Source organism: Kitasatospora sp. NPDC058184 (assembly GCF_042883725.1).
In the GTDB taxonomy this organism is placed as follows: Bacteria; Actinomycetota; Actinomycetes; order Streptomycetales; family Streptomycetaceae; genus Kitasatospora.
In genome coordinates this window covers 155,491-213,161 of sequence record NZ_JBHVVE010000009.1, presented here as the reverse complement: position 1 = coordinate 213,161, position 57,671 = coordinate 155,491, and the positions used below count along the sequence as shown (strand labels likewise).

The following is a 57,671-nucleotide window of genomic DNA, read 5'->3' as shown; positions in this document are numbered from 1 at the left end:
CGGCCCGGACGCTGGTGCGCCGGCTCGACGAGGGCGGCACGGGTGGCGCGCCGATGCGGGCGCTGACGGTGGACGTCACCGACGGCCGCGCCCTGCACGCCGCCCTGGAGGGCGCGGACGCCGTCCTCAACACCGTCGGCCCGTACTACCGCTTCGGCCTGACCGTGCTGCGGGCCGCGATCGCGACCGGCACCCACTACCTGGACATCTGCGACGACTGGGAGCCGACCCTGCGGATGCTCGACCTGGACGAGGAGGCCCGGGCCGCCGGGATCCGTGCCGTGGTGGGCATGGGCGCCAGCCCCGGTGTCAGCAATCTGCTGGCCACACGTGCCGTCCGGCACCTGGACCAGGTCCAGGACCTGTACACCGCCTGGCCCGTCGACGTCTCCGGCAGCGGTGGGGACGACGAGCAGCTCAGCGACCCCGACGGGCGCCCCAGCGCGGCCGCCGTGCACTGGATGGAGCAGATCAGCGGGAAGGTCGCGATGGTCAGCGGCGGACGGCTCGTCCACCGGCGGCCGCTCCAGCCGGTCGCGCTCTCCGTGTCCGCCGGACGCACCGGCACGGCCTACACCGTCGGCCACCCCGAGCCGGTCACCCTGCACCGCAGCTTCCGACCGGCCGGCGAGGCCGCCAACCTCATGGTCGTCACCCCCGGCACACTCGCCTACCTCGATGTCCTGCGCCGCGACATCGACGCCGGAAGACTCACCAACGAGACCGCGGCGGCCGCACTCGCCAAGCCCACGGTGGGCCGCGCGCTGCGGGCCACCGCGGGTGCCATGACCCGCAAGGGACCCGGGTCACTGCCACCGTTCTTCGCCGCCGCCACGGGCACCCGCGACGGCCGCCGCGTCACCGTCCTGGCCCGGCTCGCCGACACGCCCGGCGCCTCGGCGCTGATCGACGACATGGCGGAGGCGACCGGCCTGCCCCTGGCGCTGGGGCTCGCGCAACTGCTGGACGGCACCGGTGGCCGCCCCGGCGTCCACCCGCCGGAGACGGCCATCGACGCCGACCGCTTCTTCCTCGACCTGGCACGCCACGTGCCCGACCTTCCCGGCGACGACGGCCCCCGCGACGGCGTGGTCATCGACGTGACCCCGGCCCCGTGAACCGCGACCCAGGAGACAGAACATGCCGCCAGAGACGGCCACCACACCCCCCACCGACGTCATCGACGTCGCGGGACGCACCGTCCGCTACGCCGCGACGGGCAGCGGCCCCCCGGTGCTCCTGCTGCACGGTCTGGACCGCAGCCTGGCGGACTGGGCACCGCTCCAGGCGGCCCTGCCCGGCCACCGGCTCATCGCGATCGACGTCCCGGGGTTCGGCCGGTCCCAGCCCCTGCCGGACTGCCGGCTCCCCTCGCTGGCCGGGCACGTCGAGCGGGCACTCGACCGACTCGGCCTCACCTCCGCCGTCCACGTGGTCGGCAACTCCCTCGGCGGTGCCATCGCGATGCGGCTCGCCGTCCAGGCCCCCGCGCGCGTGTCCTCGCTGGCACTGCTCAACAGCGCCGGGTTCGGCCGCGAGGTCACCTGGGCGCTGCGGGTCCTCGACCCGCCGCTGCTCTGGCGGTTTCTCCTGCGCCCCACCGAGGGGAACGCACAGTTCGCGGAGCGTTCCCTCTTCCACGATCCGGCCTTCGCGACCCCCGAACGGACAGCCGCCGCACTCGCCCTCGCCCGCCGCGAAGGAGCCGCCCGCACGCTGCGGCAAGTGGCCCGCGAGCTCGGTTCCTGGCGCGGCGTACGTCCCGGCTGGCGGACGGAGCTGCTGACGGAGGTCTCGGCGCTCGACATCCCGACGCTGGTCGTCTGGGGGACCCACGACCGCATCCTCCCCGCCCGCCATCTCGTCAACGCCGCGTCCGCGCTGCCCCGGGCACGTACCCACCTCTTCCCGCGGACCGGTCACCTGCCGCAGATCGAGCGCGCCGAGGAGACGGCCGGCCTGCTCGGCTCGTTCTGGAACGACCTGTGAAGCGCGCCGCGCGAGGGCTCGGCGGCGGGTGCGACGCGCGGGTCCCGGCCCCGGACCGCCCGGCACCCGCCTACCGGTAGGCCACGTGGCCGCCCCGGTCCGGATCGGGGCGGCCATGACGGCCGACCTCGCCCCGCGCCCCCGACGGGCGGCAGGCACTACATTGGAGCGGAGAGGGGCGCCGATCCCGAACGGGGTGGCCGATGCACTCGATCACCGACTGGCTGAGCGGCCTGTCCGGCCCGGTCGTGTGCGTGGTCGTCGCGGCCCTCGTGTTCGCCGAGGACGCCCTGTTCTTCAGCTTCTTCCTCCCCGGCGAGACCGCCGCCGTCCTCGGCGGGTTCCTCGCCCACCAGGGCAGGGCCCCGGTCGGCTGGCTCGTCCTGGCCGTGGTCTGCGCGGCCGTCCTCGGCGACACCGCCGGCTACGAGATCGGCCGCCACCTCGGCCCGAGGATCCTCGACACCCGCCCGATGCGGCGCCACGCCAACCGGGTCGACCAGGCGCAGGAGATGATCCGCCGACGCGGGCCGGCCGCCGTCTTCTTCGGCCGGTTCGTCGCCTTCTTCCGCGCCATGGTGCCCACCCTGGCCGGCATGTCCCGGATGCCCTACCGCCGCTTCGTCCTGTTCAACGCCCTCGGCGGGCTCCTCTGGGGCGTCGGGTTCACCCTGCTCGGCTACTTCGCCGGAGCCGCCTACGCCCGGGTCGAGGGCACCGTCGGCCGGGTCCTCGCCCTGGTGATCGGCGCGTTCGTCGTCGTCTCCCTCGCCGTCTGGTGGTTCCTGCGCCGACGCGGGTCCGGGGAGGGCGACCGCACGCCGGCCCGGGCCCAACGGGACGGAGAGCAGCGGGACGGAGAGCGGCGGGCGGAAGAGCAGCGGGACAGCGGGCAGCGGGGCGGACGGCCCTGACGCCGCCACCCCCTCACCGGCGCCCGCCGCCGCTTCCGGTCACCAGCGGCCGTGCACCTGCGCCCGGATCCGCCGGTCGTACAGCTCGCGCACGGCGGCCAGGGTGGCCGGCGGGAGCGGCGCCGAGTCGGCGGCCGCCGCGTTGGCCCGGGCCTGCGCCACGTTGCGCGCCCCGGGAATCACCGTCGTCACCCCCGGCTGCTGGGTGACCCAGCGCAGCGCCGCCTGCGCCGAGCTCACCCCCTCCGGCGCGAACGCGGCGAACTCCGCCGCCGCCTCGACGCCCGTCGCGAAGTCCACCCCGGAGAAGGTCTCCCCCTGGTCGAAGGACTCGCCGTGCCGGTTGTACGTGCGGTGGTCGTCCGCCCCGAAGACGGTGTGCTCGTCGTACCGGCCGGACAGCAGCCCCGAGGCCAGCGGCACCCGGGCGAGGATGCCCACCCCGGCCGCTTCGGCGGCGGGCAGCACCTGCTCCAACGGCTTGAGCCGGAACGCGTTCAGGATGATCTGCACGCTCGCGACGTTCGGGCGCGCGATCGCGGTCAGCGCCTCCGCACAGGTCTCCACGCTCACCCCGTACGAGGCGATCCGCTCCTCTGCCACCAGGGTGTCCAGGGCGTCGAACACCTCGTCCGTGGAGTAGACCGGCGTCGGCGGGCAGTGCAGCTGCACCAGGTCGAGCCGGTCCACCCCCAGGTTGTCCCGCGAACGGTCGGCCCAGGCACGGAAGTTGGCGAGGTTGTAGTGCTCGGGCCGCTGCTCGACCCGGCGGCCGAACTTGGTGGCGACGAACACCCCGGCGTCCGGGCGGTCCTTCAGGAAGCGGCCGATCAGCCGCTCGCTGCGGCCGTCGCCGTAGACGTCGGCGGTGTCGAAGAGGGTGACGCCGGCCTCCACCGAGGCCTCCAGCACGGCGAGGGCGTCCTCCTCCCGGACATCCCCCCAGTCCGCACCGAGCTGCCAGGTGCCGAGTCCGACGATCGAGACGGGGCGGCCGGTCCGGCCGAGTACGCGCTGTTCCATGGGGGCGAGCCTCTCACGCGGCGCCCCCACCGCACCACGCCGCACAGTGGGCACACCGTCGTACCGCGTCGCACCGCCGACGGCTCCGGACGTCCGGGTGGAAAGCTGGGGACACCGACGTCGGCACCACCTGCGAGGCCCACCCGTGACCGTATCGATCGCCCTGTTCACCCAGGACCTGCGGCTGCACGACAACCCCGTGCTGCACGCCGCCCGCGCCGCGGCCGACCGGGTCGTCCCGCTGTTCGTCCTGGACCCCGCCGTCGAGGGCGCCGGGTTCGCCGCGCCCAACCGGCTGGCCTTCCTGGCCGACTGCCTCGCCGACCTGGACGCCTCGCTGCGCCGGATCGGCTCCCGGCTGGTCGTGCGCCGCGGCGAGCCCGCCGAGCAGACGGCCAGGGTCGCCGCCGAGGCCGGTGCCGCCACCGTCCACGTCGCCGCGGGCGTCAGCGCCTTCGCGCACCGGCGGGAGGCCCGGCTGCGCGAGGTGTTCGGCGACCGCCTGCACGTCCACGACGCCTCGCTGACGGTCGTCCCGGCGGGCCGGATCACCCCGGCCGGCCGCGACCACTACGCGGTCTTCACCCCGTACCACCGCGCCTGGCAGCGGACGCCCCGCCGCACGGTGCTGGGCGCGCCCCGGACGCTCGACACCCCGGACGGCATCGGCGGCGACAGCCTCCCACCCTCCGCACCGCTCTCGCCCGCGCTGCCGCCCGGCGGCGAGACCGCGGCCAGGCGGCGGTGGCGGCGCTGGGACGTCGACGCGTACGCGCGGGTGCACGACGACCTCGCCGCCGACGCCACCTCCCGGCTCTCCCCGTACCTGCACTTCGGCTGCCTGTCCGCCACCGAACTCGTCGAGCGCGCCCTGCGGCACGACGGCGAGGGCGCGCAGGCCTTCGTCCGGCAGCTCGCCTGGCGCGACTTCCACCACCAGGTCCTCGCCGCCCGCCCCGACGCCGCCCACCGCGACTACCGGGCCAGGGACGACCACTGGCACCGGGACGAGCGCGAGGCCGAGGCCTGGCGGCAGGGCCGCACCGGCTACCCGATCGTCGACGCCGGGATGCGCCAGCTCGCCGAGGAGGGCTGGATGCACAACCGCGCCCGCCTGCTGACGGCAAGCTTCCTCGCCAAGTCCCTGTACCTGGACTGGCGGATCGGGGCCGCCCACTTCCTGTCGCTGCTGGTCGACGGGGACGTGGCCGACAACCAGCTCAACTGGCAGTGGGTCGCCGGCACCGGCACCGACACCCGCCCCAACCGGGTCCTCAACCCGCTGCGCCAGGCCGACCGCTACGACCCGGACGGCGCGTACGTCCGCCGCTGGGTCCCCGAGCTCGCCCACCTGCCCGGCCCGGCCGTGCACCGCCCCTGGCTGCACGGCGCCGACTACCCGGCGCCGCTCGTCGCCCCGGACGCCCTCACCGAGCGGTTCCGCCGGGGGCGGGGCCTGGACTGAGTTTCATAGCCCGGACCGAGCGCGAGGGCCTGGGCTGAGCCAGGAGGCGGACGGGCGCACGGTACCCCGGTACTACGGCCCCGGCGATGATCGGCCCCGGGTACCACGGATCGCCGCGCCGTCGAACCTAGCGTGGAAGGTACCGGCGGCCGGGACGACCCGGCCCACGAACGTTGAGGGTGAGCGATGATCGAGGCGCACCAGCTGACGAAGCGGTACGGGGAGAAGACCGCCGTCGATCGGCTGGACTTCACGGTCCGGCCGGGTACGGTCACCGGCTTCCTCGGGCCCAACGGGGCGGGCAAGTCCACCACCATGCGGATGATCGTCGGACTGGACGCGCCGACCGGCGGCTCGGTGCGCGTCAACGGCCGCCGCTACGCCGAGCACGCCGCTCCGCTCCAGGAGGTCGGCGCGCTGCTGGAGGCCAGGTCGATCCACCCCGGCCGCTCGGCGTTCAACCACCTGATGGCGCAGGCCCACACCCATGGCATCCCGCGCCGCCGGGTCGACGAGGTGATCGAGCTGACCGGCCTGCGGTCGGTGGCGCGCAAGCGGGCCGGGGCGTTCTCGCTCGGCATGGGCCAGCGGCTGGGGATCGCCGCCGCCCTGCTGGGCGACCCGGCGACGGTGATGCTCGACGAGCCGGTCAACGGGCTCGACCCCGAGGGCGTCCTGTGGATCCGCAACCTCCTCACCTCGCTCGCCGCCGAGGGCCGCACCGTCTTCGTCTCCTCCCACCTGATGAGCGAGGTCGCCCTCGTCGCCGACCACCTGATCATCGTCGGACGGGGCCGGCTGCTGGCCGACACCACCGTCCAGGACCTGGTCCGCGAGGCCGGCGGCGACGCCGTCACGGTGGCCAGCGCCGACCCGGCCCGGCTGCGCACCCTGCTCGCCGGCCCCGGCGTGGAGATCTCCGGCCGCTCCGGCTCCGAGGAACTCCTCGTCACCGGCCGCACCGCCCGCGAGATCGGCCTGACCGCCGCCTCGCACGGCATCGCCCTGTTCGAACTCGCCACCCGCACGGTCTCCCTGGAGCAGGCGTTCATGGACCTGACCCGGGACGCCGTCGAGTACCACGGCACCACCACCACTGCCACTGTCGAGACCCCGAGGAGCGCGGCATGAGCACCCTCGCACCGAGCCAGACCGCCACGCCCGCCGGCCCCGGGCCCGAGCGCCCCGTCTACAAGGTCACCGCCGCGCGCGTGCTGCGCTCGGAGTGGGCCAAGCTGTGGTCCCTGCGCTCCACCTGGATCACCCTCGGCCTGGCCCTGCTGTTCCTGGTCGCGTTCGGCCTGATCGCCGCCGTCCAGTTCAAGTCCAGGCTCGACTCCGGGCGGCACCTGGACCGGGACTTCTCCGACGCCACCGCCCTGAGCCTGTCCCTGTTCGGCACCAACTTCGCCCAGCTCGCGCTCGGCGTCCTCGGCGTGCTGATCGCCGCCGGCGAGTACTCGACCGGCATGATCCGCTCCACCCTCGCCGCCGTGCCGCGCCGCCTGCCGGTCCTCTGGTCCAAGGCGGCCGTGTACGGGGTGATCGCCCTGCTGCTCGGCACCGTCGGCGTGTTCGTCGCCTTCCTCACCGACAGCGGCATCCTGTCCGGCACCCGCGTGGCGATGGACCTCTCCAGCGCCGGCGCCGTCTGCGGACTGCTCGGCGCGGGCCTCTACCTCGCCCTCGTCGGCGTGATCGGCGTCGCCCTGGGCGCGCTGCTGCGCTCCGTGGCCGGCGGCATCTCCGTCCTGGTGGCCACCCTGATGCTGGTCCCCGGCCTCGTCTCGCTGCTCCCCACGTCCTGGCAGAGCCACATCAGCCCGTACCTGCCCAGCCACGCGGGCGAGGCGATGTTCGCCCTGCACCACGACTCGACCACCCTGTCGCCCGCCGCCGGGCTGGCGGTCTTCCTCCTGTGGACGGTGCTCGCCCTGGCCGGCGCAGCGGTGCGACTCGTGCGCAGCGACGTCTGAGAGACTCCGGTGCGGCACCCGGTCCTCCGGGTGCCGCAGCCCCGCCCCTCCCTCGTACGACAGGTGACGACCGTGAGCCACCTCGACACCCGGGGACCGGTCCCGTCCGCGCCGCCGCCCGTGCCCGACCCGCTCCCCTCCCACCCGGCCTTCGCGCGCCTGGCCCGCCTGGGCCAGCGGGTCCGGCAGGCCGACCGCGCCCACCCGTGGGTCCTGGACACCGCCGTGGTCGTCATGGTCCTCCTGATGTTCGGCCTGCCGGACCTCCTCCACGGCGACGTCGACCACGCGCGCGAGCACCGGATCCACTTCACCCGGCTGCCCCTGGCCGCGACCCTCGCCCTCCAGGCGGGCCTCGTCCTGCCCCTGCTGTGGCGCCGGCGGCGCCCGACGGCGGCGTTCGCGGCCATCATGACCGTCTTCGTCGTCCAGTGGTCCACCGGCGCGGCACTGCGGGCCGACGCCGCCCTGCTCGTCGCCCTCTACAGCCTGGCCCTGCACGGGAGTCTGCGGCACCTGGCCTGGGCGTGCGCGGCCATGGCCGCGGCGAGCACCCTGGTCGCCGCGGAGGTGTCCTCCGGGCTGCCCGTCGGCGACGCGCTGTTCTTCCTATTCAGCGCCGCGACGGCGGCCGTCGCCCTCGGCATCGCGGTGCGGATCCGCCGCGCCCAGCTCGCCGGGCTGCGGGAACGCGCGGCCCGGCTGGAGATCGAGCGCGACCAGCGCAGCCGGCTGGCCGCCGTCACCGAGCGCACCAGGGTCGCCCGCGAGATGCACGACATCATCGGCCACAACCTGTCCGTCATCGTCACCCTCGCCGACGGCGGCGCCTACGCGGCCGAGGCCTCCCCCGAGCGCGGACGCGAGGCGCTGCTGCTGATCGGCGACACCAGCCGCCAGGCGCTCGGCGAGCTGCGGCGGATGCTCGGCGTCCTGCGCGACCAGGGCGAGGACGCCGAACTCACCCCGCAGCCGGGCATCGCCGACGTCGACGGGCTGTGCGCCCGCATCCGCGCGGCCGGCCCCCAGGTGGTGTACACGGCCGCCGGGGACCTCGACGCCCTCGACCGCGGTGTCCAGCTGATGGCCTACCGCATCGTCCAGGAGTCGCTCACCAACTCCCTGAAGCACGCCGGCCCCGGCACCCGGGCCCACGTCACGCTCACCTCCGGGGACGACCGGCTGCGGGTGCGCGTACGGGACAGCGGCCCGCCCGACGGCCCCCCGCCGTCCGCCCCCGGCCGGCCGCCCCGCGAGGGCCACGGCCTCGCCGGCATACGGGAACGCGCGGCCCTGTACGGCGGCACCGTCACGGCGGGCCCCGGGCCCGGGGCAGGATGGACCGTGGAGGCCGTACTCGACCTCACCCCCGACCCGACAGGCGGCCCCGCGTGACCACCCTCCTCATCGTGGACGACCAGCCCTTGCAGCGGTACGGCTTCCGCATGCTGCTGGAGAGCCAACCCGACACCGAGGTCGTCGGCGAGGCCGCCCACGGCGCCGAGGCCGTCCGGCTCACCGCCGACCTGCGACCCGACGTCGTCCTGATGGACATCCGCATGCCCGGCATGGACGGCATCGAGGCCACCCGCCGGATCGTCGCCACCGGCGGCCGCTCCCGCGTCCTCGTGCTGACCACCTTCGACCTCGACGAGTACGCCCACTCCGCGCTGCGGGCCGGCGCCAGCGGCTTCCTCCTCAAGGACGCCCGCCCCGAGGAGCTGCTCTCCGGGATCCGCGCCGTCGCGGTAGGCGACGCCGTCGTCGCCCCCGCCATCACCCGGCGCCTCCTCGACGCCTACGCCCACCACCTGCCGACCCGGCCGCCGGGCGCCGCCCCCGTCGAGGACAGCCGCCTGAACGCCCTCACCGACCGCGAGCGCGAGATCCTCGTCGCCGTCGCCCAGGGCTGGAGCAACAACGAGATCGCGAGCCGCCTCGTGCTCGCCGAGTCGACCGTCAAGACCCACGTCAGCCGCGTGATGGCCAAGATCGGCGCCCGCGACCGCGTCCAGGCCGTGATCTTCGCCTACGACCGCGGCCTCACCCGCCCCAACCCGCCCGTCTGACGGCCGCCCGCCGCCCGCCGCGCGCTGTCTTCCAGCGCGCCCCTACGGCCCCTACGGCCCCTTCGGCCCCTCAGCCCCGATCGGCGAGGATCCCCGAGAGCACGCGGCGCGCGGCGCGGGCGTCAGCGCCGTCCTCGCCCAGGCTGTTGGCGCACGAGACGAGCGTCTTCCACAGCGCCCAGCCGCGTCCGCGCGCCCACGTCGCGTCGTCGACGCCCAGCCGCTTCCGGAACAGGTCGCGGCCGTCGGCCGAGAGCAGGGTCCACGCGATCGCGAGGTCGCAAGCCGGGTCCCCCACGCCACACGTACCGAAGTCGATGACGGCGGCGAGCCGTCCGTCCTCGAGGAGCAGGTTTCCCTTGGCGAGGTCGCCGTGGAACCAGACGTCGGCCCCGTCCCACCGCGCCGCGAGCGCCTGGGTCCACAGCTCGTGTGCCGACGCGACGTCGACGTGGCCGCGCAGCCCGTCCAGCGCACCGAGCGCCTGCGCCTCGTACGTCCGCAGCGTCGCGCCACGGAACCAGTTGTGCTTGCCGGGCTGCGGCCCTTCCGAGGCATCGACGCCCCGCAACGCGGCGACGAAGTCGGCCAGGCTCCCGGCGAAGCCGATCGGATCGACGACCGACTCGAACGTCGCGGGCGTGCCGTCGATCCACCCGTAGACCGACCACGCGAACGGGAAGGCCGCACCAGGACTCCCCTTCGCCAGCGGCACCGGGATCGGCAACGGGAGAGCCGGTGCCAGCTCGGGCAGCCAACGGTGCTCCTTCTCCACGGCCAGGGCGTACTCCTCCGCGCTGGGCAGGCGGAGCACCATGTCCTCGCCCAGGTGGAAGGTCCGGTTGTCCCAACCGCCGTTCTCCACAGCCGTCACAGGCAGTGCGGCCCACTGCGGGAACTGCTCGGCCACGAGCCGCCCCGCCTGTTCGGCACTGACGGTGACCCGCCGGGGCATCGGCCCGAGATCCGGAACATCGTTCAACAGGTACCCCCTTGGCAGGCTCTGGTGTGAACGGACGGACGCTTGCTCCACGCGAGTAGAACCCACCCGACACAGCTTCGACAACCCCTCAGGACACCGTCTCCGGCTCGGGCATCACCACCGCCCGGCCCGCCAACACCGTTGTGTGCCCCGGGAGCGATGGCACTCCTTCAGTTCGATCCCACGGGGTTCAGTCCCAGTCGGTGAACTCGTGCGTCCGACGGCGGTACGGCCCCGGGAGGGCGGCGAGGCGGTTCGGCGGCCACATGTCGGCGTTCTCGCTGAGGGCCAGCACGCCGTCCTGGCGCACCAGCCAGACGTCCTCGTAGTCGAGGTGCAGGACCGCGTCGCCGGGCACCCGCGCGAGGAGGCCGTCGGTCAGGCGGGCCATGTCGTCCTGCTGGCCGGGGATGTCGGTGTGCTTGCCCAGCCGGAACGCTACCGAGACGGTCGGGGTGAAGACGCGGCCGCCGATCCGCGGGTCCCCCCAGGGAGTGGGCCTGCAAGGGGTCACCCGGATCCAGGTGCCGTGCTCGGTGAGCGCGCCGTCTCCGAGCAGGGTGTCGACGCTTGCGGTGGCGTCGAAGAGCCCCATCGGCCGGGCGGCGTCGGTGAGGCTCCGGGCGACCTCGGCCGTGGTCCACGTGGTCACCAGGTCGAGGCTGTAGGAGATCGCCATCTCCGTCCCTCCCTCTTTCTACGGGCTGAGGGAGACCACCTTGCCGCACATGTCGATCACCGTGATGGTCGCGCCCGCCCCGGACACAGGACAGCGGTGTGACGTGGTGATGCCCCGGCGGGCATCACCACGTCACGTCCTCGCTGTCAGGCGAGCTTCTGGCAGAGCAGCGCGTAGGGCCGGGCCGCCCAGAGCTGCCACCAGGGCTGGGTGTAGGCCAGGCCCGCGGCGACCTCGTCGTTGGCGCACTGGCCCTTGGCGAAGCCGTAGGAGAAGTCGCCGCCGGCGGCCGCGGTGGGGCGGTTGTCGCCCTTGTCGAACCAGAGCGTGCGGGTCGCTGTCCCCAGCGGGGCTGCGGACTTGGCGCAGAGCGCGCCCATGGTGCGGCCGTCGCGGCTGTAGCCGGTGAGGACGGAGCCGGCCGGGCACTGGGCCTTGGCGTAGCCGGGTGCCCAGTCGGTGGTCACGTAGGTGCCGCCGTGGTCGACGACGTACGCGTGGCCGGCGTCCCAGAGGTCCGGCTTCGTGACGTCCGTGCACAGGCCGTTGTCGCCGCCGTGGCTGAGGCCGATCAGCCGGGTGCCGTCCGGGCAGGAGGCCTTGAGCGCGCGCGGGTCCCAGTCCGGCCGGGTCTTGAGGTAGGCGGAGCGGTTGTCGTCGAACAGGCCGGCGCTGAGCGCGGTCCAGTTCACCAGGGGCACCGGGGACTGTCCGGCGCCCACCGAGACGAGCGGCCATTCGCGGTGGAAGGCGAGGAAGGGCAGGTCGGCCTCGAGGATCGGGGTGCCGAGGATGGCGAGCCGGGCCATCAGCGCCCCGTTGATGTCGAGTCCGCCGTAGAGGGCGGCCGTGCCGTTGACGGTCGGCGTGGTGCTGGTGCCGTCGAGGACGACGGAGCCGTTGACGGCGGCCCGCAGGTACGGCTCGATGGAGGCCTTCACGCCGACCGTGTCGTACAGGGCGATCGAGCCTTCGGCGAGCAGGCCGGCCTTCGCCGAGGCGGAGCCCCTCAGGTCGAGGCGCAGCGGGGAGACGGTGGAGTTCCCGGGGTCGGTGGTGGTGGTCCAGCCCGGGCCCTTGACGTAGTCGGAGTGGACGCCCCACTGGCCGTCGTAGGCCTGCTCGGCGTCGAGGGTGACGGTGCCGTCGGCGCTGACGTCGGCGGAGAGGGTGAAGGCCAGGTTGATCACGACGGGCAGCGGGCCCACCATCACCACGGGGCTGGCGCTGTACGTGGCCAGCGGGATCCGGACCGGCCCGGTGCTCGCGGTGAGGTTCGCGCTGACCCGCCAGTCCGCGTGCGCGCCCAGGGTGAAGCCGACCCGGGCCTGCTGGGGGTCGATGAGGCCGAGGCCGCCCTGGTAGGAGAAGTCGATCGCCGGGTGGAGCGAGACCGAGCCGGACAGCTTCGCCGAACTGCCGTCGGGCAGCGGGACGGTGGCGTCGGCGCTCAGCCCCAGGCTGCCGGAGACCGAGCCCTGGCCGGAGGTCGCTCCGAAGTCGGTGACGACCTTGACGCCGCCGATCTGCGGGTGGACCTCGAAGCTGCTCGGGCTGACGGCGCTGCGCAGGTTGGTGCTGGTGCCGCCGAGCAGTTCGGGGAGGGTGGCCGGGCGGGTGGTGACGGCCACCTTCCCGTCGGCGGTCGACTGCACACCGGTGACGGCGACCAGCGCGCCGTGCGGGGCCGCCGGGGTGGGCGGGCTGTCGATCAGCTGTCCGGGCTGGACGGCGGACGCGGCGTCAGCGGCCGTGGCCTGGGCGGACAGCGACTGCGGACCGGCGGTGGCCGGTGCGAGCACGGCGGTGCCGCTGCCCGGGTCGAAGGAGGAGAGCGCGAGGACGGGAGCGGTGGTGGCGGTCGCCGGCGCGCTGCCCTGCGCCGGGGCCGCCACCGTGGCCGCGGCCGTGCCGGACGTCGGGGGCGCCAGCGTCGCCGACGTGCTCGGGTCGGCGGACGAGGCGGACGGGTCGGTGGGCGCGGTCGGCGCGGTGGTCGAGGGCGCGGTCGTCGAGGTGGTCACGGTGGTGCTCGCGGCGGCCGGTGAGGCCGCCGCCCCGGTGAGGGCGGCGCCGCAGAGGAGGAGCACGGTGGTTGTCGCCGCGGCTGACAGCGTCAGCTTGCGCACGGTCACGTGGAGGGTCCCTTCGGGGTCAACGGTGCTGAGGCAGTGGTGACTTGTGGCGGGACGCACAGCTCGGAGTCGTCGCACAGACTCTCGAACCGCCGGGTAACATAACACTGACGGACAGCCCTGTTGACTGGTTCATGCAAATCCCGGGTCACGACCACCGAGACTTCACCGCGCTGGGGCGGGGCCTTCCCCTCGGGTTCACCCGGCACTCGGCGCCCGGCACCGTGGCACCGTCAGCCGCCCCGCCTGCCGAGACGGGCCGTGGCCGGGAGGCCGACGAGCAGCAGGAGTAGGGCCGCCGCCGCGTAGGCGAGGTGGTGGCCGCCCAGGGACAGTTCGCCGTGGCCCGCCGCACCGACGCTCTGGGCGATGCCGGCGAGGACGGTGGGGCCGATGCCGCTGCCGATCTGCAGGGCGGTGGCCGTGACCGCCGAGGCGGTGCCGTGGGCCTGGTCCGGCACGTCGCGCAGGCCGGTGACGGTGATGGCGGGGAAGGCCAGGCCCTGCCCGATGCCGGTGACGACCAGGCCGGCCAGCACCGGTCCGAGGTACGGGCTGTGCTCCCCCGCCGCGCACCACAGCAGCACGCCGCCGGCGGTGAGCAGCAGGCCCGTGGCCAGCAGCGGGCGCGGTCCGCGGGTCCTCATCAGCCGCCCGGAGACCAGGGCGGCCGCAGCCACGGCCAGGCTGACGGGAAGGACCGCGAGGCCCGAGACGGCCGGCGGCATGCCGCGCACCTGCTGGAGGTAGAGCGGCAGCAGGAACAGCGACCCGGTGACGCAGAAGTAGAACGCGCCGGCCACCACCGCCGCGGTCCGCACGCCGGGCGTGCGCAGAAGGTCCCGGTCCAGCAGGACCGCGTCCCCGCCCCTGGTGCGCCCGCGGCGCCACCACAGCCAACCCCCGGCCACGGCGGCCGCCAGCAGCGCGGCCGCGAGCGGGCCGCCGCCGGGGCGGGAGGCCAGGTCCGCGCTGAAGACGGTCAGGGCGATCGCCGCCACCAGCGCCCCGGCCCCCGTCACGTCCAGGGAGCTCCGGCGGTGCCGCTCACCCGGTGGCAGCCACCGCACAGCGGCGACGGCGGTGACCGCCGCCGCCAGGGCCTGCAGCGCGAACACCCAGCGCCAGCCCAAGGCGCCGGTGACCACGCCGCCGAGGACCAGACCGGCCCCGTAGCAGCCCGCCTGCGCGGCGGAGAACACGCCCAGCGCGCGCGAACGCATCGGCCCGTCGGCATAGACCGAGGTCAGCAGGGCGGTGGCCGCCGGCATGGTGATCGCCGCCCCCGCGCCCTGCAGCACGCGCCCCACCACGACCGCCCAGAACGCGGGCGCCGCGAACGCCAGCGCGGCGCCCGCCGCCACCGTCACCAGGCCCCCGACCAGCACCCGCCGACGCCGCAGCCGGTCCGCCATCGCCCCGCCGCACAGCAGCAGCCCCGCGAACGCGAGGGCGTAGCCGGTCACCGCCCAGGACAGGTTCTGCGCCGAGGTGCCGAACCGCGCGCCCACCGAGGGCAGGGCGCTGTTGAGGACGGCGACACCACCGGCGTCCAGGCCCGCCGCCGCGCTCAGCACCGCCAGGGGCGCGTACCGGACGGACCGCGGGGCATCGGGCCCCGGGCCGGCGGACTCCGGTCCCCCGGGCCGTACGGGCATGGGCGGGGCAGGCGAGAACGGTTCGCCGGGACGTGCGGGCATGGACGGACTCCAAGGACGAAGGACGCGCACCGGGAACGACGGACGCGCGAACGCGCCGACACACCGGAACCGGCCCGTCGGCGACCAGGGCCGCCCGCGTCGCGCGGCGCCCCCGGCAGCCACTCTGCGCCGCCGCGCGCACCGCGACGAGACACCGCCGCGGGCAGGCCCCGCCGGGGGTGGCCCTGGCAGGGCTACCCCCCGCGCCGCCAGGCGACCGATACTCGCCGCATGGCACCATCAGCGGCACTCCCCGAACTGGCCCACTTCCTGCGCACCCGCCGGGCCCGACTGACCCCGGAGGCCGCCGGCCTGCCCCGCACCAGCACCCGCCGGCTGAACGGACTGCGCAGAGCCGAGGTCGCCACCCTGTCCGGCATCAGCCCCGAGTACTACACCCGGCTCGAACAGGGCCGTCAGCGCCGCCCCTCCCCCGAGGTCCTGGACGCCCTCGCCACCGCCCTGCAGCTCGACGCCGACGCCCGCCGCCACCTCCACCACCTCGCCACCGGAAACCCCGTCCACCAGGCGGACCCCGCCGCCGTGGCCCCGGACGTGCCGGAGGCGACCCTGCGGCTCCTCGCCTCGATCACCCCGTGGCCCGCCCACGTGGTCACCCCCATGCGCGACATCCTCGCCTGGAACGACGCCGAGGCCTGGCTGCTCCTCGACTACGCCGAACTCCGGCCCGAGCAGCGCAACTTCGCCTGGTTCGTCTTCTGCGACCCCCGGGCGCCCCGGCTCCTCACCGACTGGGAGAAGACGGCACGTGGCAACGTCCACCGCCTGCGCCACGCCCTGGCCGCCGACCCCCACAACGAACGCGGCACCCGCCTCGTGGCCGAACTGACGGCGCGCAGCAGCCGGTTCGCCGCCTTCTGGGAGGAACACGACGTCCGCGGCCCGGCCACCGGCAGCCACGGCTTCCACCACCCCCGGGCCGGCCGGCTCGACCTGGACTACACCGCCTACGTCGTGCCCGGCACCCACAATCTCGAACTCGTCGTCCTGACCGCGGCCGAGGGCTCCCCCAGCCACCGAGCCCTGCGGCAGGCCGCGGCGGACCGCTGAACCGGCCCACGCCCGGGACCAGTTGGTGTCGGCAGGACGAGGGCGCGCCCGGCCGGCTCGTCGGGCGTGCCGACGGCCGACGGCCTCGGCCGAAGGGCCCGGGCCCGGGCCGTAGCGGTGTCAGGCCCTGCGGATCCGGTCGCCGATCTCCGGCCGCGCCTCGAACCCGGCCGCCCGGTACGTGGCGACGCCGCCGACGTTGGAGCTCGGTGTGCACACGCGAACGCTCGACGAGCCCAGCTCCCGCAGCGCGGCCGCCCCGGCGAGGGTGATCGCCCGGCCGTAGCCGCGACCGCGGTGGTCCTCGTGGACGCCCATCGGCTCGACCAGCCCCGGCCTCCCCGGGCCGGCCGACCAGACCGTCACCACCGCCGCCGGGCTGCCCCGGTCGTCGTAGGCGCCCAGGCAGCGGGCGTCGGCGGCGTACGGCCCCGCCGACATCCCGTGCCAGTACGCGGGCGTCGGCCGCGAGGTGCCGAACGCCGACCGCAGAACGTCGGCGAAGTCCTGCGCCTGCTCCGGGCCGATCGCCCTGATCCGTACGCCCGGGTCCTCCACCGCCTGCGCGAGGTCGCGGAACAGCGGCGTCCACGGCTCGTCGACGCCCCAGCCCTCCTCGGTCAGCAGGTCGTGGAGCAGCAGGCCCGGCGGCGCCTCGAGGGACACCGCCCCTTCCGGCAGCGCGCCGCGCTCCGGCAGCGAGACGTCCTCGACGAGCCGCCGCGCCAGGTCCTCGTCCCGGAAGGCGTCGGGAGCGACCGTCATCCGCAGCACCGTCGGCGAGTCCAGCATCCCGACGGCGAGGATCCGCCCGCCCCGGCTCCAGGTCCGCACCACCGCGGCCGTCTCAGCCGTGCCGAACCGACAGTTCCAGCCGATGTCCCCCGCGTGCAGCTGCATCGGCGCTCCGTCGTCCTGCCACTCCCGCAGCGCGCCCATGGCTTCGCGCACCCCGCCCGCGGTCGGCGTTCCCAGCACAATCGTCATAGCCGGCATCTGACACCCCGCCCAGGATTTCCGCAACCCGTTTACCGGCCGGCCGGTAATTCTCCTGGTGGTTGTGAGCACTTGCGGGAGGTCGCATACTGATAATAAGGAAGTGGACACCATGAAGCTGCTGGCGGAAATCGACAGAATGGTCGCCACCGGAAAGGTGGTGACCTCAGCGAACGACGAAGCCGTCGCGGACATCGTCCTCGCCACGATCACGAGTGGCACCACGGCCTCGTTCTACCTGACCCGCGCCCAGGCCGCGCTCGTCAAGGAGCGGTTCTGGACTCCGGAGCGGACCCGCCGCACAGGACTCCGCCCGATATCCCCCGAGGAAACCGAAAGGATCAGGGTGGAGCTGGGCGTCAGGGTGAAGAATTTCAGGTGCACCCCGATCACGTGCGGCTGCGGCCATGTCTACGACGCATTCGACTTCATTCAGCAGGGGATCCGCGAACACGGCCTCGACGTCGTCAATTCCGTATTCTCCCTGAAGGACTCGACTTTCCTCCAGGTCAATCCGTCCTTCGTCCCGATCTGCCCCGTGGACGACCGGAAGCTGAGCCGCACCCACAGCTCCGACGGCGGGATCGAGTACGACTGCGACGAGTACGGCGGGTGCTGCTACCAGGAGTGACGCTCCGTGCCCGGGGCCCCGGGCCGAAGAGACGATGTTCAAATGTCTGATGTTTGTATATGGTCCTCCCATGACACGCATCAGCGCGCCGCGGCGCACGGCCAGCCTGTCCGCCCAGCTCGTGGAGAGCCTCCGCGCGCACATCGAGACGGGGGGCTGGCCGGTCGGGACGCGGATCCCGCCGGAGCAGGCCCTCGTCGAGGAGCTCGGGGTCGGGCGCAGCACGCTGCGGGAGGCGATCGGTGCGCTGGTGCACCTCGGCCTGCTGGAGCCCAGAGCCGGTGACGGCACCTATGTGCGCTCCTCCAGCGAGCTCCAGTCGGTGATGGTACGGCGGGCGGGCTCCGCGAAGCGGGACGACGTGCTGGAGCTGCGGACCGTTCTGGAGGAGTACGCCTCGGGCGCCGCGGCCCTGCGCCGCAGCGAGGGGCAGGTGCGGCAGCTGCGGGAGCTGCTGGCCGACGCCGAGGCGGCCGCCGCCGGCGAGGACGCGTCCGCGGCCACGGACGTCGACGCGCTCTTCCACCGCTCCGTCGTCCGGGCGAGCGGGAACGAGCTGCTGATCGAGGTGTACGACCACCTCGGCACGGCGCTCACCTCGCACCTGGGGGGCCCGACCTGGAACGCCGCCCACGCCGAGGAGCACGGGGGCCTGCACCGGCGGCTCGTCGACGCGATCGAGACCCGGGACGAGGGCGGCGCCCGCGAGGCCGCCGCCGCGATCGTCCGACTCACCCGCGACCACGAGATCGCCGACTCGCGTGCGGCCGAGGAGCGTTGAGCCCGCAGCCCTCCCGACTGATCCGATCACCCCGTACGAACGGCACCACCGTCCACCTGAACAGGATTTTCTCGGCCGCATAGGAGATCATTCGTGTCCCTCTCGCACCTCCCCGCCGACGAACTCGACGCGCGTACCGACCGACGCAGCGCCCACCTGTACGCGACCGACCCTCAGTTCCGTGACACCGCGCCCCTGGACGCCGTCACCGAGGCGATCCGCCGCCCCGACCTGCCGCTCGCCGAACTGGTGGCCACCGTGCTGGAGGCGTACGCCGACCGCCCCGCCCTGGGCGAGCGCGCCACCGAGCCGGTCACCGACCCGGAGACGGGCCGCACCACGCTGCGCCTCCTGCCGCGGTTCGACACGCTCACCTACGGCGAACTCCGGGAGCGGGTGGGCGCGGTGGCCTCCGAGTGGCGCCACCACCCCGAACATCCGCTGGGTCCCGGCGACTTCGTCGCCCTCCTCGGGCCCACGAGCGCCGAGTACGCCGTGGCGGACCTGGCCTGCGTCCGCTCCGGCGCGGTGTCCGTCCCGCTGCAGTCGGGGGCCTCGGCGGCGCACCTGGCCCCCGTCGTCGAGCAGACCGCACCGCGCCTGCTCGTGGTGGACGTCGACCAGCTGGACGTCGCGCTCGAACTCGCGGCGAACGCCGCCTCGTTGGGCAGGATCGTGGTCATCGGCCACCGGCCCGAGGCCACCGCCCACCAGGAGGAGCTGGAGTCCGCGCGCACCCGGCTCGCGGCGCTGGGCCACGGGGTGGCCCTGGACACGCTGGCGTCGACCGTCGAGCGGGGAAGGGCGCTGCCGCCGCTCCCCCGGGTCCCCGACGGATCGGCGCCCGACACGCTGAGCTCGCTGATCTACACCTCGGGAAGCACCGGCACCCCCAAGGGGGCCGTGTACACCGAGCGTCTGGTCCGGAGCTTCTGGCTCGACTACGTGCCCGGCCGGCCGGTGCGGCCCGCCATCGTGCTCAACTTCCTGCCGTTGAGCCACGTGATGGGCAGGGGCGCGCTGTTCGGGACGCTCGCCAAGGGGGGCCTCGCCTGTTTCGCGGCGTCCAGTGACCTGTCGACGCTCCTCGAGGACCTCTCCCTGGTCCGTCCCACCGAGCTGCTCATGGTGCCCCGCATCTCCGACCTGCTCCTCCAGCACTACCGGGCGGAGCTGTCCCGCCGGGCCGGGACCGGCGGCGACGCGGCCGAGCAGGTGAGCGCCGGGCAGGTGATGGAGGAGCTGCGGGAGGAGGTCATGGGCGGCCGCCTCCTGTCGGCCGTCAGCGCCTCGGCCCCGCCGAGCGCCGAGACCACGGCCTTCGTCGAGGACTGCTTCCAGGTCAGGCTGATCGACGGCTACGGGTCGACGGAGGGCGGGGTCGTCTTCCTCGACGGCCGGGTGCAGCGCCCGCCGGTGACCGACCACAAGCTGGTCGACGTGCCCGAGCTGGGCTACTTCGGCACCGACACGCCGTACCCCAGGGGCGAACTGCTGATCAGGTCCGAGCGGCTCGTCCCCGGGTACTTCCGGCGCCCGGACGCCACCTCCGAGGTCTTCGACGAGGACGGCTTCTACCACACGGGCGACATCATGGCCCGGCTCGGCCCCGACGAACTGCGGTACGTCGACCGCCGCTCCAACGTCATCAAGCTGTCCCAGGGCGAGTTCGTCGCCGTCTCCCGCCTGGAGGCGCTCTTCACCGGCAGCCCGGTCGTCCGGCAGGTCTTCCTGTACGGCAGCGGCGCCCGCGCCTACCTGCTCGCGGTCGTCGTGCCGACCCGGGACGCCCTCGACCGCGTCGACGGGGACGCCCGGCGCCTCAGGGCGGTCCTGCGGGAGTCCCTGCGGGAGACCGCCGCCGGGGCGGGGCTGAACTCCTACGAGATCCCCCGGGACCTGCTCGTCGAGACCGAGCCGTTCACCCAGGAGAACGGGCTGCTCTCCGGGGTGCGCAAGCCGTTGCGGCCGGCCCTGACGAAGCGGTACGGCGAGCGTCTCGAAGCGCTGTACACCGAGCTGTCCGACCGCGAGGCCGAGGAGCTCCGGACGCTGCGTCAGGCCGGCACCGACCAGCCGCTGCCGGCGACCGTGCTCCGGGCCGCGCAGGCGCTCCTGGGGCTGGACGAGGGTGTCGTGGAGCCCGACACGCGCTTCCTCGAACTCGGCGGCGACAGCCTCACGGCGCTGTCCTTCTCCCAGCTGATGAAGGAGATCTTCCACGTCGACGTCCCGGTCGACGTGATCGTCAACCCGGTCAACTCGCTGCGGCAGGTGGCCGATCACGTCGAGCGGGCGCTCGCGGCGGACCACCGCCGTCCCACCGCCGACAGCATCCACGGCCCGGACGCGACGCGGCTGGACGCGGCCCAGCTGCGGCTGGAGGCGTTCCTCGACCCGCGGACCGTCGAGCAGGCCGAAGGGCGGAGGCCGGCCGGTCCGCTGCCCGAGGCCCGGACCGTCCTGCTGACCGGCGCCAACGGCTACCTGGGCCGCTTCCTGTGCCTCGAATGGCTGGAGCGCGTGGCGGAGCGCGGCGGCACGCTGGTGTGCGTGGTCCGCGGCTCCTGCGCCGAGGAGGCCCGGGCCCGGCTCGACGCGGCCTTCGACAGCGGCGACCCGGACCTCGTGGAGCGCTACCGCGCGGCCGCCCGGCACCTCCGGGTGGTCGCCGGCGACATCGGGGAGCCGCGTCTCGGGCTCGACGAGGAGACCTGGCAGCGGCTGGCCGACACCGTGGACCTGATCGTCCACCCGGCGGCACAGGTCAACCACGTCCTGCCCTACGGCCAGCTGTTCGGCCCCAACGTGCTGGGAACGGCCGAACTGATCAGGCTCGCGGTCACCTCCCGGACCAAGCGGTTCACCTACCTCTCGACGGTCGCCGTCGTCTTCGGGAACGCGGCGGCCGCCGACGAGTGGGCGGACATCCGCACCGCCGGCGGGGTACGCGACCTCGACGGTGACTACGCCGACGGCTACGCGGCCAGCAAGTGGGCCGGCGAGGTGCTGCTGCGCGAGGCGCACGAGAGGTTCGGCCTGCCGGTCGCCGTCTTCCGCTCGAACATGATCCTCGCGCACCCGCGCTACCGCGGTCAGCTCAACGTCCCGGACGTCTTCACCCGCCTCGTGCTGAGCCTGCTGGCGACGGGCGTCGCACCCGGCAGCTTCTACGCCCGGGGCACCGGCGACGGCCGCGCGCACTACGACGCGCTCCCGGTGGACTTCACCGCGCGGGCCGTCACCGCGCTCGGCGACGACGCACGGGAGGGCTACCGGACGTACAACGTGGTCAACCCGCACGACGACGGCATCTCGCTCGACACCGTCGTCGACTGGCTGGCGGCGGCCGGGCACCCCCTGGCCCGTGTCCAGGACCACGCCGAGTGGATCGAGCGCTTCGAGACCGCCCTGCACGGCCTGCCCGACCGCCGGCGGCAGCACTCGCTGCTCCCGCTGCTGCACGCCTTCGCCGAGCCGGCCCAGCCGGTCGCCGGGTCCGCCCTGCCGGCGGACCGGTTCCGGGCGGCGGTCCGGGCCGCGGCCCTCGGCGACGGGAACGACATCCCCCGGCTGTCGCCGGAGCTGATCACCAAGTACGTGGCCGACCTCCGGGCGCACCGCCTGATCTGACACCACCTCCGTGGCCGCCGCGGGGCCGACACCGGCCCCGCGGCGGGCCCGGCTCAGCTCCCGGCGCCGGCGCGGTGGCCGTGGCGGAAGAGCGGGGCGCGGGTGTCGAAGGGGACGTCCTCGCGGGCCGCGGCGACGGCGGCGTCCGAGGCGGGCAGGTCGAACGGCAGGGTCGCGGTCATCGGGGCGCGGCCGAGCGCGGCGTCCAGGACGACCTCGTCGGCGGCGCCGAACTCCCCGATCAGCAGGGCCGCGTGCGGGGCGAGCGGGGTGAGCACGGCGGGCCGCTCCAGCTGGGCCGCGAAGACCGTGGGGACGACGGCGGCCAGCGCGGCGAGCCGGTCGGCCTCGGCCGGCTCGAACTCCAGCGAGCCGCTGTGGAAGTGCCGCTCCAGCAGGCCCTCGCGCCGCTCGTACGGGGTGGCGAGGCGGACGACGGCCAGGTCGGCCCGCGCCGGGTCCTCGACGACGGTGCCGTACCGGGCGGCGACGGCCGGGTCGACGCCCTCCACGTACAGCCGGGTGGCGGTGCGCGGCTCGCCGGCCAGGTGGACCACGGAGCGGCGCTGGACCTCGCGGCCGAGCGCCCGGCCCTCCGGGGCGCCGACCAGTTCGGCGGCGGCGTCCGGGTCGACGTACGGGTCGTCGAAGAGGCCGAGGCGGAACTTGTCGCGCAGGATGCGGCGGACGGACTCGTCCAGCCGGGCCTCGGTGACCGCGCCGGAGCGGAGGGCCGCCAGGATCAGCTCCGGGTCCGTCTCGCCGCCGAGCTGGTCGGCGCCCGCGTCCAGGGTCAGCGCGACCTGCTCGGCGACGGACAGCTCCTCGACGCCCCAGTGCCGCGGGGGCAGGGTGACCACGCCGGGGACGTCCATGCCGGTGATGGCGTTGAAGTCGGTGCAGACCACGCCGTCGAAGCCGTAACGACCGCGCAGCAGGCCGGTGATGACGTCCCGGTTGAAGTTGGCGCCGACCTCGGCGAGGCCGCTGCCGGAGGGGATCGCGTAGGCGGGCATGATCTGCGCGGTGCCCGCGGCGAAGGCCGCCTCGAAGGGCCGCAGGTGGGTCTCGAACTCGCCGCCGGGGTAGACCAGTCGGCGTCCGGCGGCGAAGTGCGAGTCCTCGCCGCCGGCCTGCGGGCCGCCACCGGGGAAGTGCTTGGTCATGCAGGCGACGCTGTCCGGGCCGATCGGCCCGCCCTGGAGGCCCTCGATGTAGGCGGCGATCATCCGCGAGGCGCGCTCCGGGTCCTCCCCGAAGGTGCCGCTGATCCGGGCCCAGCGGGGCTCGGTGGCGAGGTCGGCCATCGGGTGGATGGCGACCCGGATGCCGACGGCGCACAGCTCGCGGCGGATCAGGTCGGCGTAGCGGCGCACCAGGTCGGGGTCGTCGGTGGCGGCGAGGCCGATCGGCTCGGGGCCGGTGCTGAAGCCGCCGCCGGTGTGGGCGGTGGCCGGGTTGGCGGTGAAGCCGTGCCGGGGGTCGGAGGAGAGGGTGACGGGGATGCCCAGCCGGGCGGCCGCGGCGAGGTCCTGGACGTGGTTGTTCCAGGCGGCCATCGCGCGCGGGTCGGGGACGGCCATCATGGCGAAGTGGGTGAGGCCGCGTTCGGTGATCAGATCGGCGCCGGAGGGGAACGGGCCCTGGTCGCCGGGGAGCATCCGGCCGTGCAGCATCTGCGCGGCCTTCTCCTCCGGGGTCATCCGGGCCAGCAGGTCCTCGACCCGCTCCTCGACGGGCAGCCGCGGGTCCTCGTAGGGCTCCATGGTGCCGTTGTGGTTGAGGTCGCGGAAGGGCGTGCCGTCGGTGTGGCGCAGGACGGTCAGCATGCCGTCACCTCCACGGAGTTCGACGCGGCGGCCTTGGCGCGGAAGGCCTCGATCGTCTCGGCGGTGACCCCGCAGGCGGCCAGGAAGCCGGCGGCGCCGCCGTGCCCGGCCCGGACCAGGTCGAGGAAGGCGCTCATCGCCCCGGCGGGGGCCTCCAGCAGCGGGGCGGGGACGACCATCCGGCCGGCCTCGACCTCGTTGAGGGCGGCACGGTTGCGGTCGGCGAGCCCGGCCCAGATCTGCTGGATCGCCTCGTTGGTGCGGGCGTAGTCGGCGACGATCTCCTCGGCCGGCACCCCGAGCAGCTCCAGCAGCAGCGCGGTGAGCAGCCCGGTGCGGTCCTTGCCGGCGGCGCAGTGCACCAGCACCCCGCCGGGGCGGACGGTGGCCTCCACGGCGGCGGCGAGGGCCCGCGGCGCGGACTCGGCCATCAGCAGGTAGAAGGCGCCGAGGTCCTCGGCGGTGGTCATGGTCCGCATGGCCCGCGCGAGTTCGTCGTTGGTCGGCTCGATCCGGGCGGCGACGACGGCGATGCCGGCGGCCTCGGCGGCGGCCCAGTCCTCGGGGCCGGTCTCGGCCTCGCCCCGGAGGTCGACGACGGTGGTGATGCCGTGCTCGCCCAGCTGGGCGACGACGGCCGCGTCGGCGGCGGGGAAGGGCTGGGCGGAGCGGAACAGGGCGCCGGGACGGATCCAGCGGCTCGCGGGGTCGGCGAGCGCTGCGGGGTCGCGGAAGTTGACCAGGGACATGCGGGGGCCTTTCGGGTCGTGCGGGGGGGGTATGCAAAAGGGGAAGAGGGCGTGCGGTGCCGTCCGGGCGGCCGGCGGCGCGCCCGGGAGGGACGGGGTACGGGGTCGGGTCAGCCCGCGGTGGCGAGCACGTCCCGGTAGGCCCTGACCCAGTCGGTCAGGGTGCCGCTCTCCGAGCCGATCAGGACGTGGCGCCGCACCATGCCGCCGAACATCGCGCCGAGCGCGGTCGGACGCAGGTCGGTGGCCGGGTCGACGTCGAGCCGCTCGGCGGCGATGGTGACGGTGCGTTCGGTGAAGGCGTCGATGACGACCAGGGCGTAGTTGTGCACGGAGTGCACGTCGAGCAGGCCCCGGCGCAGCCGGCGGCGGCGCTCGGTGTGCTCGACGGGCTCCTCCAGCCGTCCGCCGGTGACGGTCAGCGCGTGGTCGAGCGCGGCCCAGAGCGGCAGTTCGGCGGGGGCGGCGGCGAAGGCGTCGAGGACGACCTGGCCGAAGTCCCAGCCGAACAGCAGCGCCTCCTTGGCCGGGTAGTAGCGGAAGAAGGTGCGGTGGGCGACGTCGGCGCGGCGGCAGATCCGGTCCACGGTGGTGTGCTCGTAGCCCTGCTCCTCGAAGAGGTCGAGCGCCGCGCTGCGGATGCTGTCGCGGGTGCGCGCCTTCTTCCGGTCGCGCATGCCCTGCTCCGCCGCGGTGTCCGTCCCCTGCATCGTTCTTCCGCTCCCGTTCGGTGAGTTGAGTGTCGGTCGTGTCGGTGGGTGGGGCCGCCGAGGGGGCCGCCATGAGTACGGAACCACGTCCGGCCGGGCCCGCTCAAGGCGAGCGCCGACTCTTCCGGGTTTCGTCATCCGGAATTTGCACAACTGCCTTTTGGCAGTCCTGCCACTTCCGGGATGGTGTGTCGCGTCGGCGGCCGCACTCCCCCTGGCCGCCCCCACTCCCCCGAACCGAGGAACCATGAAGCGGCACTACCTCCTGGCATCGGCGGCCCTCGCCGCCGCCCTCACCCTCACCGCCTGCTCCGCCTCCGACGACGCGCTGTCCGGCACCGGCGGCGCCGCCGGGAACACCGGTGCGGCGGCCGACGCGCCGGCCGTGGACGGCGGCACGCTCAAGATCGGCCTGGACCGGCCGTTCGCCAAGCTCGACCCGGCCGACGGAACCCTGATCCAGATGCCGATGATGGTCCTCGCCAACGCCCTGTACGACCCGCTGATGGTCAACGGCGACAACGGCGCCGTCCAGCCGTACCTCGCCAAGTCCTTCACCCCCGACGCGGACGCCACGGTCTGGACCCTCGACCTGCGCGAGGGCGTGACCTTCAGCGACGGCAAGCCGCTGGACGCCCAGGCCGTCGCCGACCACGTCGCCCGGCTCGCCAAGCCGGAGAGCAAGTGCGCCTGCGCCCTCGACGCGGCCGCCATCGCCACCACCGCCGTCACCGGCCCCACCACCGTCGCCTTCACCCTCAAGGCCCCCGACGCCGCCTTCCCCAACCTGTTCACCCGCTCCCTCGGCTACGTCTCCGAGGCGCCGTCCGGCGACTCCCCCGCCGTCGGCTCCGGCCCGTACACCGTGGAGAGCGTGCAGCCCGGAGTCTCCGTCACCCTCGCCCGCAACCCCGCCTACTGGGGCACCAAGGGCCACGCCGACAAGCTCGTCTACCGGGTGCTGTCCGACGCCGACAGCCGCTACCAGTCGCTGCGCTCCGGCGACACCGACCTGATCTGGACCGAGACGCCCGGCCAGCTCAAGCAGGCCGCCGCCGACGGGCTGCGCACCGCCACCGGGCCCGGCTCCACCAGCACCGTCGTCTTCAACACCAAGGCCGCGCCCTTCGACGACGTCCGGGTCCGCCGGGCCGTGCAGTACGCGATCGACCGCGAGGCCCTGGAGAAGGTCGTCTTCCTCGGCCAGGGCGCCGTCTCCGACGGCCCGATCGGCTCCCGCTCCCCGTACCGCACCGCCGGCGCGTACCCGGCCCACGACACGGCCAGGGCCCGCGCCCTGCTCGCCGAGGCCGGCCACCCCGACCTCGCCTTCGACTACCTCGTCGACAGCCGCCCCGAGGCCCAGCAGCGCGCCACCGTGCTCCAGCAGATGCTCGGCGAGGCCGGGATCAGGATGACCATCAAGCCGATGGACAACGCGAGCCTGGGCACCGCGATGCTCCAGCGCAAGTTCCAGGTGCTGGACTTCATCACCAGCATGTTCGGCGACACCGACACCGCGCTCGGCAGCCTCTACCTGCCGAACTCGCCGTACAACTTCATGGGTTGGACCGACCCGGAGGCCGCCAAGGCGATCGCCGAGGGCCGTGCCTCGACCGACCCCGCCAAGCGCTCGGCCGCCTACGGCCAGGCCGCCCGGCGGGTCGTCGACGAGGCGCCGATGGCCTTCCTCACCGAGAACACCGTCGGCTTCCTCTCCACCGCCAAGGTCGGCGGCCTGCCCGACCTCTCCAAGCGCACCGTCCTCAACGTCTCCCCCGCCACCCTGTGGGTGAAGCGATGACCCCCGGCACCCGGACCGCCCTGCGGTACGGCGGACGGGTCGGCCGTGCCGCGGCCGTCCTGCTGCTGGTCACCGTCGCCGCCCTCGCCCTGCCCCACCTGATGCCCGGCTCACCCGCCGTCGCCGCCCTCGGCCCCACCGCCACCCCCGAGCAGATCTCCGCCTACGAGGCCGGGCTCGGCCTGGACCGCAACCTGTTCGCCGCCACCTGGCAGTGGATCGGCGACGCCCTGCACGGCGACCTCGGCCACTCGCTGTCCACCGGAGCCGCCGTCACCACCGAACTCGCCGACCGCATCCCCGTCACCCTCGAACTCTTCCTCGCCGCCCAGCTGGTGGCACTCTGCCTGGCCGTGCCCGTCGCCCTGCTCTCCGCCTGGCGGCCCGGCGGCACCTTCGACAGGATCGCCACCGCCGGCACCTTCGGCTGGCTCGCCGTCCCCGGCTTCGCCCTCGGCCTGCTGCTGATCTGGATCGCCGCCGTCCAGCTGCGCGTCCTGCCCGCCACCGGCTGGACCCCGTTCACCGAGGACCCGGCCGAGAACCTCCGCCACCTGGTGCTGCCCGCGCTCACCCTCGGCCTCACCGAGGCCGCCGTGTTCACCCGCACCCTGCGCGGACAACTGCTCGACACCCTCGACCAGCCGTACATCGCCGCCGCCCGCAGCCGCGGCATGGGCACCACCCGGCTGCTGCTGCGCCGCGCCCTGCGGCCGTCCAGCCTGCCGCTGGTGACGCTGATCGGGATCGGCATCGGGACCTCGCTCGGCGGGTCGGTGCTGGTCGAGTCGCTGTTCGCGGTGCCCGGCGTCGGCAGCCTGGCCTCCGCCGCCATCGCCGGCCGGGACTTCCCGGTCGTCCAGGCCGTGGTGGTGGTCAGCGCCCTCGGCGTGGTCGCGGCCACCTTCGCGGTCGACCTGCTGTACCGCACGATCGACCCGAGGATCGCCCATGAGCACCGTTGAGACCACCGTCGTCACCGTTCTTCAGGCCCGCACCGCCCGGCGCCGGCCCCCGGCCGGTGTGCTCGCCGCCGCGGCCTGGCTGGCCCTGGTCGCCCTCGCCGCCCTGCTGCTTCCCCTGCTGCCCGGCTTCGACCCGCTGCACGGCGACTTCGCCCACCCCTCCGCCGCCCCCGGCCCCGGCCACTGGCTGGGCACCGACGCCGCCGGACGGGACGTCCTGCAGCGCACCGTCGCCGGCGCCCGCGCCTCGTTCACCGTCGCCGCCCTGACCATCCTGGTCGGCCTGCTCGGCGGCGGCGCGCTCGGCCTCGCCGCCGGCTGGTTCCGCGGCCCGGTCGACAAGGCGATCGGCTTCGCGACCGACCTGCTGATGTCCGTGCCCAGCCTGATCCTGGTGATGATCACGGTCTCGCTGCGCGGCCCGAGCCTCACCGTGATCGGCACCCTGATCGGGCTGTTCACCGTCCCGCACTTCACCCGGGTGGTGCGCGCCGTCGTGCTCTCGCTCGGCGAGCGCGGCTTCGTCCAGGCCGCCCGCATGATCGGCACCGCCCCGCTGCGGATCCTGCGCCGCGAGATCGTCCCGCACGTCGTGCCGGTCGCCCTCACCTTCGCCTTCACCGCCACCACCGTCGCCATCGTCGCCGAGGGCTCGCTCAGCTTCCTCGGCTTCGGGCTGCGCCCGCCGGAGCCCTCCTGGGGCGGCATCATCGCCGAGGGCCGCACCGCGCTCGGCAGCGCGCCGTGGATCTCGCTGGCGCCCGCGGCGGTGCTCTGCCTGACCGTCCTCGCCCTCAACTACCTCGGGGAGCAGCTGCGTTCGGGCACTCCCGCCGCCGCGAAGCCCACTACCCCGAAGCCCACTGCCCCGAAGCGCCCCGCCACGAAGGGAGTGCGCGGATGACCTCCGCCCCCGTCCTCGACGTCCGCTCGCTGGACACCGTCCTGCACACCCCCGACGGCCGCGCCCTGCACGTCCTGCACGGCGTCGGCCTGAGCATCGCGGCCGGCGAGTGCCTCGGCGTGGTCGGCGAGTCCGGCTCCGGCAAGTCCGTGCTCGCCCGTACCGTCCTCGGCGTCGAGTCCCGCACCACCAGGGCCGTCGCCACCGGCGAGATCCGGCTGAACGGCGAGGACCTGCTCGCCGCCACCCCCGCCCGCCGCGCCGAACTGCTCGGCACCGGCATCGCCATGGTCCACCAGGACCCGATGACCTCGCTCAACCCGGTGGTACGGATCGCCGACCAGGTCACCGAGTCGATCACCAACCGGCGCCGCCTCTCCCGGCGCGAACGGCTGCGCACCGCTGCCGAACTGCTCGCCGCCGTCGACGTCCCCGACCCCGCCCGGCGGGCCCGCGCCCACCCGCACGAGCTCTCCGGCGGCCTGCGCCAGCGCGTCGGCATCGCCGCCGCCCTGGCCGGCGAACCCGCGCTGCTGCTCGCCGACGAACCCACCACCGCCCTCGACGTCACCGTCCAGCGCACCGTCCTCGACCTGCTCGACCAGCACCGGGTCGAACGGGGCCTGGCCACCCTGCTGATCACCCACGACATCGGCCTGCTGTACGGGCGGGCCCGGCGCATCGCCGTCATGTACGGCGGCCGGATCGTCGAGACCGGCCCCACCGAGGCCGTCACCCGCGACCCCCGGCACCCCTACACCGCGGCCCTGCTGCGCTCAGTCCCCCGGGTCACCGGCCCGCTGCGCCGCACCCTGCCCGCCATCCCCGGCTCGCCGCCCGACCTCACCCGGCCCACCCCCGGCTGCCCCTTCGCCCCGCGCTGCGAACGGGCGACGGAGCTCTGCACCACGACCGCCCCGCCCGCCCACACCTCGGCGGACGGCCACACCGCCGACTGCCACTTCCCGCTCACCGAAGCCGACATCACCACCCCCGAGGAACTGGAGCCCGCGGCATGACCACCTCCCCCGAAGCCGTGGGCCCCGACGCCGCCACACCGGGACGGCCTGTCCTGGAGGCCACCGGCCTGAGCGTCGTCCACCGCACCCGCTCCGGCCCGCTGCACGCCGTCAGCGGCGTCGACCTGGCCCTGTACCCGCGCCGCACCCTCGCCCTGGTCGGCGAGTCCGGCTCCGGCAAGAGCAGCATCGCCAAGGCCCTGCTGCGGCTGCCCCCGCCCACCACCGGCACCGTCACCCTCGACGGCACCGACCTCGCCGCGCTCTCCCCGCGCGCCCTGCGGGCCGTCCGGCCCCGCCTCCAGATGGTCTTCCAGGACCCGCTCTCCTCCCTCAACCCGCGCCGCCGGGTCCGCGACCTCGTCGCCGAGCCCCTCGACGCCCACCCCGACCCGGCCCGCGACCGCGAGGAGACCGTCACCCGGCAGCTGGAGGCCGTCGGCCTGCCGCCCGCCCTGTTCGGCGACCGCCGGCCCCACCAGCTCTCCGGCGGACAGGCCCAACGGGTCGCCATCGCCCGGGCCTTGGCCGCCGGGCCGCGCGTCCTGATCGCCGACGAGGCGGTCTCCGCGCTCGACGTCTCGGCCCAGGCCACCGTGCTCAACCTGCTGCGCGGGCTCACCGAGGAGCGCGGACTGGCCGGCCTGTTCATCTCCCACGACCTCGGCGTGGTCCGGGCGGTGAGCGACGAGGTGGCCGTGCTCCAGCTCGGCCGCGTCTGCGAGCGCGGCCCCACCGAGGCCGTCCTCGCCGCCCCGGCCCACCCCTACACCGCCGCCCTGCTCGCCGCCGTCCCCGAACCCGGCCGCCCGCTGCGCGACACCGGCCTGCTCCCCGCCGACCCGCCCTCCCCGCTCGCCCCGCCCAGCGGCTGCCGCTTCCGCACCCGCTGCCCCCTGGCCGACTCCCGCTGCGCCACCGAGGAGCCCCGCCACCGGGAAGTGGCACCCGGCCGCACGGTGGCCTGCCACCGCCCGCTGGTCGGCGCCGCCCGGGCCTGACCGGCCGGGCGTGCCCTCCGGATCCTGCCCGGCGCCGTGCCCCCCGGCCTCCCGGGACAGCACACCTAGCGCAGGACGGACTCCAGGAAGTCGCTGCCGATCCGGGCCACGACCGACAGGTCGAGCTGGTGGAGGACGTAGCGGCCCCGGCGGCGGGTGGTGAGCAGCCCGGCCTTGCGCAGGACGGCGAGGTGGCGGGAGACCTCCGGTGCGGTGATGTCCTGTGAGTCGGCCAGCTCGCTCGTCGAGTACGCCCCGCGCGCGAGGTGGCGGCACAGGTTCATCCGCATCGGGTGGGTCAGGGCCTCCAGGCGCAGCTTCACCGTCTCCACCGACTCGGCGCCGCCGACCTCGTGGGCGGCGGCCGGGTACTGGATCACGGGCTGCCAGCCCGGCGCGTACAGGGCGAAGAAGTGCGGCCAGCCGAAGACGGTCGGCAGCAGGGTGACGCCCGTGCTGCCGGCCTCGGTGCGGCCGTGCACCAGTTTGTCGACGACGATGCGGGTGCCGTGCCCGTCCTCCTCCAGGCTCAGTACGGAGGAGGTCGCCGCGAGCGCCTCCGCCAGGCCCTTGCGGCGCAGCAGGTCGGTCTTGTGCCGGGCGTCGGCGGCGAGCTGGACCTGGACGCGGCGCCAGGCGTCGGCGAAGAACGCCCGGTCGCAGTCCTCCAGGAGGCGCCGGATCCAGGCGCGGGTGCCGGTGGGGTCGGCGAGCGTCCGTTCGACGAAGGCCGCCTGGCGCGGGCCGCGCGCGGCGGCGAGGTCGAGCGCGCGGCGCCGCGACCGGCCGTCGGTCAGCGGCGAGGGCATGCCCTGCGAGTAGCGGCTGCTGTTGCAGGAGATCTCCAGGGCCGAGCCGACGAAGGTCTCGTCGTCCAGCTGGTCGAGGTCGTCCAGTTCCTCGGCGAGCGTCTCCCGGGGCCGGGGCGGCATCAGGAAGTCGGAGCGGGTCGAGCGCCACATGAAGTCGGCCTCGACGAGCCGGTCCGCGAGCTCCGGTTCGAGCGTGGCGGAGGTCGCCGTCGTCCACGCGTGCAGGCGTGGGTGGTGAGCGGGCTCGGCCAGCGCGTGCAGGGCGTTGCCGAGTTCGGCCAGCGGCGAGGGGCAGAAGATGATCCGCTCGTGCGGCAGTCCGGTGATGTCTATGGTCACGCTCACCCCACCATGGTGCCGGATCGGGCGGCGGCGCCGTCCCGTCGTTTGACCAGTACCGTCAATCGACGGGACGGGAGGGGCGCGCCGGGCGCAGGGTGAGGGCATGAACGCACTGCAGCAGCACCTCCTCGACAGCCACCGGGCCGCCCAGCGCGGCGAACCGGCGCCGCCCCTGCCCGGCACCCACGACCTCGCCGTCCTGCGGGCGGTCGCCGGCCGCGTCCGCGCGGCCCTCGGACTCCGGCGGGCCTAGCGAGGCGGACGCGCGGTTCACCGGGGGCCTCCCGTTCAGGTCCAGTGTCCCAGGCGGTGAGGCGTCAGCCCGTGGACGGGGGGTTCCCACCCGCGGTGACCACGCCCGTCTCATAGGCGATGACGACCAGCTGGGCCCGGTCGTGGGCGTCGAGCTTGGCCAGCAGCCGCCGGACGTGGGTCTTGACGGTCGCGATGCTCAGCCCCAGATGCTCGGCGATCACGCGGTTGGGCAGTCCCCGGGCCACCAGTCGGAGGACTTCCCGTTCCCGTGGGGTCAGGCCCGCCAGCTCCCGGGCGAGCCGCGGGCGCGGCTCGTGGCGTCCGGCGAACTCGCGGATCAGACGGCGGGTGACGGCGGGCGCGAGCAGGGCGTCGCCGGCGGCGACCACCCGCAGGGCCGCCAGCAGGTCGGCGGGGAGGATGTCCTTCAGGAGGAATCCGCTGGCTCCGCCGCGGAGTGCCGCGTACACGTACTCGTCCAGGTCGAAGGTGGTGAGGACCAGCACGCGGGTGCCGACGGCGTCCGGGTCCGCGCAGATGCGCCGGGTGGCCTCCAGACCGTCCATACCGGGCATCCGGATGTCCATCAGCACGACGTCGGGCCGCAGCCGCAGCGCGAGTTCGACGGCCTGCTCCCCGTCGGCGGCCTCGCCCGCGACGGCGAGGTCCGACACGCTCTCGATGAGCAGGCGGAAGCCCGTCCGCAACAGCGCCTGGTCATCGGCGATGAGGACCCGGACCGGCGGGTTCACCGTGCCGCCTCCGATCCGCAGGGCAGCCGCGCGTGCACCCGGAACCCGCCCGTCGCCAGGGGGCCGGCGGAGAAGGTCCCGCCGCACATGGCCGCCCGCTCCCGCATCCCGACGAGTCCGTGCCCGCCGCCGAGACGCCGATGCGGGAGCCGGTGCGGGAGCCGGGCCGGCGCGTCGTTGACGACCTCGATCTCGACCGCCTCGGGATCCACCCGGGACAGGATCACCCGGCAGTCCGCCGATCCCGCGTGCCTGACGACGTTGGTGAGGGCCTCCTGGACGATCCGGTAGACCGCCAGTTCCACCCCCGGGGGGAGCGGTGGGTCCGGGTCGACGGACAGCTCCACGCGCGGGCCCGCGCCGGCCGCGAGCGCGGGCAGGTCCGCCAGACCGGGGGCGGCCCCGAGCTCGGCTCCGTCACCGGGTGAGCGCAGCACGCCGAGCATGCGGCGCATCTCGGTGAGCGCCGTCCGGCCCGCCGTCCCGACCAGGGCGAGGGTCCGCTCGGTCTCCTCCGGGTTGGTGGAGGCCACCGCGCGAGCCACCTCGGCCCGGACCGTGATGACGGTCAGATGGTGGGCCACCACGTCGTGGAGCTCGCGGGCGATCCGCAGGCGCTCGTCCGTCACGGCCTGCCGGGCGGCGAGTTCCGCATACGACCGCTGCTCCCTCAGCGCGGTGCCCACCAGCCAGGGCAGGGCCATCATCAGGGACGCGAAGACGACGCCCCCCGCGACCTCGGAGGCCGGGACCGGTCGCGGCCCGAGGGCCATGGCCGCCGCGACGGCGCCCAGCGAGCAGCCGAGCGCCGTCGCGGACGGGCGCCGCGGTTCCCGCGCCGCCACCGTGTACAGGGCGGTCCCGACCGGGACCCAGGACGCCTCCCATCCGGTGGACAACACGGCGAGGACCGCTCCGGCCAGAACCGTGTACAGAACCCGGACGGGCCACCTGCGCCGTACCGCGACCGGCAGCCAGACCACCGCCGCCACGGCCCCCGCGCCCCAGCCACCGCTCAGCGTCTCGCTCACGCCGAACGCCAGGGCGAGGAGCACGGCCGCGACCGTGTCCACGCCCTGCCACTGTCCGTCCCGCAGACGTCCGGCCACCAGCGGCCGTGACTTACCGTCACCCATGCCGGCCACGCTATCCAAGCGGGGCCCAGGGCCCGTCAGCCCGGAGGACGTCATCTCACGGGCTGAGTCATCCGCACGACCGATGCCCGTCGTACCCTCCTGGGCTGACACCGGGTTCCTCCCCGGGGGCGAAGCCGCCCGGCTCGTCGGCCGGAACAGTGGAACGCATGAATCGGAGAACACTGCTGTCCTCGGGCGCCGCACTGGCCGCCGCACTGATCCCGGGTCCGCTCGCGTCGGCGGCCGTCGCGCAAGCGGGACAGGAGGAACCCGTGCGGTTCCAGCTGCCCGCCCCGAACGGCCCGTACCCGCTGGGTACGGTCGCGCTGCACCTGGCCGACACCACGCGGCCGGACCCCTGGGTGCCCTCCCGCCCCTGCCGTGAGCTGATGATCAGCGTCTGGTACCCCGCCCGCGGCCGCGCGGACCGCCCCACCGTTCCCTGGATGCCTCCGGCGGCGGCCGACCGGTACCTGAGCATCCTCGGACTGCCTCCCGGCCGGGTACGGCTGGGATCCACCCACGGCCACGAGGGCGCTCCCGTCGGCGGCCCGCCCGGCCCCCTGCCCGTCGTGCTCTACTCCCCCGGCGCCGACGCGTCACGGTCGTTCGGCACCGGCGTCGTGGAGGACCTCGCCAGCCACGGCTTCGTGGTGGTCACCGTCGACCACACCTACGACGCGGCGGCGGTCGCCTTCCCCGGCGGACGCGTCGAGACGAACCCGACGGGCGGGATCAGCGACTACGCCAAGGCCCTCGCGGTCCGTACCGACGACATCCGCTTCGTCCTGGACCGGCTCGCCGTCCTCCGCGCGGGTGGCCACCCCGGCGTCTGCCGCACCCCGCTGCCCGCCGGCCTGCGCGGGGCGCTCGACCCGCGGCGCGTCGGGATGCTCGGCCACTCCCTGGGCGGCGCCACCACCGCCGCGACGATGCTCACCGACGGGCGGATCACGGCGGGCATGAGCCTGGACGGGGGCGCGGCGGGCCCGGTGGTGGACGCCGGGCTCGACCGTCCGTTCCTGGTCGTGGACACCCCCGGCAAGGGCGGCATGGAGAACAACCCCGCCCTGCGCGCGTTCTGGTCGCACCTGCGCGGCTGGCGCCTGCACCTGACCGTACGGGGAGCCGCGCACCAGTCGTTCGGCGACGACGTGCTGATCCTGCCGCTGATCGCCCCCCTCCTGGGCAGGTCGGCGTCCGATCTGGAGGAGGATGTCGGGACGATTCCCGGGCACCGGGCACAGGCGTTCCAACGCGCCTACCCGCGAGCCTTCTTCGACCTCCACCTCCGCGGCCAGGGGCGGCTGCTCGACGGCCCGTCCCCCGACTTCCCCGAGGTCGACTACGCCCGGTGAACGCCTTGGCTCCGGCCTCGCACGGGGATCACGACCCGGGGAATCCCGCGGGGCGGAGAGGCGGGCCGGGGTCAGTCCTTGTGCCGGAAGGACGCCTGCCCGGCGGCTTCGGCGTCGGGGCGAGGACGGTTGGGGGCAGGTCCTGGGCGAGCTGGACCAGCGCAGTGGTGCGACCCGGCCTCACGGGGATGTGGTGGGCGGCGAGGCGGCGGCTGAGTGCGGAGGCGGAGATGTGGGCTACGCCTCCGCCCCGGAACGCCCCTCTGCGGCGCCGCTCCTGTTGACGGAGTGGTGTCACAGAGGGGCGGAGGGTGGGCTTGGTCAGGCCCTGCACATGACCAGGGCGCGACTCTGGCCGATGTGGGAGCGGGTTGTCCAGGAGTTGGCGTTCTGCGGGTCGGGGGCGTCCAGCTCGATCTCGTCGTCGATGGCGCCGAAACCGTCGAGGCCCAGACGGCTGTCCCGTCCGCCGCCTGCGATCTGTGTGCCCTGGGGGCAAGTGGCGCGGGCCACCTGGCCCTTCTGGGACCAGTCGGAGGCGACGACGGTGGGAACGGGCGCGCCCTGGGCGCACATGGCGTAGGCGCGGGTCTGGCCGCTCTTGGCCTGGACCATCCAGGTGTTGGCGCTGTCAGGGGCGGGCCCGTTGGCCTCGACGCCGTCGCTGAGCGCGCCGGTGAAGTTGGTTCCGATGCGGGCGTCCTGGCCGCCGCCGACCAGCCCGTAGCCACTGGGGCAGGTGGCCTTGGCGATCCACCCGGCCTGGGACCAGTCGGAGGCGACGATGGTCAGCGCGGGGGCTCCGGCGGCACACAGCGCCATCGCGCGTGCCTGGCCCTTCTTGGCCTGCGCGGACCAGGTGTCGGAGACGGTCGCGTCGGGGGCGTTGAGTTCGATGTCGTCGTTGACGTCCCCGTTGATCAGTGTCTCCAGCCGGGTGTCCCGGCCGCCGCCGATCAGACGCTGGCCCGCCGGGCAGGTGGCCTTGGCGATCCATCCGGCCTGGGACCAGTCGGAGGCGACAACGGTGGGCACGGGCGCGCCTTGGGCACACACGGCGAAAGCGCGGGCCTGGCCCCTGCTGGCCTGGACCATCCAGGTGTTGGCGCTGTCGGGGGCGGGCCCGTTGGCCTCGACGCTGTCGACGACCGTCTTGAAGGTCGCGTTGGCGTAGAGGTTGGCGTCCTGCCCGCCGCCGACCAGGCCGTAGCCGCTGGGACAGGTGGCCTTGGCGATCCACCCGTCCTGCGACCAGGCGGAGGCCACGATCTTCACTGCCGGGGCGGGCCCGTCCACCGCCCCGGCGGACGGCCCTGCCGCTAACACCGCGCCGGCTGCCAGCACCCCTGCGAGGGCGAGGCGGATCCCGTGCATCATTCGAGCCCCTTCACGTGCCGCTGAAAACGACGCCCTCCCTAGCCGGGGGGCTCGTCGAGTGTGCGGTGCGGAACCCCGCCCACTAGATCACGGCACATTCAAACCACCTGTTCGGATGAATGCCGGTCACCGTCACCAGACAGCGCCCCCTCGCCGAGGGCCGCGAGCCGATGCGGCCCCTGCTGAGGCCTCCGGTCCTCGGGGGTCGAGACTGGTGAGCTCGCATGTTGATGTGTCGCGTCCACGGTGACCCCGTCGGGACGGGGAGATGCGCCGGAGGCCGGGAACGGCCGCGACGTACAATCGCGGCCAACGCGAAGCGCCGGGCCGGGATTCCAGCACCGGCGTGAGGGAGGGGACAGGATGTTCGGTTCGGAGAAGAAGCTCAACGACATGGCGGCGCGGCTCAGGCCCGACCTGAGTCGGGAAGCGCTCGGCGTCGGGCCGGACTTCCCGGGCATCGCCCCGAACCCGGTCCTGAGCAGGGACGCACGGAAGCGCAATGCGGAACTGCGTACGGGGGCGCTCGCGCTCGGCGTTCTCGTCGACTGGCGGGAGATCAGCAGCGGCGGCAGCCCACGCGTGGCCCTGATGCTCGACGTGGAGACCATCGGCGGCATCTCGTTCCGCGGTATCGCGGACGAGAACCTCACGATCACCGAGATCACCCGACTCGCCCCGGGGCAGACGTTTCCCGTGCGCTACCGGCCGGCCGTCATGGACCACTACGTCGCCCTCGCCCGGGACGCGGACCCCGCCCACGTGCAGCGGCTCTCCGACGAGATCGCGAGCCGCAAGCGGACCTGACCCGAAGCCAGTCGAGTGCGAACCGGCTCCGGGGCGGAGCGCCAGCGGCGCCTTCCGCCCGTTGCGGCCCCCGCGTACGATCGGCGGTCATGGTTGACCTCTATCCTCCGACCGAGCCGTACGACACCGGGTTCCTGGATACCGGAGACGGCAACCGCCTCTACTACGAGCAGCTCGGCAACCCGGACGGCAAGCCCGCCCTGAACGTCCACGGCGGCCCGGGTGCGGGGGCGCCGCGACGGCCGACCCGGGCCTGGGACCCGGAGCGCTACCGGATCATCCGCTTCGACCAGCGCAACTGCGGCCGCAGCACCCCGCACGCCAGCGACCCGGCGGCGGACATGAGCCTGAACACGACGCGGCACCTGATCGACGACATGGAGCGGCTGCGCGAACACCTCGGCGTGGAGCGGTGGTTGCTGAACGGCGCCTCCTGGGGGTCGACCCTCGTCCTGGCCTACGCGCAGCGGCATCCCGAGCGGGTCACCGAGATCGTCATCCCGGCCGTGACGACGGCCCGGCGGGCCGAGATCGACTGGCTCTACCGGGGTGCCGGACGGTTCCACCCGGAGGCGTGGGACCGGTTCCGCGACGGCGTCCCGGAGGAGGAGCGGGACGGCGACCTGTTGGCGGCGTACGCGCGGCTGATGGAGAACCCCGACCGCGCCGTCCGGGAGAAGGCCGCCGCCGACTGGCTCGCCTGGGAGGACGCGGTCGTCTCCAACGAGCCCAACGGTTCACCCGGCATGTACAGCGACCGCGAGGTGGACGAACGGATCGCCTTCGTCCGGATCTGCGCCCACTTCTTCAGCCACGGCGCCTGGCTGGAGGAGGACCAACTGCTGCGCGACGCCCACCTGTTGGCCGGCATCCCGGGTGTGCTCGTCCACGGCCGGCACGACATGGGCTGCCCGGTGCAGACGGCCTGGGAGCTCGCGAAGGCGTGGCCGGGGGCACGGCTCCACATCATCGAGGACTCCGGGCACGCCGGCAGCGAGGCGATGGGGCAGGCGACCCGGACCGCCATCGAGGAGTTCAAGAACCGCTGACCCCCAGGCCTCGGAGGCGACCTCGCCGGCCCCGAACTCAGGTCGCCGGACCGCGGTCGACCGGAGCCTGCCACGGCAGGACCGGGCGGACCAGCAGTGTCCGCCCGTCCGGCCACGTCAGTCGGACCTCGGTGCCCGCCACCCGGACCGTCACCTCCGGTGCCGGGGGCGCCCCCGGCGCACCGGTCAGCAGCACGGCGCCGACCACCACCTCGAACTGTTCTGACGAGTCGTCACATACCGGTGCCGGAGCGGGCGGGAGCACGAGGAGGGGCACGGCGCAGCGGTGGCCGAAGGCGTTCGCCCGCTCGCGGCGGTGCACCTCCGCCGCCGTCCAGCCGTGCAGCCCGAGCACCGCGCTGACCAGCCCCGGCCCGTTCGCGCCGGGTGCCGTCCGGACGGCCGCGCCCGGAAGCTCCCGCAGGACCGTCTCCGGCTCCGCCTCGGCCGCCAGCGCGTAACCCCCCTCGCGCAGGCCCCAGCCGGGCGGCCGGCGCAGCCCGTGCACCCTGATCTCCCAGGGCCCGGCCGGCACCGAGACGCTCACCACGGGCGGCGGGGCCGCGCCGGGGACGGGCCCGCCGGGGGGCAGCGGCCGGTGCCAGGAGGCGGCGTACCGGTCGGTCACGGCGAGCGGGTGGATGCGCTCGCGGCGGGTGGCGGTGCCGTCGGGCAGGAGCAGCGCCAGGTGGTTGTCGATCCGTGGCGCCTCCGGGCCGATCACCGGCCCGGTGCGGGTCGAGTAGGCGAGCCTGGCGTAGTGCGGCTCGTCGCGTTCGACGGCCGGCGGGGCGGTCAGGTAGCAGGAGCCGTGGTTGAGCACCCGGACGAGCCCGTCGGCGGCGGTCCGGTGGACGAGGAAGCCGGGGACGGGCAGCGCGGCCGTCAGGTCGGCGCGCTCCCCCGCGAGCGGCTCCTCGGGCGCCGTCCACACCGGGTGGCCGGCCGGGAGCAGCAGCCCCAGGAACCCCATGGCCGCCGCGTACGGGGAGCCGGGCGAGCTGTAGACCTGGGCGGCCGCGCTCTGCTCCCCGTACCAGCCGAGCGGGAGCAGGCCGCGCGGGTCGGGCGCGCCCCGCTCGGTGAAGTGCCGCAGCACGCCGGAGGCCAGGCGGCGGGTCTGCCCCGGGGTGAGCGGGGTCGCGCCGTCCAGCGCCCCGAGCCAGAACGGGGCCAGGCAGGCGAAGCGGTAGCTCAGCGACCGCCCCTGGTGGAGCACCGCGCCGTCCGGCCCGAACAGCCAGCGGTACTGGGCGAGGAAGCGGTGCAGCCGTTCGCGGTACAGCGCCGCCCTGGCCCCGGCGCGTTCCCCGGCGATCCGCGCCCAGAGCAGCGGGTAGAGGTGGAACCCCCAGGCGTTGTAGTGGTCGAAGCGGCGGCCGGCGTCGTAGGCCGCTTCCGGGCCGACGGCGAACTCCCGCGGGCCGCCCGAGCGGAAGTCGTGGCGGGTCTCCGGCCCGTCCAAGTACCAGCCGTCGCCGGAGTACCACGGCTCGATCCGGTCCAGCCGGTCCTCGATCTCGCCTCGGTCGTGCCCGGCGCCGACGGAGGCGAGGAACTCGCCGACCACCGCCTGGAAGAGCACGTGGTTGTTCTCCCGGACGCCCCGGCCGACCGTCCCGCCGAGCCAGCCCGCCACCTGCTCGCGCTGACCGGGGGTCAGCCGCTCCCAGATCCACGGGCGGGACTCGTGCAGGGCCACCGCGAGCGACGCGGCCTCGACGATCTGCTGGGAGTAGTCGGTGACGGCCGGCCAGCGCTCCGGCCCGCCGGGGTCCGTGCCGGCGAGCAGCCCGGCGGTGACCTGGTCGGCCAGCTCTCCGAGGCGGCCGCGCGCCGGCTCGTCGCCGGCCGCCAGCCGGACGGCGGCCAGCACCGCCGTCCGCGCGAAGCCCTCCAGGCCGTCGGTGTCGCCGCCCGACCAGCTGCCGCGGCCCGGTGGCGAGATCCGCGCCCCGAGCGGGCTGCGGTAGGGCCGCAGGGACGCCAGCAGGTGGTCCGCGACGGCGATCCAGTGCCGACGGGTCCAGCCCGTCACCGGCGCGCCGTCCCGGTCCTCGGGCGGCAGGTCGAGCCCCGCGGTCGGTCGGTCCCGCATACGGCGGCCTCCTGGTGGCGACGGTGCCGGCGGCTCCGGCACCCTCACCGTACGGCCGGGCGCGCCGCGGGCCCGGGCGGCTCAGGCCGGGTCGGCGGTGGAGACGGCGAGCAGCTTCGTCACCGAGCCGTCGTCCCCGACGACGTCGCGCAGGTGGCGGAAGCCGAGCCGCCGGCACATCGCCAGGCTCGGGGTGTTCTCCGCGCCGACCATGCCGTAGACCTCCTTGAGCCCCAGTTCGTCGCCGGCGTAGCGGATCAGGCCGCGGACCACCTCGGCGCCCAGGCCCCGGCCCCAGAACTCCGGGGCCAGCGCGGTGACCAGCTCGTGGCCGTCGACGTTCCCGGTGCGCTTGACCTCGGCGTGGCCGGCGTACGCGCCGTCCAGCCAGAGGCCCCAGATGTCGAAGAGGTGCTGCGGGTAGACGTCGGTCAGGATCGCGCGGAACAGCGTGCGGATGTCCGGCTCGGGCACGAGGTCCTGGCCCATCCAGCGGCACACGTCCGCGTTGCGGAGCAGGGAGACGAAGGCGTCCTCGTCCTCGGGCCGGTAGGGGATGAACTCCAGGTGCTCGGTGCGCAGCTGAGGGGTCATGCCGCTCTCCTCTTGGGTCGTGGTGGTTCGGTGGTGCGGCAGCCGTGGGGCGGGGCCGGTCGGCGCGGCCGGCGGCCCCGTCCCCGCGGCCGGTCAGGCTCGGGCGTTCTCCATGCGCTCGCGCAGGCTCTTCGGGCGCATGTCGGTCCACACCTCGTCGACGTAGGCGGTGCACTCGGCCTCGGTGCCCTCGGTGCCGACGGGCTGCCAGCCGGCCGGGACGTCGAGGTCGGCGGGCCAGAGGGAGTACTGCTCCTCGTCGTTGCGCAGCACCTGGTAGCGGGTGTTCTCGTCCATGTCGGGCTCCTTCGTCATCGCGGGTCGGTCTCGGCGGGGTCGGTACGGGTGGGCAGGGTCGGTACGGGTCGGTACGGGTCGGCGGGTCCGGTGCGGGTGGGCGGTGTCGTCACCGTCCTTCCCGGGCGTGCCGGGCGATCTGCCGCAGGGCGGCGGCGAAGTCCTCGGCGGCCCGGCGGACGGCCCCGGTGCCGTGGACGGCGGGCCGGTGGTGCCAGGTGAAGGCGAGGCGTCCGTGCTGGGCCGCGCCGACCACCTCCAGCGGGTGGGAGCCGCCGTCCCGCGGGTCGTGGTCCTGGCCGAAGGAGCCGAGTTCGGCGCGGACCAGGCCGTCGCCGGCGGCCTCGGGCCGGGCGTCCCACTGGCCGAGGTAGTTGAAGACGACCTGGCCGTGGCCGCCGGCGGCGAGGCGCTCGCGGACCTCGGGCGTCCCGAAGGTGCGCAGGGCGCCGAAGCCCAGGCCGTTGCCGGGCACCGCGCGCAGCTGGCGGCGGACGGACTTCACCAGGGCGCGCCAGTCGCGGTCCGGGCCGGGCTCGGCGGGGTCGGGGACGTGGAAGGTGACGGGGTGGACGGTGGTGAACCAGCCGACCGTACGGGACAGGTCGACGCCGTCCAGCAGGTCCTCGCGGCCGTGCCCCTCCAGGTCCAGGCCGATCCGCTGCTGCCCGCTCCAGCGGGCCAGGGCGAGGGCGAGGGCGGCCAGCAGCACGTCGTTGACCCGGGTGCGGTAGGCGGCGGGGGCGGCGCGCAGCAGCGCCTCGGTGTCGGCCTCGTCGAGTTCGACGGTGACCGCCGCGGTCTCGGCACCGCCGGCACCGGAAGGGCCGCCGGGACCGGACGGACCGCCGGTCCCGGACGGGCTGCCGGGCAGGGCCGCCCGGGCGCCCACCGCCTCCTCCCAGTACGGGAGTTCGTGGTCCAGGCCGCCCTCGGCGACATGGGCGGCGAGCCGCTGCGCCCAGTCCCGGAAGGAGGTGCCGCGCTCCCCCAGGGTGACCGGCCCGCCCTGGACGGCCTGGCGGTGGGCGCTCTCCAGGTCGTCGCGCAGCACCCGCCAGGAGACGGCGTCGACGACCAGGTGGTGGGCGACCAGGAGCAGCAGGGCCGGGTGCTCCGGGTGGCCGGTGAACAGGGCTGCGCGCAGCAGCGGGCCGCGGGCCAGGTCGAAGCCGGCGTGCAGCTCGTCGGCGGCCTTGGCCATGGCCGCGTCGGCGGCCCCGGCGTCCTGCCCGGTCAGGTCGTGGTGGACCAGGAGGTCCTCGGCGGGGGCGGGCGGCGGGTTGAACTGGTGCCAGCCGGCCTCGTCGCGGGTGAAGCGCATCCGCAGGGCGTCGTGGTGTTCCAGCAGGGCGTCGAGCGCGGTGCGCAGCGCCGCCGGGTCGGGGTCGGCGGCGAGTTCGAGCAGGGTGGACTGGTTGAAGTGGTGGTGGGCGGCGCGCGGGGTGGTCAGGAACCACTCCTGGATGGGGGTGAGCGGGACGCCGCCGGTCACCGGGCCGTCGTCGGCGCGCTCGGTGGCGGTGCGTACGACGGTGGCCAGTTCGGCCACGGTCTGGTGGCTGAACAGGTCGCGGGTGGCCAGGTGCAGGCCGTCGCGGCGCAGCCGGGAGACCACCTGCATGCTGAGGATGGAGTCGCCGCCGAGCAGGAAGAAGTTGTCGTCGGCGCCGACCTCGTCGAGGCCGAGGACGTCGGCCCAGATCCGGGCGATCCGGCGTTCGAGGTCGGTCTCCGGCGCCCGGCCGGGGCCGGCCGCGGCCTGGGCGGGACCGGGGTCGGGCAGGGCCCGCCGGTCGAGCTTGCCGTTGGGGGTGAGCGGGAGCCGCTCCAGCGCGACGAAGGCCGAGGGGACGAGGTGCGGCGGCAGCGTCTCGGCGAGGTGGAGCCGCAGGTCGAGGGCTGGGGCGCCGGCGGTGGCGTCGGCGGGGACGACGTAGCCGACCAGCCGGCCGCCGCCCGGGCCGTCGGCGCGGACGGTGACGACGGCGTCGCGCACCAGGGGGCTGCGGCGCAGGGCGCTCTCGATCTCGCCGGGTTCGATCCGGAAGCCGCGCAGCTTGATCTGCTCGTCGGCGCGGCCGGCGAACCGGAGCTGGCCGTCGGCGGCGCGGCGGGCGAGGTCGCCGGTGCGGTACATCCGCTCGCCGGGGGCGCCGTACGGGTCGGGGAGGAAGCTCCGGGCGGTGAGGCCGGGGCGGCCGAGGTAGCCGCGGGCGAGGCCGGGGCCGGCCAGGTAGAGCTCCCCGGTGACGCCGGGCGGCACCGGCCGCAGGGCGGTGTCCAGGACGTACGCGCGGGTGGCGCCGCTGGGGCGGCCGATCGCGGGGCTGCCGCTGCCGGGGGCGAGCGGGCCGGTCCAGGTGGCGACGACGGTGGCCTCGGTGGGGCCGTAGGAGTTGACCATGCGCCGGCCAGGGGCCCAGGTGTCGACCAGGTCGGCCGGGCAGGCCTCGGCGCCGACGACCAGGGTGCGCAGCCCGGTCAGGGCCGCGGCGGTCTCGGGTTCCAGGGTGGCCAGGGCGGCCGGGGGGATCAGGGTGTGGCTGATCCGGCGGGCGGTCAGGGCCTCGGCGAGCCGTTCGCCGACCAGCGGCCCCTCCTCGCCGGTGACGAGGGCGGCGCCGGAGAGCAGCGAGATGCACAGTTCCAGGACGGAGGCGTCGAAGCTGGGCGAGGCGAACTGGAGCACCCGGTCGCCGGGGCCGACGGCGTACTGCTCGGCGGCGGCGGCCGCGAAGACGGCGAGGCCGCGGTGGGTGACCAGGACGCCCTTGGGCGTTCCGGTGGAGCCGGAGGTGTAGACGGCGTAGGCGGGGTGGGCGGGGGTGAGGGCGCTGGTGCGGTCGGCGTCGGTGGGCGCGGTGTCCGGGCCCTCGGCGGCCCAGACCTGGGCCGGGTCGTCGAGCAGCAGGTGGGCGGCGGCGTCGCGGACCATGAACTCCCGCCGGGGCGCCGGGTAGTCGGGGTCGACGGGGAGGAAGGCGCCGCCGGCCTTGGCGACGGCGAGTTGGGCGACCACCATGGCCGCCGAGCGGGGCAGGGCGAGGGCGACCAGCCGCTCGGGGCCGACGCCGCGCCGGATGAGCTGGTGGGCCAGCCGGTTGGCGGCCCGGTCGAGGTCGGCGTAGCTCAGCTCCCGTTCGCCGTCGAGCAGGGCCGGTGCCCCGGGGGTGGCGGCGGCCCGGCGCTCGAACAGCTCGGGCAGGGTCGCCTCGGGGACGGGGCGGAAGCCGCCGTGCGGCTCGGCGGGCGACTCCTCCGGGCCGGCCAGCGGCAGCGCGCCGACGGCGCGGGACGGGTCCTCGGCGACGGCGGTGAGCAGGGTGGCGAGCTGGCCGGCCATCCGCTCGACGGTGGCCGGGTCGAACAGGTCGGTGTCGTAGGTGAACAGGCCGTGCAGGGCGCCGCTCGCGGTCTCGACGAACTCCAGCACCAGCTCGAAGGGCGTCCGTACGGCGTCGGGCTCGATGCCGGTCACGTCGAGGCCCGGGAGGTCGGGTTCCGCGGACGGCGCGTTCTGGAGCACCACGTGGACCTGGAACAGCGGGCTGCGGCTGGTGTCGCGCACCGGCTGGACTTCGTCGACCACCTTCTCGAAGGGCACGTCCTGGTGGGCGAAGGCGTCCAGGACGGTCTGCCGCACCTCGCCGAGGAGGGCGTCGAAGGGCTGTCCGGGCTCGACCCGGGAGCGCAGCACCAGGGTGTTGACGAAGAATCCGACGAGCCGCTGGACCTCGGGCCGGTGCCGGCCGGAGGTGATGGTGCCGACGGTGATGTCGCTGTCCCCGCAGAGCCGGGCCAGGTAGGCCTGGGCGGCGGCGACCAGGGTGGTGAACAGGGTGGCGCCGCGCCGCCGGCCGACCTCGGCCAGCCGGCGGGCGGTGTCGGCGGGCAGTTCCAGTCGGACGGTGGCGGCGTTGGCGGCGTTGGCGGTGCGCACCGCGGGCCGGGGCCGGTCGGTGGGCAGCTGCGGCGGGACCACGCCGGTCAGTTGGCCCTTCCAGTAGGCGAGCTGGTCCCCGGTGGGCGCCCCGGCGGTGCGCTGCCAGTGGGCGTAGTCGGCGTACTGCACCGGGAGAGGCGCCAACTCGGCTTCGGTGGAGCCGAGTTCGGCGCGGTAGAGGTGGGCCAGGTCGGTGAGCAGCACGCCGGTGGACCAGCCGTCGGTGACCATGTGGTGCAGGGTCAGCGCCAGCACGTGCTCACGGTCGGCCAGCCGGGCCAGGGTGGCGCGCAGCAGTGGTCCGCGGCGCAGGTCGAAGGGGCGGGCGCGGTCGGCGGCGAGCAGGTCGCGCAGGGCCCGCGGCCGTTCGTCGGCGGGCCGCCCGGAGAGGTCGTGCAGCGGCAGCGGCACGGCGTGCGGCGGGTGGACCAGTTGGACGCCGTGGCCGTCCACGCTGTCGAAGGTGGTGCGCAGCGACTCGTGCCGGGCCGTCAGGGCGTCCAGGGCCGCGCCGAGGGCGCCGGTGTCGAGGGTGCCGCGCAGCCGCAGCGCGAGCGCGACGTTCTCGGAGACGCCGGGCGTGAACTCCTCCAGGAACCAGAGGCGCTGCTGGGCGTGGGACATCGGGGCGGCGCCCGTGCGGGGCACCGGGACGACGGGCGGGCGGGGCGGGGCGGCGGGCTCCTCGGTGAGCAGCCGGGCCAGGCCGGCCGGGGTGGGGTGGTCGAAGACGGCGCGGGGGCCGAGCTCGGCGCCGAAGGCCTCGGTGAGGCGGGCGGCGAGCCGGATGCTGAGGATGGAGTCGCCGCCGAGGTCGAAGAAGCCCTCGTCGGTGCCGGGCGGGCGGATGCCGAGGACCTCGGCGAAGAGCTCGGTGGTGCGGCGTTCGGCCGCGGTGCGTGGTTCGACCCGCTCGCGGCGCCCGCCGGGCCGCTCCTCGGGGGCCGGGAGGGCGGCGCGGTCGACCTTGCCGTTGCGGCTCAGCGGGAGGGCGTCGAGCGGGACGAAGGCGGCCGGGACGAGGTAGTCGGGCAGGGCGCGGGCGGCGAAGTCCCGCAGTTCGCCGGGGTCGGGGGCGCCGTCGGTGCCGACGGCGTAGGCGACCAGCCGGCGGGCGCCGGGCCGGTCCTCGCGGACGACCACGGCGACGTCGGCGACCAGCGGGTGGGCGGCCAGGGCGGCCTCCACCTCGGCGGGCTCGACCCGGAAGCCGCGGATCTTCACCTGGTCGTCCGCGCGGCCGAGGAACTCCACGGTGCCGTCGAGGCGGCGCCGGGCGAGGTCCCCGGTGCGGTACATCCGGGCGCCGGGCGGGCCGGAGGGGTCGGCGAGGAAGCGGGCGGCGGTCGCGCCGGGGCGGCCCAGGTAGCCGCGGGCCAGGCCCTCGCCGGCCAGGTAGAGCTCGCCCGCGCAGCCCGGCGGGACGGGCCGCAGCCGGGCGTCCAGGACGTGCGCCCGGCGGTCGTCCAGCGGGCGGCCGATCGGGACGGTGTCGGGCACCGCGGCGGCGTCCGACAGGGCGTGGGCGGTGGCGAAGGTGGTGGTCTCGGTGGGCCCGTAGCCGTCCACCACGGTCAGCCCGGGGCAGGCCGCCAAAACGCGGCGCACGGCGGCGGCGGGTACCACGTCGCCGCCGGTCCACAGGGTCCGCAGGCCGCCGAAGCAGTCCGGCGCGTCCTGGGCGAGGAGCCGGAACAGCCCGGCGGTGAGCCAGAGCGCCGTCGGCCCGTCGGGGCCGGCGAGGCGGCGCAGCAGGGCGGCGTCCACCGGCCCGTCGGGGGCGACGAGGACGCAGCCGCCGTTCAGCAGCGGCGCCCACACCTCGAAGGTGGCGGCGTCGAAGGCGACCGGCGAGTGCAGCAGCACCCGGGCGCAGCGGCCGCCGGTGAAGCGGCTGTCGGTGGCGAGCGAGGCGACGTCGCGGTGGCGGACGGCGACGGCCTTGGGCTCGCCGGTGGAGCCGGAGGTGTACATCACGTACGCCAGCCGGTCGGGGTCGGCGGGCGGCAGGTCCGGGGCGACCGCTCCGTCGCGGGCGGCGGCGACCTGTCCGGCGGTCAGGGTCGCGGCCGCGCCGGCCCGCTCCAGCAGGGTGCGGCGGCGCTCCTCGGGGGCGCGCCGGTCAACGGGCAGGTAGGCGCCGCCGGCCTTGAGGACGGCCAGCTGGGCGACGACGAGTTCGGTGCCGCGGTCCATCGCCAGGGCGACCCGGTCCTCGGGGGCCAGGCCGTCGGCGAGCAGCCGGGCGGCCAGCCGGTCGGACCAGTCGTCCAGCCCGCGGTAGTCCAGCTCGCGCCCGCCCTCGCGCACGGCGGGGGCGTCGGGGGTGCGGCGGACCTGTTCGGCGAAGACCCGCAGCGGGCTGCGCGGCTCCGGCGGGCGGGCGGTGGCGTGCCAGGAGGCGAGCAGGTCGCGGTCGGCCGGGGTGAGCGGGTCCAGTGCGGCGAGGTCGCCGTCCAGGCCGTCGGCGAGGGCGGTCAGCAGCAGGGCGAGACGGTCGGCGGCGTCCCGGGCGGTGCGCTGGTCGAAGAGCGCGGGGTCGTACGCCAGGTCGAAGGCGAGCTGTCCGCTCAGGTGGGCGCGCAGGCACCAGGGGAAGGTGGTGGCGTCGTCGGCGCGCACCTCGACCACCCGGACGCCGGTGCGGTCCGCGGCGGACTCGTCGACGGGGTAGTTCTCGAACACCAGCATGCTGTCGAACAGCGGCTCCCCGGCGGGCAGTTCGCTCAGGCCCTGGATCCGGGTCAGCGCCAGGTGGTCGTGGCCGCGGCCCTCGCTCTGCCGGTCCTGGAGGTCGCGCAGCCAGGGCAGCACGCCGCCCGACGGAATGCGGACCCGGGCGGGCACGGTGTTGATGAACAGCCCGATCATCGTCTCGACGCCGGGCAGTTCGGCCGGGCGCCCGGAGACGGTGGTGCCGAAGACGACGTCCGCGGTGCCGCCGTAGCGGGCCAGCAGCAGCGCCCAGGCGCCCTCGACCAGGGTGTTGACGGTCAGTCCGGCGGCGGCGGCGTTCTCCCGCAGCCGGGCGGAGGCCGCCTCGTCCAGGACGCGGTGGACGGCGGCGGTGGAGCGGGCCCGGTGGGCGCCGGCGGGGCGGCGGTCGTAGGGCAGCGCGGTCCGTTCGGTGAACCCGGCGAGCGCGGCGCTCCAGTGCTCCTCGGCGGCCCGCCCGTCCTGCTCGCGCAGCCAGGCCAGGAAGTCCGCGAACGGGCGGCGGACGGGGCGGGGCGCCTGCGGGCCGCCGGTCAGCGCGGCGTACTCCTCGCAGACCTCGGTGAGCAGCTGGCCGGTGCTCCAGCCGTCCAGGATCACGTGGTGGGTGGACCAGAGCAGCAGCACCTCCTCCCCGGGCAGCGCGGCCAGGACGAGGCGGGTGAGCGGCGCGGTGCCCAGGTCCAGGCCGGCGGCCCGCTCCTCGGCGAGCAGCCGCTCGGTCTCCTCGGCCCGCCGTTCGGGCGTCAGGGCGCGCCAGTCGAGGTGGCGGACGGGCAGGGCGGCGCGGCGCGCGACCAGCTGGACGGGGTGCGGCAGGCCGCGCCAGTGCACGGCGGTGCGCAGCGCCGGGGTGCGGTCGGCGACCTGCTGCCAGGCGGCGGCGAAGGCCGCCGGGTCGCCGACGCCGGCCAGCCGGACGGCGATCCGGTCCACGTAGGCGCCGTCCTCGTCGACCAGGCCGTGGAAGAGCATGCCGGACTGCAGCGGGGTCAGCGGCAGCAGGTCCGCGACCTCGCGGCCGTCGCCGACCAGGCCGTCCAGCCGTTCCTGGTCGAGGCCGGCCAGCGGGAAGTCGGACGGGGTGCGGCCGCCGGCTCCGGGGCCCGCGCAGTGCTCGGCCAGCTCGCGCAGCGCCTGGAGGGTCTGCTCGGCGAGGGCGCGGACGGCGGCCTCCTCGTAGACCTCCGCCGGGTAGGTCCAGCCCAGTTCGAGCCGACCGTCCTGGACCGCCCCGATGACGTCGAGCAGGTAGGGGCGGGGCTCGTCGGGGTCGGTGTCCCGCCCGGCCGGGGGCAGCGAGCCGCGCAGCAGCCCGTCGGCGCCGGTGAGGGTGTCCCACTGGCCGTGGTAGTTGAAGCCGACCTGCGGCGCGGCCGCGCCTTGCGGGAGGGCGGACGGGAGCAGGTGGCGCAGCGCGCCGTGGCTGAGTCCGCGCAGCGGGACGGCGCGCAGCTGCTCCTTGACCGAGCGCAGGGTGTGGTGCCAGCCCGCCTCGGGGTCGACGCGCAGGGCGAGCGGGAACTCGGCGGTGAACCAGCCGACCGTCCGGGAGAGGTCCTGGTCGGGGAAGAGGTCCTCGCGGCCGTGGCCCTCCACCCCGATCAGCACCGTGTCCCGGCCGCACCAGCGGGCCAGGGTGCGGCCGAGGGCGCTGAGCAGGACGTCGTTGACCTGGGTGCGGTAGACCTCCGGGACGCGGCGCAGCAGCGCCCCGGTGGTCGCCTCGTCCAGCGTCACCGTGACGGTGGCGGCGGCGCCGTGGGTGTTGGCGCCCGGGCGCCCGGCGGGCAGCCCGGCCGGGGCCTCGCCGGTGCGGGTCCAGTACGCGGTGTCGCCGTCCAGGGCGCCGGAGCGGGTGTGCCGCTCCAGCCGGGCGGCCCACCGGGTGTAGGAGGTGCCCGGCTCCGGCAGCCGGACGGGCGCGCCGGTGCGGGCGGCGTGGTGGGCGGCTTCGAGGTCGGCCAGCAGGATGCGCCAGGAGACGCCGTCCACGGCCAGGTGGTGGATCGTCAGCACGAGCTGGCCGGGCCGGCCGGCGCCGCCGTCGAAGTACAGGGCGCGCAGCATCCGGCCCTGGAGCGGGTCGAGGGAGCGCTGGGCCTCCTCGGCGGCCCGCTGCACCTCCGTCTCCAGGACGGTCCGGTGGTGGGTGAAGACGCCGTCCGGCGCCTGCTCCCGGACCTCCTGGTGCCAGCCGGCCTCGCCGTGGCGGAAGCGGGTGCGCAGCGCCGGGTGGTGCTCCACCAGCGCGAGCACCGCCTGCCGCAGCGCCGCCGGGTCGGTGTCCGGGGCCAGCCCCAGCCGCTGGGTCATGGTGAAGCGCAGCGCCTCGCCGGGGCGGCGCCCGTCGAGGTACCAGTGCTGGATCGGGGTGAGCGGGGCCTCGGCGGGCTCGGCCTCGTCCGCTTCCGTCCGTACGGTCGACTCCCCGGCGCAGAGGGCGAGTTCGGCGACGTTCTGGTAGCGGAAGACGTCCTTGGTGGTGAGGGCGAGTCCGGCGGCGCGGGCCCGGGAGACGATCTGGATGCTGAGGATGGAGTCGCCGCCGAGCGCGAAGAAGTTGTCCCGGGCGCCGACCCGCCGCACGCCCAGCACCTCGGCCCAGATCGCGGCGAGCCGCTCCTCGGTGCCGGGGCGCGGGGCGACGTACGGGGTGGTGCGGTCCGGCTGGGCGGACGGGGCGGGCAGGGCGCGCCGGTCGGTCTTGCCGCTGGTGGTGCGCGGGACGCGGGCGAGCGGGACGAAGGCGGTGGGCACCAGGTGGTCGGGCAGGGTGCGCCGCAGCCAGGCGCGCAGCTCCTCGGCGGGCGGCACCCGGTCGCCGGCCGGCACCGGGTAGCCGACCAGCAGGGTGCGGCCGCCCTGTTCGCGGGCGGCGACGGCGCAGTCCGCGAGGTCGGGGTGGGTCAGCAGGGCGGCCTCGACCTCGCCGGGCTCGATCCGGAAGCCGCGGATCTTGACCTGGTCGTCGGCCCGGCCGAGGAACTCCAGCTGCCCGGCGGCGTCCCAGCGGGCGAGGTCGCCGGTGCGGTACATCCGGGTGCCGGGGGCGCCGTACGGGTCGGCGAGGAAGCGGCCGGCGGTGAGCCCGGGCCGGCCGAGGTAGCCGCGGGCGACCTGCCGACCGGCCAGGTACAGCTCCCCCGGCATGCCGGGCGGCACCGGGCGCAGCGCGCCGTCCAGCACGTAGGCGGTGACGCCGCGGCCCGGCCGGCCGATCACCGGGCGCCCGGGGTGGTCGGCGCAGCGGGCGTAGGCGGCGTCGACGGTGCACTCGGTGGGCCCGTACAGGTTGTAGACGGTGACGCCGAGTCGGGCCCGGACCTCGGCCAGCTCCCGCCAGGTGGCGGCGGGGATCGCCTCGCCGCCGAGCTGGAGCAGCCGGGGGTGGTGCGGGGCGGGGCCGAACAGCCCGGCGGCGGTGAGTTCGCGCAGGTAGGAGGGGGTGACGTTGACGACGTCGAGCCGCTGCTCGACGATCCTGGCGCAGAAGGCCTGCGGGTCCAGCCGGACGTCCTCGTCGATCAGGTGGAGCTCCTGGCCGGAGACCAGCAGCAGCGGGCCCTCCCAGCTGGTGTCGAAGGAGAGGGAGGCGCTGAGGGCGACCTTCAGCCGGGCACCGTCGGCGGTGTGCGGGGCGAGCATCCCCTCCCGGTGGTCGCGGCAGAGGTTGACCAGCTGGCGGTGCTCGACGACCACGCCCTTGGGGCGGCCGGTGGAGCCGGAGGTGTGGATCAGGTAGGCGGCGTTCCCGGGCCGCAGCGGGGCGGTCCGCTCGGCGTCGGTCAGGTCGTGGCCGGGCAGGGCGTCCCAGGGCACCTCGCGCAGGTCCCGCTCGGTCAGCACCGTGCGCGGCCGGGTGTCCGCCAGCAGCAGGGCGGCCCGCTCCTCGGGCAGGTCCGGGTCGACGAACTGGAGGACGGCCCCGGCCTTGAGCACCGCGAACAGCGCCACCACCAGGTCGGAGGTGCGCGGCAGCCGGACGGCGACCACCTGCTCCGGGCCGGCGCCGAGGGCCGTCAGGTGGCGGGCGAGCCGGTTGGCCCGGGCGTTGAGGGCGGCGTAGTCCAGCGTGGCGTCCCGGGCGACCAGCGCGGTGGCGTCCGGGGTGCGGGCGGCCTGCTCCTCGAACAGGGCGGTGAAGGTGGTGTCCGGCCCGGGCAGCGGCTCGCCCCGGCCCTGGCGCAGCACCTGCCGCCGCTCGTCCCCGCTCATCAGCGGCAGCTCGCCGACGGCCGTCCCGGGCGCCTCGGCGACGGCCGCCAGCAGGGTGGTCAGCCGGTGGGCCAGCTGCTCGGCGGTCCGCGCGTCGAACAGCCCGGTGCTGTACTCCAGGTAGCCGGTCAGGCCGCCGTCGTGCTCGGCGAAGTCGAAGGAGAGGTCGAAGGCGGCGCTGCGGACCGGCGGGGTGACGGGTTCGACCGTCAGGCCCGGCAGCGGGGGCGTCTCGGCGCCGAGGTTGTGCAGTGCCACCATCACCTGGAACAGCGGGGTGCGGCTGGTGTCGCGCTCCGGCTGGAGGGCGTCCACCAGCCGTTCGAAGGGCACCTCCTGGTGGGCCAGGGCGTCCAGCACGGTGTGCTGGGCCGCGGTCAGCAGCTCGTGGAAGGTCAGGTCGGGGCGGACGTCGCCGCGCAGCACCAGGGTGTTGACGAACATGCCGACCACGTCGTGGAGTTCGCCCTGCTCGCGGCCGGAGGTGACGGTGCCGACGGCGACGTCGCGCTGCCCGGACCAGCGGGCCAGCAGCACCTGGCAGGCGGCCAGCAGGACGGTGTAGAGGGTGCCGTCGGCCTCGCGGCCGCGCTCGCGCAGCCGGGCGGTCAGCTCGGCGGGCAGCGTGAAGGTCGTCAGCGCGCCCTCGCGGGTGCGCACCGCCGGGCGCGGCCGGTCGGTGGGCAGTTCCAGCGGGGCCAGGCCGTCCAGGGCCCGGCGCCAGTGGTCGAGGTCGGCCTCGGCGGCGGCGGTGCGGGTGCGCTGCCAGGCCGCGTAGTCGGTGTACCGGACGGGCAGCGCGGGCAGGTGCGGGCTCCGCCGTTCGAGGGCGGCGGCGTACAGCTCGCCGAGGTCGCGGCCGAGCACGCCCATCGACCAGCCGTCGGTGGCGATGTGGTGCACCGCCAGGGCGAGGACGTGCTCCTCGGCGGCCGTCCGGGCCAGGTGGGCGCGGAGCACGGGGCCCTCGGCGAGGTCGAAGGGGGCGGTGGCGATCCGCTCCAGGTGGGCGTCCAGCTCCGCCGCCGGGACGTCCGCGCAGGGCAGCTCGACGGGGTGCGGCGGGCGCACCACCTGCCGGGCCCGGCCGTCCCGTTCGGCGTACGTGGTGCGCAGCGCCTCGTGCCGCTCGACCAGGGCGTCCAGGGCGTCGCCCAGGGCGGCCCGGTCGAGGGCGCCGCGCAGCCGCAGCACGGACAGCGAGGTGTACTCGGTGCTGCCGGGCTCGAAGCGGTCGAGGAACCAGAGCCGCTGCTGGGCGTAGGAGAGCGGCGCCTCGGCCGCCGGGTCGGCGGCGGGGATGACGGCCGGTGCGGCGCCGGGGCGCGGGGCGCCGAGCGCCTCGGCCAGGTCGGCGAGCACGGGGTGGGTGAACAGCACCCGGGGCGAGAGGTCGGCGGCGCCGAAGGCGGCGCGCAGCCGGGCGGTGACCCGTACGGCGAGGATGGAGTCCCCGCCGAGGGCGAAGAAGTCGTCCTCGGCGCCGACCGCGCCGGTGTCCAGGACCTCCGCCCAGGCCTCGGCGACCAGCCGCTCGGCGGGGGTGCGGGGCGCGGTGCGCCCGCGGCCGGCGGCGAAGCCGTCCGGGCCGGGCACCGGCAGGGCGCGCCGGTCCAGCTTGCCGTTGGGGGTGAGCGGCAGGGCGGCCAGCGGGACGTAGGCGGCGGGCACCAGGTAGGCGGGGAGCAGGCGTTCCAGGTGGGCGCGCAGCTCGGCGGCGCCGGGCGGCCGGGCCGGGTCCTCCCCGACGAGGTGGGCGACCAGCCGGCGGGTGCCGGTGGCGTCCTCGTGGACGCCGACGGTGGCCAGGGCGACGCCCGGGTGGGTCTGGAGGGCGGCCTCGATCTCGCCGGGTTCGATCCGGTAGCCGCGGATCTTGACCTGCTGGTCGGCGCGGCCCAGGTAGCGCAGGGTGCCGTCGGCCTGCCAGCGGGCCCGGTCGCCGGTGCGGTACATCCGGGTGCCGGGGGCGCCGAAGGGGTCGGCGAGGAAGCGGCCGGCGGTGAGGCCGGGCCGGTTGAGGTAGCCGCGGGCCAGCCCCTCGCCCGCCACGTACAGTTCGCCGACGGCGCCCGGGGGCACCGGGGCGAGGTCGCCGTCGAGCACGTACAGCCGCAGGTCGGCGATGCCGGTGCCGATCGGGCCGGGGCCGCCGGCGGTGGCGGTCGCCGGGTCGAGCGCGGTGTGGGTGACGTGCACGGTGGTCTCGGTGATGCCGTACATGTTCACCAGGCGCGGCGCGTCCTCGGGGTGGCGCCGGTACCAGTCGGCGAGCCGGGTGACGTCCAGCGCCTCGCCGCCGAAGACCACCGTGCGCAGCGCCAAGCGGGCTGATATGTCCGGGAGTTCGGCGTCGGCGCGGGCCAGCTGGTGGAACGCGGACGGGGTCTGGTTGAGGACGGTGACCCGCTCCTCGGCGAGCAGCCGAAGGAAGTCCTCCGGGGAGCGGGCGGTGTCCTCGGGCACCACGACGAGCCGGCCGCCGTGCAGCAGCGGGCCCCACAGCTCCCAGACCGAGAAGTCGAAGGTGTAGGAGTGGAAGAGCGTCCAGACGTCCTCGGCGCCGAAGTCGAACAGGTCGCGGGTCTGCTCGAACAGCCGGACCACGTTGGCGTGCGGCACCACGACGCCCTTGGGGCGGCCGGTGGAGCCGGAGGTGAAGATGGCATAGGCGGGGCTGTCGGGCAGCGGTCGGTGCCCGGCGCCGAGCGGGCCGGCCGGGCGGCGGGCCAGGTCGGCGCGCACCCCGGGGTCGGCCAAGGCGAGGACGGGCACCTCGACGCCGGTCGGATCGGCCGGGGCCTCCAGGGTGACCAGGGCCACCGGGGCGGCGTCGCGCAGCAGTTCGGCGCGGCGTTCGGCGGGCAGGCCCGGGTCGAGCGGCAGGTAGGCCGCGCCGGTCTTGAGGACGGCGAGGACGGCCACCACCAGCTCGGCGGTGCGGGGCAGCGCCAGGGCGACGTACCGCTCGGGGGCGGCGCCGAACCCGGCCAGCCGGTGGGCGAGCCGGTCGGCCCGGGCGTCCAGCTCGGCGTAGTCGAGGTGCTCCCCGCCGCAGGTGACGGCCTCGGCCCGCGGGGTGCGGGCGGCCCGCTCCTCGAACAGGTCGACCAGGGTGCGCGCGGGCCGGCCCTGCGCGGTGCCGTTCCAGTCGACCAGCAGCCGGCGGCGCTCCTCCTCGGTGGTCCAGGCCAGCGCGCGCAGCGGGCGGTCCAGCCCGGCGGCCAGCTCGGTGAGCAGCAGCCGCAGCCGCCCGGCGAGGGCGTCCACCGTCGCGGTGTCGAACAGCTCCGGGTCGTAGGCGAGGTCGAAGCCGACCTGCCCGCCCTGGTAGGCGCGCAGCACCAGCGGGAAGCTGGTGGCGTCCCGGGAGGAGACCTCGGCCAGGCGCACCCCGGTGCCGGCGGCGCGGGCGTCGTCGAAGGGGTAGTTCTCGAAGGCGACGATGCTGTCGAACAGCGCGCTGCCGGCGGGGACGTCGCTGAAGCCGGTGAGTTCGGCGAGCGAGACCGCCGAGTGCCGGCGGGCCTCGGCCTGGTCCGCCTGGAGCTCCCGCAGCCAGTCGGCGGCGGTGCGCTCGCCGTCCACCCGGACCCGGGTGGGCAGGGTGTTGATGAACATGCCGATCATCGACTCGACGCCGGGCAGCTCCTCGGGCCGGCCGGAGACGGTGGTGCCGAACAGCACGTCCGGCTCGCCGCTGTAGCGGGACAGCAGCAGCGCCCAGGCGCCCTGCACCACGGTGCCGAGGGTCAGCCCGGACTGCCGTGCGGTGCGGGCGAGTTGCTCGGAGACCTGCTCGGACAGGGCGGCGCTGAGGCTGCCCGCCGAGCGGGCCCGGTGGGCCTCGCGCCGCGCCCGGTCGGCGGGCAGCGGGGTGGCGGTGGCGAAGCCGTCCAGGACGGACCGCCAGTGGGCCCGGGCGGCCCCGGCGTCCTGCCCGGCCAGCCAGTGCACGTAGTCGGCGAAGGGCCGGCGCACCGCCGGAGCGGGGGCGCCACCGGTGGTGAGCGCCGCGTACTCGGCGAACACGTCGGTGAGCACCTGGGCGAGGCTCCAGCCGTCCAGGACCAGGTGGTGGGAGGTCCACAGCAGCTGGACCCGGGCCTCGGGCAGCCGGACCAGGGTGAGCCGGGTGAGCGGGGCGGTGGCGATGTCCAGGCCGAGGGCGAGGTCCTCGGCCTTCAGCCGCTCCAGCCGTTCGGCGCGCTCGGCCGGGTCGACGGCCCGCAGGTCCAGGTGGGTCACCGGCAGCCGGACGCCCCGGCGCACCACCTGGAGCGGGGCGGGCACGCCCTCCCAGACCACGGAGGTGCGCAGCGCGGGCGTACGGTCGGCGACCCGCTGCCAGGCCACGGCGAGGGCGTGCGGGTCGGCGACGCCCTCCAGCAGCAGGGCGGCCTGGTCGAGGTAGACGTCGTCCTCGCCGCCGACCAGGCGGTGGAAGAGCATGCCCTCCTGGAGCGGGGTGAGCGGCAGCAGGTCCGTCACGTCCCGGCCGTCGCCGACCAGCCGGTCCAGCGCGGCCTGGTCGAGGCCGGCCAGCGGGAAGTCGGAGGGGGTGCGGCCGCCGGCGCCGGGGCTCGCGCAGTGCTCGACGATGCCGGTGAGCGCGGCGGCGGTGGCCTCGGCCAGGGCCCGGACGGTCTCCTCCCGGTGCACCCGGTCGCTGTAGTGCCAGGTGAGTTCCAGCTCGCCGTCGGCGACGACGGCGGAGACGTCGAGCAGGTGGTCCAGCGGCTCGTCGGGGGCGAGGTCGCGGCCGGGGGCCTGCCCGGCGGGGGCGAAGTCGCCGCCCTCGGGGGCGGTCCACTGGCCGTGGTAGTTGAAGCAGACCTGCGGCAGCGGACGGTCCCTCAGCGCGGCGGCCGAGCCGAGCCGGGCGAGGGC

Annotated in this window: 38 protein-coding genes (2 of these 38 only partly in view); 21 read left to right on the top strand and 17 right to left on the bottom strand. The window is 75.4% G+C overall.

What is annotated here, in order from left to right; translation table 11 throughout:
• The 3 genes from ACFVXH_RS19220 to ACFVXH_RS19210 form a co-directional block, all read left to right on the top strand.
• Positions 1–1,118: the 3' portion of a saccharopine dehydrogenase family protein gene (locus ACFVXH_RS19220; protein WP_387825274.1), read on the top strand. 112 nt of this gene lie to the left of the window's left edge; the window shows 1,118 of its 1,230 coding nt (coding positions 113–1,230); the start codon falls outside the window, past its left edge; its stop codon occupies positions 1,116–1,118.
• A 22-nt stretch (positions 1,119–1,140) separates the two neighbouring features.
• Positions 1,141–1,989: an alpha/beta fold hydrolase gene (locus tag ACFVXH_RS19215; RefSeq protein ID WP_387825271.1), complete on the top strand. Its 849-nt coding sequence runs from the start codon at positions 1,141–1,143 to the stop codon at positions 1,987–1,989.
• A gap of 203 nt (positions 1,990–2,192) precedes the next feature.
• Positions 2,193–2,903, top strand: coding sequence for a DedA family protein (locus tag ACFVXH_RS19210; protein WP_387825268.1), 711 nt, complete (start codon positions 2,193–2,195; stop codon positions 2,901–2,903).
• A 39-nt stretch (positions 2,904–2,942) separates the two neighbouring features.
• On the opposite strand, the gene ACFVXH_RS19205 is transcribed toward ACFVXH_RS19210, so the two are convergent.
• The gene (locus tag ACFVXH_RS19205; RefSeq protein WP_387825265.1) at positions 2,943–3,926 is read right to left on the bottom strand and encodes an aldo/keto reductase; all 984 of its coding nucleotides are present in this window, start codon (positions 3,924–3,926) and stop codon (positions 2,943–2,945) included.
• 145 nt (positions 3,927–4,071) lie between these two features.
• On the opposite strand from ACFVXH_RS19205, the gene ACFVXH_RS19200 reads away from it, so the two are divergent.
• From ACFVXH_RS19200 to ACFVXH_RS19180, 5 genes are all read left to right on the top strand, one after another.
• Positions 4,072–5,391 carry a cryptochrome/photolyase family protein gene (locus ACFVXH_RS19200; protein ID WP_387825262.1) on the top strand — a complete coding sequence of 440 codons (1,320 nt, stop codon included), beginning with the start codon at positions 4,072–4,074 and terminating at the stop codon, positions 5,389–5,391.
• A gap of 186 nt (positions 5,392–5,577) precedes the next feature.
• The gene (locus ACFVXH_RS19195; protein WP_049649773.1) at positions 5,578–6,522 is read left to right on the top strand and encodes an ABC transporter ATP-binding protein; all 945 of its coding nucleotides are present in this window, start codon (positions 5,578–5,580) and stop codon (positions 6,520–6,522) included.
• A complete protein-coding gene (locus tag ACFVXH_RS19190) occupies positions 6,519–7,367 on the top strand; it encodes an ABC transporter permease (protein WP_387825259.1) in 849 nt (282 codons plus the stop codon). Before ACFVXH_RS19195 ends, ACFVXH_RS19190 begins: the two co-directional genes overlap by 4 nt.
• Positions 7,368–7,487: 120 nt before the next feature.
• Positions 7,488–8,762, top strand: a complete 1,275-nt coding sequence (locus ACFVXH_RS19185) for a sensor histidine kinase (protein ID WP_387825645.1) — start codon at positions 7,488–7,490, stop codon at positions 8,760–8,762.
• Entirely contained in the window at positions 8,759–9,436 is a 678-nt protein-coding gene (locus ACFVXH_RS19180) for a response regulator transcription factor (RefSeq protein WP_049649771.1), read from the top strand. The genes ACFVXH_RS19185 and ACFVXH_RS19180 overlap by 4 nt, the downstream gene beginning before the upstream one ends.
• 70 nt (positions 9,437–9,506) lie before the next feature.
• Here the strand turns inward: ACFVXH_RS19180 and ACFVXH_RS19175 are convergent, their stop codons facing one another.
• From ACFVXH_RS19175 to ACFVXH_RS19160, 4 genes are all read right to left on the bottom strand, one after another.
• Positions 9,507–10,418, bottom strand: a complete 912-nt coding sequence (locus ACFVXH_RS19175; RefSeq protein ID WP_387825255.1) for an aminoglycoside phosphotransferase family protein — start codon at positions 10,416–10,418, stop codon at positions 9,507–9,509.
• Between the two features lie 190 nt (positions 10,419–10,608).
• Positions 10,609–11,097, bottom strand: coding sequence for a SitI3 family protein (locus ACFVXH_RS19170; RefSeq protein ID WP_387825252.1), 489 nt, complete (start codon positions 11,095–11,097; stop codon positions 10,609–10,611).
• Between the two features lie 146 nt (positions 11,098–11,243).
• On the bottom strand, positions 11,244–13,232 hold the full coding sequence (locus ACFVXH_RS19165) for a hypothetical protein (RefSeq protein WP_387825249.1): 1,989 nt from the start codon (positions 13,230–13,232) through the stop codon (positions 11,244–11,246).
• Between the two features lie 233 nt (positions 13,233–13,465).
• The gene (locus tag ACFVXH_RS19160; RefSeq protein WP_387825246.1) at positions 13,466–14,932 is read right to left on the bottom strand and encodes an MFS transporter; all 1,467 of its coding nucleotides are present in this window, start codon (positions 14,930–14,932) and stop codon (positions 13,466–13,468) included.
• Between the two features lie 231 nt (positions 14,933–15,163).
• On the opposite strand from ACFVXH_RS19160, the gene ACFVXH_RS19155 reads away from it, so the two are divergent.
• Positions 15,164–16,003, top strand: a complete 840-nt coding sequence (locus tag ACFVXH_RS19155; RefSeq protein WP_387825243.1) for a helix-turn-helix domain-containing protein — start codon at positions 15,164–15,166, stop codon at positions 16,001–16,003.
• A gap of 120 nt (positions 16,004–16,123) precedes the next feature.
• Here the strand turns inward: ACFVXH_RS19155 and ACFVXH_RS19150 are convergent, their stop codons facing one another.
• Positions 16,124–16,990 (bottom strand): GNAT family N-acetyltransferase, encoded by an 867-nt coding sequence (locus tag ACFVXH_RS19150; RefSeq protein WP_387825240.1) that lies wholly within the window; start codon positions 16,988–16,990, stop codon positions 16,124–16,126.
• 112 nt (positions 16,991–17,102) lie between these two features.
• On the opposite strand from ACFVXH_RS19150, the gene ACFVXH_RS19145 reads away from it, so the two are divergent.
• The 3 genes from ACFVXH_RS19145 (at position 17,103) to car (ending at position 22,044) form a co-directional block, all read left to right on the top strand.
• Positions 17,103–17,630, top strand: a complete 528-nt coding sequence (locus tag ACFVXH_RS19145; RefSeq protein ID WP_387825237.1) for a hypothetical protein — start codon at positions 17,103–17,105, stop codon at positions 17,628–17,630.
• 70 nt (positions 17,631–17,700) lie between these two features.
• Positions 17,701–18,411 carry a FadR/GntR family transcriptional regulator gene (locus ACFVXH_RS19140; RefSeq protein WP_387825234.1) on the top strand — a complete coding sequence of 237 codons (711 nt, stop codon included), beginning with the start codon at positions 17,701–17,703 and terminating at the stop codon, positions 18,409–18,411.
• Positions 18,412–18,504: 93 nt separating this feature from the next.
• Positions 18,505–22,044: a carboxylic acid reductase gene (car, locus tag ACFVXH_RS19135; protein ID WP_387825232.1), complete on the top strand. Its 3,540-nt coding sequence runs from the start codon at positions 18,505–18,507 to the stop codon at positions 22,042–22,044.
• Positions 22,045–22,097: 53 nt separating this feature from the next.
• Here car and ACFVXH_RS19130 read toward each other — a convergent pair whose 3' ends face one another.
• The 3 genes from ACFVXH_RS19130 to ACFVXH_RS19120 all read right to left on the bottom strand — a co-directional run bounded on the left by ACFVXH_RS19130 (position 22,098) and on the right by ACFVXH_RS19120 (position 25,332).
• A complete protein-coding gene (locus ACFVXH_RS19130) occupies positions 22,098–23,873 on the bottom strand; it encodes a glycoside hydrolase family 3 protein (protein WP_387825229.1) in 1,776 nt (591 codons plus the stop codon).
• Positions 23,867–24,622, bottom strand: coding sequence for a tyrosine-protein phosphatase (locus ACFVXH_RS19125; protein ID WP_387825226.1), 756 nt, complete (start codon positions 24,620–24,622; stop codon positions 23,867–23,869). Before ACFVXH_RS19125 ends, ACFVXH_RS19130 begins: the two co-directional genes overlap by 7 nt.
• 110 nt (positions 24,623–24,732) lie before the next feature.
• The gene (locus ACFVXH_RS19120) at positions 24,733–25,332 is read right to left on the bottom strand and encodes a TetR family transcriptional regulator (protein WP_387825223.1); all 600 of its coding nucleotides are present in this window, start codon (positions 25,330–25,332) and stop codon (positions 24,733–24,735) included.
• 247 nt (positions 25,333–25,579) lie between these two features.
• On the opposite strand from ACFVXH_RS19120, the gene ACFVXH_RS19115 reads away from it, so the two are divergent.
• From ACFVXH_RS19115 to ACFVXH_RS19095, 5 genes are read left to right on the top strand one after another with little or no spacing between them, the layout of a single operon-like run.
• Positions 25,580–27,136 carry an ABC transporter substrate-binding protein gene (locus tag ACFVXH_RS19115; protein ID WP_387825220.1) on the top strand — a complete coding sequence of 519 codons (1,557 nt, stop codon included), beginning with the start codon at positions 25,580–25,582 and terminating at the stop codon, positions 27,134–27,136.
• Positions 27,133–28,101: an ABC transporter permease gene (locus ACFVXH_RS19110; RefSeq protein WP_074002736.1), complete on the top strand. Its 969-nt coding sequence runs from the start codon at positions 27,133–27,135 to the stop codon at positions 28,099–28,101. Before ACFVXH_RS19115 ends, ACFVXH_RS19110 begins: the two co-directional genes overlap by 4 nt.
• Positions 28,088–29,005 (top strand): ABC transporter permease, encoded by a 918-nt coding sequence (locus ACFVXH_RS19105; RefSeq protein WP_387825215.1) that lies wholly within the window; start codon positions 28,088–28,090, stop codon positions 29,003–29,005. Before ACFVXH_RS19110 ends, ACFVXH_RS19105 begins: the two co-directional genes overlap by 14 nt.
• The gene (locus tag ACFVXH_RS19100; protein WP_387825212.1) at positions 29,002–30,024 is read left to right on the top strand and encodes an ABC transporter ATP-binding protein; all 1,023 of its coding nucleotides are present in this window, start codon (positions 29,002–29,004) and stop codon (positions 30,022–30,024) included. Before ACFVXH_RS19105 ends, ACFVXH_RS19100 begins: the two co-directional genes overlap by 4 nt.
• Positions 30,021–31,025: an ABC transporter ATP-binding protein gene (locus ACFVXH_RS19095; protein ID WP_387825209.1), complete on the top strand. Its 1,005-nt coding sequence runs from the start codon at positions 30,021–30,023 to the stop codon at positions 31,023–31,025. The genes ACFVXH_RS19100 and ACFVXH_RS19095 overlap by 4 nt, the downstream gene beginning before the upstream one ends.
• Positions 31,026–31,090: 65 nt before the next feature.
• Here ACFVXH_RS19095 and ACFVXH_RS19090 read toward each other — a convergent pair whose 3' ends face one another.
• A complete protein-coding gene (locus ACFVXH_RS19090; protein WP_049649569.1) occupies positions 31,091–32,176 on the bottom strand; it encodes a DUF5937 family protein in 1,086 nt (361 codons plus the stop codon).
• A 106-nt stretch (positions 32,177–32,282) separates the two neighbouring features.
• Here ACFVXH_RS19090 and ACFVXH_RS19085 point away from each other — a divergent pair, with 106 nt between their 5' ends.
• Complete coding sequence (locus ACFVXH_RS19085) at positions 32,283–32,432, top strand: hypothetical protein (RefSeq protein ID WP_387825207.1); 150 nt, start codon at positions 32,283–32,285, stop codon at positions 32,430–32,432.
• A gap of 64 nt (positions 32,433–32,496) precedes the next feature.
• Here ACFVXH_RS19085 and ACFVXH_RS19080 read toward each other — a convergent pair whose 3' ends face one another.
• Both ACFVXH_RS19080 and ACFVXH_RS19075 read right to left on the bottom strand, forming a co-directional pair.
• Entirely contained in the window at positions 32,497–33,186 is a 690-nt protein-coding gene (locus ACFVXH_RS19080; RefSeq protein ID WP_387825204.1) for a response regulator, read from the bottom strand.
• Entirely contained in the window at positions 33,183–34,322 is a 1,140-nt protein-coding gene (locus ACFVXH_RS19075; protein WP_387825201.1) for a sensor histidine kinase, read from the bottom strand. The genes ACFVXH_RS19080 and ACFVXH_RS19075 overlap by 4 nt, the downstream gene beginning before the upstream one ends.
• A gap of 167 nt (positions 34,323–34,489) precedes the next feature.
• Here ACFVXH_RS19075 and ACFVXH_RS19070 point away from each other — a divergent pair, with 167 nt between their 5' ends.
• Positions 34,490–35,680 carry an alpha/beta hydrolase family protein gene (locus tag ACFVXH_RS19070; RefSeq protein ID WP_387825198.1) on the top strand — a complete coding sequence of 397 codons (1,191 nt, stop codon included), beginning with the start codon at positions 34,490–34,492 and terminating at the stop codon, positions 35,678–35,680.
• A 321-nt stretch (positions 35,681–36,001) separates the two neighbouring features.
• Here the strand turns inward: ACFVXH_RS19070 and ACFVXH_RS19065 are convergent, their stop codons facing one another.
• Positions 36,002–37,057, bottom strand: coding sequence for a hypothetical protein (locus ACFVXH_RS19065; protein WP_143204548.1), 1,056 nt, complete (start codon positions 37,055–37,057; stop codon positions 36,002–36,004).
• A 363-nt stretch (positions 37,058–37,420) separates the two neighbouring features.
• On the opposite strand from ACFVXH_RS19065, the gene ACFVXH_RS19060 reads away from it, so the two are divergent.
• Complete coding sequence (locus ACFVXH_RS19060; RefSeq protein WP_117485973.1) at positions 37,421–37,864, top strand: hypothetical protein; 444 nt, start codon at positions 37,421–37,423, stop codon at positions 37,862–37,864.
• Between the two features lie 89 nt (positions 37,865–37,953).
• A complete protein-coding gene (pip, locus tag ACFVXH_RS19055; protein ID WP_387825193.1) occupies positions 37,954–38,913 on the top strand; it encodes a prolyl aminopeptidase in 960 nt (319 codons plus the stop codon).
• 37 nt (positions 38,914–38,950) lie between these two features.
• On the opposite strand, the gene ACFVXH_RS19050 is transcribed toward pip, so the two are convergent.
• From ACFVXH_RS19050 to ACFVXH_RS19035, 4 genes are all read right to left on the bottom strand, one after another.
• Positions 38,951–41,011: a DUF2264 domain-containing protein gene (locus ACFVXH_RS19050; protein ID WP_387825190.1), complete on the bottom strand. Its 2,061-nt coding sequence runs from the start codon at positions 41,009–41,011 to the stop codon at positions 38,951–38,953.
• Between the two features lie 81 nt (positions 41,012–41,092).
• A complete protein-coding gene (locus ACFVXH_RS19045; protein ID WP_375873067.1) occupies positions 41,093–41,605 on the bottom strand; it encodes a GNAT family N-acetyltransferase in 513 nt (170 codons plus the stop codon).
• 93 nt (positions 41,606–41,698) lie between these two features.
• A complete protein-coding gene (locus ACFVXH_RS19040) occupies positions 41,699–41,902 on the bottom strand; it encodes an MbtH family NRPS accessory protein (RefSeq protein ID WP_049649584.1) in 204 nt (67 codons plus the stop codon).
• A gap of 109 nt (positions 41,903–42,011) precedes the next feature.
• Positions 42,012–57,671, bottom strand: the 3' portion of a protein-coding gene (locus ACFVXH_RS19035) for a non-ribosomal peptide synthase/polyketide synthase (protein WP_387825186.1). It continues 4,227 nt past the right edge of the window; the window shows 15,660 of its 19,887 coding nt (coding positions 4,228–19,887); its start codon lies off the right edge, out of view; its stop codon occupies positions 42,012–42,014.

Bases quoted from the DNA above. Each gene is read 5' to 3' on its own strand.
- ACFVXH_RS19065 (WP_143204548.1), bottom strand. From the start codon at position 37,057: ATGATGCACGGGATCCGCCTCGCCCTCGCAGGGGTGCTGGCAGCCGGC.
- ACFVXH_RS19170 (WP_387825252.1), bottom strand. From the start codon at position 11,097: ATGGCGATCTCCTACAGCCTCGACCTGGTGACCACGTGGACCACGGCC.
- ACFVXH_RS19105 (WP_387825215.1), top strand. From the start codon at position 28,088: ATGAGCACCGTTGAGACCACCGTCGTCACCGTTCTTCAGGCCCGCACC.
- ACFVXH_RS19140 (WP_387825234.1), top strand. From the start codon at position 17,701: ATGACACGCATCAGCGCGCCGCGGCGCACGGCCAGCCTGTCCGCCCAG.
- ACFVXH_RS19100 (WP_387825212.1), top strand. From the start codon at position 29,002: ATGACCTCCGCCCCCGTCCTCGACGTCCGCTCGCTGGACACCGTCCTG.
- ACFVXH_RS19060 (WP_117485973.1), top strand. From the start codon at position 37,421: ATGTTCGGTTCGGAGAAGAAGCTCAACGACATGGCGGCGCGGCTCAGG.
- ACFVXH_RS19205 (WP_387825265.1), bottom strand. From the start codon at position 3,926: ATGGAACAGCGCGTACTCGGCCGGACCGGCCGCCCCGTCTCGATCGTC.
- ACFVXH_RS19085 (WP_387825207.1), top strand. From the start codon at position 32,283: ATGAACGCACTGCAGCAGCACCTCCTCGACAGCCACCGGGCCGCCCAG.
- ACFVXH_RS19050 (WP_387825190.1), bottom strand. From the start codon at position 41,011: ATGCGGGACCGACCGACCGCGGGGCTCGACCTGCCGCCCGAGGACCGG.
- ACFVXH_RS19075 (WP_387825201.1), bottom strand. From the start codon at position 34,322: ATGGGTGACGGTAAGTCACGGCCGCTGGTGGCCGGACGTCTGCGGGAC.
- ACFVXH_RS19110 (WP_074002736.1), top strand. From the start codon at position 27,133: ATGACCCCCGGCACCCGGACCGCCCTGCGGTACGGCGGACGGGTCGGC.
- ACFVXH_RS19040 (WP_049649584.1), bottom strand. From the start codon at position 41,902: ATGGACGAGAACACCCGCTACCAGGTGCTGCGCAACGACGAGGAGCAG.
- ACFVXH_RS19045 (WP_375873067.1), bottom strand. From the start codon at position 41,605: ATGACCCCTCAGCTGCGCACCGAGCACCTGGAGTTCATCCCCTACCGG.
- ACFVXH_RS19070 (WP_387825198.1), top strand. From the start codon at position 34,490: ATGAATCGGAGAACACTGCTGTCCTCGGGCGCCGCACTGGCCGCCGCA.
- ACFVXH_RS19125 (WP_387825226.1), bottom strand. From the start codon at position 24,622: ATGTCCCTGGTCAACTTCCGCGACCCCGCAGCGCTCGCCGACCCCGCG.
- ACFVXH_RS19130 (WP_387825229.1), bottom strand. From the start codon at position 23,873: ATGCTGACCGTCCTGCGCCACACCGACGGCACGCCCTTCCGCGACCTC.
- ACFVXH_RS19155 (WP_387825243.1), top strand. From the start codon at position 15,164: ATGGCACCATCAGCGGCACTCCCCGAACTGGCCCACTTCCTGCGCACC.
- ACFVXH_RS19120 (WP_387825223.1), bottom strand. From the start codon at position 25,332: ATGCAGGGGACGGACACCGCGGCGGAGCAGGGCATGCGCGACCGGAAG.
- ACFVXH_RS19150 (WP_387825240.1), bottom strand. From the start codon at position 16,990: ATGACGATTGTGCTGGGAACGCCGACCGCGGGCGGGGTGCGCGAAGCC.
- ACFVXH_RS19195 (WP_049649773.1), top strand. From the start codon at position 5,578: ATGATCGAGGCGCACCAGCTGACGAAGCGGTACGGGGAGAAGACCGCC.
- ACFVXH_RS19190 (WP_387825259.1), top strand. From the start codon at position 6,519: ATGAGCACCCTCGCACCGAGCCAGACCGCCACGCCCGCCGGCCCCGGG.
- ACFVXH_RS19095 (WP_387825209.1), top strand. From the start codon at position 30,021: ATGACCACCTCCCCCGAAGCCGTGGGCCCCGACGCCGCCACACCGGGA.
- ACFVXH_RS19160 (WP_387825246.1), bottom strand. From the start codon at position 14,932: ATGCCCGCACGTCCCGGCGAACCGTTCTCGCCTGCCCCGCCCATGCCC.
- ACFVXH_RS19210 (WP_387825268.1), top strand. From the start codon at position 2,193: ATGCACTCGATCACCGACTGGCTGAGCGGCCTGTCCGGCCCGGTCGTG.
- ACFVXH_RS19215 (WP_387825271.1), top strand. From the start codon at position 1,141: ATGCCGCCAGAGACGGCCACCACACCCCCCACCGACGTCATCGACGTC.
- pip (WP_387825193.1), top strand. From the start codon at position 37,954: ATGGTTGACCTCTATCCTCCGACCGAGCCGTACGACACCGGGTTCCTG.
- ACFVXH_RS19115 (WP_387825220.1), top strand. From the start codon at position 25,580: ATGAAGCGGCACTACCTCCTGGCATCGGCGGCCCTCGCCGCCGCCCTC.